This window comes from Pseudomonas syringae pv. tomato str. DC3000, from assembly GCF_000007805.1.
GTDB lineage: Bacteria > Pseudomonadota > Gammaproteobacteria > Pseudomonadales > Pseudomonadaceae > Aquipseudomonas > Aquipseudomonas avellanae.
In genome coordinates this window covers 3875001-3932671 of the sequence record NC_004578.1, presented here as the reverse complement: position 1 = coordinate 3932671, position 57671 = coordinate 3875001, and the positions used below count along the sequence as shown (strand labels likewise).

Below are 57671 nucleotides of genomic sequence, written 5' to 3'. Positions count from 1 at the left end.
GGGTTTAGATTGTCACGCTTAGCCAAGTCGCACGTCTGGCCTTTGGCGGGTACGTAACTCACCGTTGCCACGTAGGCGAAATTTTTCGGTAGATCCGCAGTGAAAGTGAAGGTGTTCGACTTGTCAGACGCGGTGGCCGTGCAGCCAACCAAAAGTATCATGCACCCTGTAAAAGTCAGACCCAGAACTGCACTCTTCATAAGGTTTCTCCTTGACTGACAGATTTCATAACGAGCCCTCGCCTTGCCAGTAAAGCGACTCTTCATGAATGCGCTCAAAGTGTGCCTTTGGCGTTTCGGCGTTATGCGGGAACCATGACTTGGGCAGGTGATACTCCGGGGCCTTCAAACTCTGAGTGATAAAGAAGTGCAGCTGCTCAGGCTCCTTCCAGCCCCAGGTGCGAGCAAGCTCCAGCTGTGTGCACAGCCAAGAATCAAAATTTTCCTGCTCAGCAAGCTTGACTAGAGTCTCGGTGTGCTCAATCATGAGGTAGCGACGGATATTATCAAACTCTACAGCCGCGCTAGCCACTTCGGATTGAGGAATGGTCAGCCACGCAGGACTGGCTGGTAGTGGGTGTTCGCCAGGATTGGAGTTTTCAGTGACAGCCCACTGCGAGCCGTCCCAGTAACACACTCGCGAAATTGGCCCGAGGTATTCAGGATACTGATCGGCATCGAGGTGAGTCAGGGCGCGAGTCAGCACTCTGTTGTCGTGGAATCTGTAGATGGCTTGATTTGGCCGCTCGCCGGCCACAAGACGCTCACGCATGTGAGTCGAGATTACTTCGATATCATGAATCGGAGAGCTGGCAAGCCAACCCCAGTTACGCTCAGGGCTCTTGATCAAATCCTTAATCAAAAGGAGATCGGCTTCTACGAGCTGAAAAATGAAAGGGCCGGAGTCTGCCAGAGAATTGGCTGGTGTACCCAAGAACAAATTCCGGAACCCGTCGTTTGAAATCGAATTGATCAGCGCGTCACGCTCCTCGAGCTGACCATCGGAGTCGAGAACCAGATAAAGGGACAACCCAAGTTTAGTTTGTACGCTCGACCAAAGATGAGGCGTAATCATGCGATCTCTCCAATTTTGCATTGTCCATTCAGGCAGGCCTCACAGAGCGGACAAAAGTCCGCCGCCTGTTGCCTGGCAGCGGCAACGATAGAGCGCGGGCTGGCGATAATGGCTGGGACTTCAGTCGATGGAGCCTGCAGGGCCTGCAGAGGTGAAACACCCGCCATCGGCGATCCGCCCTGTACGATTGGTACGCTACTGAAGATCCCTCCAGAGCTAATCACAATGTGGTTACCGCCGGCCTGAAGCGTGAGACTCATACCTGCATTGATAACAACGTTTACAGCGGTGACGTGAGCCTGAGATCCAACTTGAATAATCAGGTTTCCGCCCGACGTAACGCTAGTGTCTCCACTAACCGAAATCAGCTCATTGCCACCGATGACTGTGTTTCGCACACCATTGGTTGTATGCGTCTCGTCACCCTTGATGAGGCTGGAGCTGTTGCGGTCTACTTGCGTGGACTGATCATTTCCAATATGGCTAACGCTATCGTTGAGGATCAGCTCATCAAAATCTCGCTGTGCGCGGAAGGAGATTTTTTCCTGTCCAGCGCGATCCTCAATAGCTAGTTCGTTGAATCCACCATTGTGCGGAGAGCTGTGCGTACGAAGTACGGTCTTCGTTTTATTCGCCGGCAACGGGTAGGCCGGAGCGTTGACTTTGTTCGTTACGCAACCTGTGATTAGGGGCTTGTCAGGATCCCCTTCCAAATAGGTTACAACAACCTCCATTCCAATACGCGGGATAGTCACCGAACCGAATCCCTCTCCTGCCCAGCTTGAGGCCACTCGCAACCAACAGCTGCTGTTATCGCTATTCAGCTCTGCCCTGTCCCAATGAAATTCGACTTTTACGCGACCATATTCGTCGCAGAATATTTCTTCATTCGCTGGGCCAGTTACGCGAGCCGTCTGACTCACCAAGATAGATCTACGCTCAGGCATCGGCGGGCGGTAAAAGACATCCCACGGAATCGCGCTAAAAGTATTACGGTAGCCCTGAGTGAAGCCATCCGCTGGGCTGGTATTACTTCTAACGGACTCTTCGAGCGCTTGGGGTTGCTTACCTTCGTGCTTAACACCTACCAACAACCATAAGTCGTTGCAACGCTTGCGTGGGTGCTCAACCAGATTGAAGAAATGGCCGCTACGCAGCGCAGGCTGGTCGCTACTCCCTTCAGCCAGTTGGTAGTCAACGCGATGTCGCTCAAGCCCCTGGCGGGCAAGCTGCTTACCAAGCTTTTCATTCTCGATTAGCTCGGGATAGCGATAATCCTCCAGCTTTGGAGTGAATTCGGCAGTGAAAGCGCTCTCAAGAAGCATGCTGGGACGCTTGAGATCGTAGCCACGACGCGTTGTGGTACTGGTGCGAGTATTGAAACGCATCGAGAACTGGTAGACCACTGGCTTGTCTGCAGCGAGCCCAGAGCCTTGCTTGTAAGGCGTATCGCCAAGCGTGGGAAAGAAGGTCTGATCATCCGTAAAAACCAGCTGATGCCCTTCCTGGGTGTGCTGGTGGTGCCAGGCAATGCCGTCCTCGGCACACAGCCGCTGAATGAACTCGTAGTCGCTTTCCCCGTACTGCGTGCAGTACTCGCGCACGGGGCTGATGGAGACTTTAAAATTGAAGGTGTCTGACTGACGCCCGTGGCCATTCAATACCTGTGCGACGATTTCTGGAACGGTCAGGTTCTGGAAAATCCGCTGGTTGTGGCTGAACTGCAGGTAGTGCAACGCTGGAACCAGCGTCAAGTGATAGCGGGTAAGACGCTTACCGGCGTCACCGACGAAAACGTCCTCAATAAGGCCGTGAATGCCTTCTCCGTTTAGCCCGAACTGAAGAAATGCCTGCCGGCTGAGCAGGCTTTCCAGGTCAAAATCAGAGTTCTCGCTGACCAATTCGATTTTTATCGCATAGAGCGTGCTGATGGCTTCAACGCCATCAAAAGCCAGCACTTTAAAATCGTTTCGAACGGAAGGGATCAGTAATACAAAGTGCGCGGAATTTCCAGGCGCAAACATGAGCTTATCCTTAAGCCGAAAAATGAGAATGAAGAGGTGTGATTCACTCTATTCTGAGAACTGGGTATGCAGCAGTCGAGGCGATACTCAAGCAGGCTAAACCACGGCGCAAAACCAGTTGCCAGTTATGCAGGCCGTCGTCATTGCCCAGATAACGCATGCTTTCAACCAGCCTGTGGCGCTGCGCGGGAGAACCGTCATCGCAGAGAATGGCCAGGCTAACGGGCTGGCCGATGAGTTTTTCGAGATCGTATTCGGTGTCTTGCACCACCACGCCGAGGGTATAGGGGCACGCGACCGATGACGCTCGACCCAGTGCATGCGCGGGGCGTGAAGCTGATGCTCGCCCGGCGGTGTGGTGAGTTGCAGAAGGCGTCCGCTCTGGCTGAGAGGGGGGCCGAATGTCAGGTCCATCGTGTAACTCCTTTACTTACGCAAACCGTACGTCCTGTTTTTCAACTTGCCACTTCGTGCGACGAATTGAAGAAGCACAACGTTCAGCGTCGATCCTGTTTGCCGCCGACGCGCCAGCGCCCGGCTGTTAGTCACCGATCCTGGGAATCAGTTCCCGCCGGGCAAGAACTTCATGATCTTAAGTATCTTTGGCGCGATGGGCTCTGCGTTTGGTGATGACGCTTCATTTCAATACATTTGGCAACTGGTTCGTAGTCTGGAAGCCGCGCTCGCTATTACCGCCGCTTTGGCCTGCAACCGGTAGCCGAGCCGTTCGCCTGACGATGTGCTTACTTTCTGAAACACTTGTGGGAATTGAGCTACAGACGAAGTCGAACGGGGCTGATTCCACCCGATAAGTCCGTCTGTCTGTGAATCAGGCTGATTTCTCTATCAACCCTCGAGCTGAAGGCAGGTTCACGGTTAAGCACAAGACAGTGAATTCGAGATGTTAAGACCAACAGCGCATGGCATAAGGCCGTTATCTGGCGTTTAATGAACGCAATAACGATAAATACTGACGGGGTGACGCAGCATGGCCGAGAACCTATCCATGGCAGCCGGGCTGCCGCTGGCCGATGCTTCGGGCGCTGCGTCGAAGTGGTGGGTGCCGGCGGTGCAGAGTGTTGCGTTGTGCCTGCTGCTGGCGGCCATGAGCGTTGCCGGGCTGTCTCTCTATGTGGTCACACCGCTGGCGTTGCTGGTGGTCTGGCTGCCACGTCTGGCGCGCAAAAGTGGCCTGGTTTCGCGCGTCGATTCCGGTGACAGCGACATTGCTTTGCTGACCCGCGATCTGTCGCGCACCACCAGTCATAACGCGCTTTCCGCCGCTCAGGTGGCGTTTTCCGTGGGGCAGCTCGCGGGCAGGGTGCAGTCGCAACTGGGGGCCGCCGAACAGGTGGTCAGCAGCGCCGAGCAGATGATTGCCACAGAGCAGCAGACCGCGCAGTTGAGCCAGCAGGCGCTGATTGCGGCCAGTGAGGCGCGTCAGCGCAGTGAGTCCGGAAGCAGCGCGCTGAATGAGTCCATCGAACGCATGCATCGCTTGAGCCAGCGCGCGGTCGGCAGTCGTGAGCTGATCGAAGCGCTGAGCCAGCGCAGCGAGGAGATCCAGCGAGTGACGATGGTGATCCAGTCGATTGCCAGCCAGACCAACCTGCTGGCGCTCAATGCTGCCATTGAAGCTGCCCGTGCGGGCGAACATGGACGCGGCTTTGCCGTGGTTGCCGATGAGGTGCGCGGGCTCGCCGGTCGAACCGCCAGCGCTACCGGTGAGGTCGGCCAGATGGTCGCCGACATTCAGCAACGCACCGCACAGGTTGTCGAGCAGATCCGCGAGTTGTCGTCCGATCTGGACACCGGCGTCGAACAGGTCGAGCTGACCGGTCAGCATCTGGGCAATATTGCCCGGCTGGCCGTCGAGGTCGAAAGCCAGGTCAGCGAAATCGCTCAGGGGGCACGAAGTAATCAGGATCAGTTGGCGAGCCTGTTCGAGGCCGTCGAGCACATGCGCAGTGATCTGGCGGTCAGCGATGAGCAGACCCGCCAACTGGCCAGGGCTGCCGTGCAGATGGAGGGGCAGGCTGAGACCATCAGCCAGCGCCTGGCTCAGGTGGGGCTGGATGATTATCACCAGCGTATCTACGATCTGGCCCGTGAAGGTGCGCAACGGATTGCAGAAAAGTTCGAGGCTGATATCGAGCAGGGGCGGGTCAGCCTGGACGACTTGTTTGATCGTAGCTATAAACCTGTCCCCAATACTTCGCCCACCCGGTTCACGACGCGTTTTGACCGTTACACCGACCAAACGCTGCCAGGGCTGCAAGAGCCCTTGCTTTCCCGGCACGAAGGTCTGGTGTTTGCCATTGCCTGCACGCAACAGGGTTACGTACCCACGCACAACAATGCGTTCAACCAGCCTTTGACGGGTGATGCTGCGGTGGACAATGCGCGTAATCGAAGCAAGCGCAAGTTCGATGACCGGACCGGTATTCGCTGCGGCAGCCATCAGTTGCCGGTTTTGCTGCAAACCTACACCCGCGACACGGGCGAGCTGATGCATGACCTGTCCGTGCCGATCATGCTGAAAGGGCTACACTGGGGTGGTTTGCGCCTGGGCTACAAGCCGCAAGGCTGACCACCTCTCTATAACTATGCAATTCAGGTCAAGGCTATAACTGTGCAGCCTTGACTGAATGCGGTGAGTTCAAAGTGATGAATTTATTGTAATTAGAGCGGATTGCAGGTCAGTACGTAGGCCGTTATTGATGGGATGTTTATTTATAATCTACACAAGTTGTAGGACTTGTCTGAAACGACTCTGCATGGGTTGACTGTCCGGTATCTTTGAGCAAGCTGTTTAAATCAACTTATTACAATGTTGGTTTAAGTGCAGTCTGTTCAAGGACTGCCTCTAAGGACGGAAAAGTCATGAATGGCAAATGGAATGTTTACCCCTCAGCAGCACTGTCAGGCGCGGTAACACGACGGGTTACCGCGCGCGTCGGTATTTTCTTCGATGGCACAGGAAACAACCGCGTCAACAGTCAGATTGGTGCCGATTGTCAGGCATTGATTGATATCAATGCAGGTCAGCATATCAAGGAGTGCGGCGGGCGCCATACCCAGCTCGGCAGCAGTTACAATAACGATCTCAGTAATATTGCCCGACTGGTCAGCCTATACCGTCGACAACCTGTCGCCGAAAATGAAGGAGAAGGGCTGAAAGTTTATTATCCGCTGTACGTGAGTGGTGTCGGTACTATCTCCGGTGGGCGAGATTCGGTGTGGCCTGGGCAGAGTTTCGGCCGGGGGGCCACGGGCGTGGTTTCCAAGGTGGAAAATGCGTTCAGAAAACTCGAGTCGGTGTTGAAGGGTTTCCCGCAGGACAACCCCGATTGTGTACTGGAGGCACTTGAGCTGGATGTATTTGGCTTTAGCCGTGGCGCTGCGTCGGCCAGGCATCTGGTCAACGAAATTCTCAAGCAAAGCGCTGGAATGCTTGAGCCGATACTCGCCAGCCGTAAGGTCAAATTAAGCGAAAATTTCACGTGGCGTAATGGCAGTGTACGGCTCAAGGTTGTCGGCCTGTTCGACACTGTCGCTGCGATAGGCAGCTTGAAGGATCTGGGCAATACCGGCGACGCGAACAACCGGCGAGTCAATCTGTACCTGCCTCCCGGGTGTGCCGAGCAGGTATTGCATCTGGTGGCGCGCGACGAGTCGCGGCGCAATTTTGCGCTCAACAGTGTCAAGCCAGCGTGGCCGATGGAAATTACGCTGCCCGGCGCTCACTCCGATATCGGTGGTGGCTACCCGCCGCAAATGGAGGAAGACGTCCTGCTGACTCGTCCGCGGACAAGTCTGGTCAGCCGAAGCTGCTCACCTGACACGGCGGCCAGCTGGAAGGACTCCCAGGCTGAACTGGATGGCATGAGTCGCGATCAGTGGATTGATCCGCTCGACAGCCGTGCGTCTTTGCAAGTCCATCTATATGAAAGCGGCTATCAAGCATGCCGAAAAACGCTCAATGGCATGAAGCCGGTTATCGCAGCCGTGCGTATGAATCGTCAGGTGTTCGGTCATCTATCGAGGGTCTACCTGAACATCATGCACACGCTGGCATGCGACGAAGGCGTGCCCTTCGGACCTGTACCGCAGAGCCCGGAGTTTCAGCTTCCACCTGAACTGGAGCGCATTGCGCGCAAGTTGACTGCCTATGCGCAAGGCGCCCCTTATTCACTGGAAGATCAAGAAGAGCAACTATTGCGTTGGCGCTACATCCATCAGTCCGCGCACTGGAGCGCCGTATTCGGCAGAGCCGGCACTTTGGGGGATGCGGTATTCGTCCATGCTCCGCAACCGGGTGGCCGCACATTGCATCTTAATATTGGCCAACCCGGTTATCCGCAATGATAATCAGCCGCCTGAGTGATTCACTCAGGCGCGTCATGCAAGAGCACATTCAGGTCGTCGATCACAGGCGCCCATTCGGCATCCTTGTGCAGTTCTTCTTTCAGGAATCTGGCCTGCGATTCTGACCAGAAATCGGCCTCGACCACTTTCACTTCATTGGGCAGTTGGTGGTTGGCGACGAATTCATCGATGCTGTGGTCGTCGGAGTCGAGCCCCAATTGATCGAACAAGTCTTTCAGCGTGTTTGTGGTCAGTTCCATGTCATCTCCTCGACGAGGGGTATCCCCGTTTTCATCAGTCCTTCATGGGAGTGATCGGCACACGCAAGAGTTCGATGCATTTGCCGGTCTGAAAAGATGGCCTTTTGTACTCTGCCTACAAGTGGTATGTTTCCACTGCCGCACACACCTGTAATGTTCAGGGCCGGAACCCGTCCAGCCCATGGGCGATGGTTCGTTTTTCCGGTATTTCCCGGTATCGCCGCTGCTACGACACTGATGTGTACAAAAGGTATATATCCCGTAGATGGCATGAGCCGGTAGAATCCGCCTCCCGCCTGCACCCGATTTGTGGTGGCGCTAACCTGTGCTACTGCCTGCAGCATGCCAAAAGGTCTGGCGTGCTCGATGCGGCCTATGGATGAATCGTTTTCTTGACTGTCCTGACATCAGGCAGCCTCATTTTCATGTTTGAGGGTTTGTACTTTGGCTGTAAGTAACCTGGATACCCATGCTTTGTTCGTGCTCGGCGATCTTCGCGCACAGTTGGTCAAGCAGTTCCAATCCCGTTTTGTCTACATCTCCGAGCAATCTGCCGAAGGCATTTATATTGCTGAAATCGACACTGAAAGCGCTTTGGTCGTCGATGACAAGCCGCGCCTTGAACTCAAGGTAGGCGATCACTTTCGTGCTTCAGTTCTGGCCAGCCGCGAAGGTGGCAAGCTGGAATTGAAGTTCCGTGAAATCAAGATGACCGTGTACGGGTTGGGTGAATATGCCTTCGTCGATATCCCTGAAGGCCACGGCATTGTGTTCAAGGAAGGTCAGACAGTTGTCATGGTGTTTGCCGCCAAAGAGCAATTGCAGATGGGCATGAGCAAGACCCTGAAGGGGGCTGTCGGCAAGGCTGCCAAATGGCGCAAGGGTGAGCTGAGCTTCAAGGCCAGCGAGTAATCCCGGCCCAGGCTCTGCACGTCAGCCTCCGGCGGATTCTTCGTTGCTACGAGCGCCGCTCACTTCTGCAGGCACATCGTCACCGGCCATGCGCTTGCGAAACAGCGCCGTACGCGCCAGCAGCAGGGTGGTCACCGGCACGGTGATCGCCAGCAGTACCGGAATCAGCCAGGCATGGATGACCGGCTCTGATTTAAGCGCAGAAAAGTAAACGATGGACGCCAGTGCCACGCACCAGGCGCCCAGCGTCGAAGCCAGAGCTGGCGGGTGCATGCGCTGGAAAAAGTCCTTGAGGCGCAGCAACCCCAGCGCGCCGGTCAAGGCGAACAGGCTGCTGGCGATCAGCAGGCCGGCCGTCAGTATCTCGGCCCAGAAGGGCACTGTGTTTGGCAGCCCGGTCATTCGATCACCTCTCCGCGCAGCAGGAATTTGGCCAGAGCAAACGAGCCGACAAAGCCGAACAGGGCAATCAGCATCGCGGCTTCGAAATACGTGTCACTGGCGTAGCGGATACCCAGCACCAGCATCATCAGCATGGCGATGATGTACAGATAGTCCAGGGCCAGAACCCGATCCTGAGCCGAGGGGCCCTTGATCAGGCGAATCAGGGTGATGACCATTGCCAGGGCGAAGATCAGCAGGCTGATCAGGATCGCGTTGTCGAGCAGTGCACTCATTGAAAGATCTCCATCAATGGACGCTCATAAGTGGTCTTGAAGTGCTCGATGAACTGCGCCTCGTCTTCCAGATCGAACACGTGCATCAGCAGCACGCTGCGATCCAGTGCCAGCTCGGACCAAACCGTGCCGGGCACTACCGTGGTGACCATCGCCAGCGCGGCAAGGCCGTGGGCATCGTGTAATTCAAGTGGCACCAGCACAAAGGCCGAGCGCGGCGGGCGCTGCTTGAGTCGCCATACGCTCAAACCGACCTGCAGGTTGGACACCACCACATCGACGCCTACTCTGCATAAAAACCTGAGGATCGTACCCGGTTTGCGTATGCGTACCGGCAGCGGCCGCAAGGGGGCCATCAGCACTGGCGCCAGAAAGCCGAGAATGGCACCCAGCAGCAAATGGCCGGGGCTGAGCGACAGGTTCAGTACCAGCCACAGCGCCCACAGCGCCAGCGAGAAGAGCGGGGCGGGAAACAGACGCTTCATGGTCGTCCCTCCGGGTTCACGTCCTGGCTGGTAGGGCCGGGTATCGGGCGTGTGGCGAGCACTGATTGCACATACTGCTTGGGCTCGTGCAGTGCGGCGGCGGTGTCCTGTGTGTAGCGCAACAGCGGTTCGGCCTTGAACGTCAGTGCGATACACAGGCCCAGCAGAATGATGATCGGCAGGCATTCGTTGCGTCGCAACAACGGCGAAGGACGCTCGTGAGGTGTCCAGAAACGCTGAGTGCCGAGCCTGGAAAAGGCAATCAGCGACGCCAGCCCGGAGAAGATCAGCAGACTGATGAGCATCCAGGCCTGGGTAGAAAGCGCTTCATCCTGCGCGACATCCAGCCCCAGCGGGTTCATCAGGGCGCTGAGCAGGGTGAGCTTGCCAATGAACCCCGACAATGGCGGCATGCCGATGATCAGCAGGGCGCAGGCGATAAAACTCAGCCCCAGAAAGGCCACGGTCATGGGGATGACCTGGCCTACCACGACTTTCTGCTCGTCGTCCAGGTTGGTGCCGGGCGGCGGATGCAGTGATTCCATTACGCGCGGCAGTTGATCTACGTCGTCCTCCAACGGGATCTCGTTGGCGGAGCGGGAACGTTCGATCAATTCACCGAGCAGAAACATCGCGCTCAGCGCCAGGGTCGAGCTGACCATATAGAACAGCGCGCCCGATGTCAGGCTCGGCTGGGCGAAACCGATGGCCGACAGCAGAATGCCCGCCGACACCAGGATGCTCAGACTGGCGAGGCGTTCCAGGCGCTGGGCGGCGATGATGGCTATTGCGGCGGTAAAAATCGTCGCCATGCCGCCGTAGATGAGCCAGTCGCCGCCAAAGAATGCCGAGGCTCCAGCCTGACCGGAAAACAGCAGTGTCCACAGGCGCAACAGGGTGTAGACGCCGACTTTGGTCATGATCGCGAACATGGCCGCGACCGGTGCACTGGCTGCCGAGTAGGCCGGAACCAGCCAGAAGTTCAGTGGCCACATGCCGGCCTTGGCCAGAAACGCCGTGGCCAGAATGGCAGCGCCTGCGTGCAGCAGCCCCAGGTCGGACTCTGCCACCTGGGGAATCTTGATCGCCAGATCGGCGAAGTTGAGCGTGCCGGTCACCCCGTAGATCAGCGCAGCACCGATCAGAAACAGCGAGGACGCCAGCAGGTTGATCGAAATATAATGCAGGCCTGTCGACACTCGCGCCCGGCCCGAGCCGTGCAACATCAGGCCGTAGGAGGCGGCCAGCAGGACCTCGAAGAACACGAACAGGTTGAACAGGTCGGCGGTCAGGAACGCGCCGTACAGGCCCATCAGCTGAATCTGGAACAGTGCGTGAAAACTCGCGCCGGCCCTATCCCAGCGAGCCAGCGCGAACAGCAGGGCGCAGACCCCGACAATCCCGGTCAGTACCATCATCAGTGCCGACAGATGATCCACCACCAGCACGATGCCGAACGGCACGCCCCAGTTGCCCGGCAGGTAGACGCCGATCGAGCCGCTGCTGCCGGTCTGCTGCACCCAGACAAGCAGCGCCACGGATATGCCCAGCCCGAGCATGCTGGAGAACAGGTTGATGCGGCCCTTGAGCGGTCGATGCTTTTCGCCCAGCCAGAGCATCAGCCCGGCAGTCAGCAGCGGCAGCAGAATCGGCGCGATGATCAGTTGGTTCATCCAGCTCATGCCTTGGGCTCCCGGCCATCAACATGGTCGGTGCCGGTCAGGCCCCTGGAGGCAAGCAACACCACCAGAAACAATGCTGTCATGGCGAAGCTGATCACGATTGCGGTGAGCACCAGCGCCTGCGGCAGCGGGTCGGTGTAATTGAGCAGGTCCTGCGGAATGCCATCCTTGATGATTGGCTCTCTGCCGATGAACAGGCTGCCCATACTGAAGATGAACAGGTTGACCCCGTAGGACAGCAGGCACAGCCCCATGACCACCTGAAAGGTCCGTGGACGCAGGATCAGCCAGACGCCCGAGGCGGCCAGCACGCCGATGGCCGTTGCGATGACTTCTTCCATCAGAGGATTCCTTGCGGGTTGGCGACAGGCTTGGGCAGCTGTGTCGGACGGTGGCTGCGCACCGACTGGTGAGCCAGCGCAGTGAGGATCAACAGCGTCGACCCGACCACCACCGCATACACGCCGACATCGAAAAACAGGGCGCTGGCGATGTGAATATCGCCGAGTATCGGCAAATCGACATGCGCAGTGTGGGTGGTCATGAACGGGTAGCCCAGCAGCATGGAGCCAGCACCGGTGAGGACTGCGCACAGCAGGCCGGTGCCCATCCAGCGCAGCGGTCGCAGGCTCATTTGCGCCTCGACCCACTGAGTGCCGGCGACCATGTATTGCAGAATGAACGCCACCGACATCACCAGACCGGCGACAAAACCGCCGCCCGGCTGGTTGTGGCCCCGAACGAACAGGTACATCGAAATGATGAAGGCAATCGGCAGGAGCAACCTCACCAGCGCTGCCGGGACCATCATGAAGCCGAGCGCGGTGTCGCTGGCGCTGCGCGGGTTGACCAGGTCGGTCACCACGTCGCGGGCGAGCAGGCGCTGTTGGGTCGGCAGCAGAATGCTTTCTTTCGGTGGGCGGAAGCGCCGCAGCAAGGCAAATACCGTGAGCGCCACGGCGGCCAGCACGGTGATTTCGCCGAACGTGTCGAAGCCACGGAAATCCACCAGCATCACGTTGACCACGTTGGTGCCGCCGCCCTGTGGCAGCGCGCGGCTCAGGTAGAACGACGAGATGGCGTTGGGCGTCTGCCGAGTGAGCATGGCGTAGGACAGTATCGCCATTCCCAGCCCGACCAGCACCGCCAGGCCAAAGTCGCGTATCCGCCGGGTGCGAGCGCGCAGGCGGGCACTGAGCGGTGCGACGTCTTCGTTGCGTCGCGGCAGCCAGCGCAGACCGAGCAGAATCAGCACCGTGGTCACCACTTCCACGACCAGCTGTGTCAGCGCCAGATCAGGTGCCGAGAACCAGACAAAGGTGATGCACGTCATCAGGCCGCACACGCTGACCATGACCAATGCTGCCAGACGGTGATATTTACCCTGCCATGCCGCACCGATGGCGCAGGCAATCGCGATCAGCCAGAGCGTGACAAATACCCCGGAGCCCGGAATTTTTGGCCGGTCGCCCCAAGTCAGGCCGCTGAAATACATTGGAATGAAGCCGCCCAGCACCGCCGCCAGCACCAGCAGAAACAATTGCGGCTGCAAACGACGCGTACTGACCTTGCGCTCGAAACGCCGCGCCCAGTGCATGACGACAACCAGGCTGCGCTCGAAGAAGCGTTTGCCGTTGAGACGTCCCACCAGCGGCGGGGTGGTGATGCGTTCGTGCTTGAGGGGCTTGCGCAGCAATAGGTACAGAATGATGCCGCCCGCCATCGCCACCAGGCTTATGACCATCGGCAGATTCCAGCCATGCCAGATCGCCAGGCTGTACTGGGGCAGTGTTCCGCCCACCACCGGGCGTGCAGCGGCTGCCAGCAGAGGCGCGACGGACTGCGCCGGGAATATGCCGACGACCAGGCACGTCAGCACCAACAGTTCGACCGGCGCACGCATCCAGCGCGGCGGCTCATGGGGCAAGTGCGGCAGGTCTTTGGCTGCCGGTCCGAAAAACACATCGACCGTGAAGCGCAGCGAATAGGCGACACTGAATATACCGGCAATGGTCGCGATGACAGGCAGCGCGATCTCGACCCAGGCCGTGGCGGAAATGAACACCGTCTCGGCAAAGAACATTTCCTTGGACAGGAACCCGTTGAGCAGCGGCACGCCGGCCATCGATGCGCTGGCGACCATTGCCAGCGTCGCGGTATAGGGAAGCAGCTTCACCAGCCCGCTGAGCCGCCGGATATCTCGGGTCCCGCTCTCGTGGTCGATGATCCCGGCCGCCATGAACAGCGAGGCTTTGAAGGTGGCATGGTTGAGAATATGGAACACCGCAGCGACGGCTGCCAGCGGGCTGTTCAGACCCAGCAGCAGTGTGATCAGGCCCAGGTGGCTGATGGTCGAGTACGCCAGCAGTCCTTTGAGGTCATTCTGAAAGATGGCTGCATAGGCGCCCAGAATCAGCGTGCAGGCACCCGCGCCGCTGACGATCCAGAACCATTGCTCGGTGCCGGACAGCGCGGGCCACATCCGCGCCATGAGAAACACCCCGGCCTTGACCATGGTCGCCGAGTGTAGATAAGCCGAAACCGGTGTGGGCGCCGCCATGGCGTGGGGCAGCCAGAAATGGAACGGGAACTGCGCGCTTTTGGTCAATGCGCCGATCAGAATCAGGGTCAGCAATACCGGGTACAAGGCATGGGCGCGAATCGCGTCACCGGAGGCCAGCACACGGTCCAGATCGTAACTGCCTGCCACATGCCCCAGGATCATCATGCCCGCCAGCAGTGCCAGCCCGCCTGCGCCGGTGACCATCAGCGCCATGTACGCGCCACGGCGTGCATCGGCGCGATGATGCCAGTAGCCGATCAGCAGAAACGAAAACAGGCTGGTCAGCTCCCAGAAAAACACGATCTGAATCAGGTTGCCGGACATGACCAGCCCGAGCATGGCACCCATGAACGCCAGGAAAAAAGCGAAGAAGCGCGGCACCGGATCGTCCGGCGACATGTAATAGCGGGCGTAGAGCGACACCAGCGCACCGATGCCCAGCACCAGCATCGAAAACAGCCAGGCGAAGCCGTCGATGCGTAGAACGAAATTCATCCCAAGGCTTGGCAGCCAGAAATATTCCTCGCGAATCACGCCGCCGTCGGCGATCTGCGGGAACCACAACGCCATCTGGATCGCCCCGATCAAGGCGACCAGACCCGCCAGAAACGATTCTGCGTTACGCGCGTTGTGCGGCAAAATGGCCGCCAGACAGCTGCCAATGAAGGGCAGAAGCAGTAGAACTATCAGGGACATAGGCTTCTAATCTGCAGGGGAATGTCAAGCATCATACGTGCCAGACACCCCGATACCAAAGGGACGGTTTCCGAAATTTCCTACAAAAAGTGTCTGCTGTTTTTTATGCAGCAAATTGTTGCTACAGCAAGAATGTTTCACGGCAACGCCACCGGCGCTTTATTCGACGTTTCGCAGGCCTTCTTCATTGAGGCTCGCCTCATCTCCGGTAACAAATTCGCCAGCACCAGAGCGTCGTTTCATTTCGCTGACGATCACTCCGGCGACAATCAATGCCGCGCCGAGCAGCGCAATGCCCGGCAAGCGCTCACCCGCCAGTCTTCCGACAAGCCCGGCCCAGACCGGTTCACCGGCATAGATCACGGTTGCACGCGTGGGCGAAACACTTTTCTGTGCCCAGTTCATGGCGATCTGAATCGCCGCACTCATAAGCCCGAGCCCCACTGCGCTGACCACCAGCAACCAAGAGAAATCCGGCAGGCGCTCCTGGGTCGGCACGATCATCAAAAACGCCAGAATCGAGGCGGTCGCCAGTTGCACGACGGTGACGCGCCGCACATCAACCTTGCCCGCATAAGCGCTGATCATGATGATCTCTGCCGCGATGGCCACTGCACTGATCAGTGTCACGATTTCGCCGGAGCTAAGGTTCAGGGTAGCGCCCTGTGGCCCCGACACCAGCATCAGCCCGGTAAAGGCAAGGATGATCCCCAGTGTCGGCATCAACCCCGGCCGCCGGCCCAGCACCAGCCACTGCAATAAAGGCACACACGGTACGTACAGCGCGGTGATGAATGCGGACTGGCTGCTGGGGATGGTCTGCAGCCCGACCGTCTGCAGTCCATAGCCGAGCATGATCGCGGTGCCGATGAAGACGCCGGCCTTTAGCTCAAGAAAGGTCAGGCCGCGCAGCACCTTCAGCGAAAACAGCGCTACGATAAGCGCCGCGGCGGCAAAGCGCAGGCCGACGAAGAACATCGGACCACTGACGGTCAGCGCATGCTGCACCAGCAGAAATGTGCCTCCCCAGAGCATAGTGATCAGGATCAGCACGGCTTCGGCCTTGCTGATACGGGGTATGCGGCTGATAGACTTCATGTCAGCTCTGGGCTCCTGTGACTGCGCTATGGCAGCAATGCGTATGATGAGAGGCTGAGCACTCTGACAGCACCCTGGGAATGGGCAGTATAATGCGCAACGGTTTGATGTGAGCACCACGATGCACAAAGAAAACTCGCCACGCGCGCCGGTTCTGCAACATGTCAGCCATAACGTGCGGCGTCTGCGCAACGCCGCTGACCTCAGTCAGACCGCGCTGGCGGAAAAATCCGGCGTCAGTCGCCGCATGCTGGTCGCCATCGAGGCCGGCGAGAAAAACGTCAGCCTGGCAACGCTGGATCGGGTGGCCGAGGCGCTTGAGGTTGCCTTCAGCGACCTGATTCAGGCGCCGGAAAATCGCGATCATAGCCGTATCAACGAACTGGCCTGGGCAGGTACGATCCCTGGCAGCAAAGCCGTGCTGCTGGCCAGAGCGATCGCACGGCGAGAGGTTGAATTGTGGGAGTTCTGCCTGGCTCCCGGCGATGCCTACGTGTCAGAAGCCGACCCGGAGGGTTGGAGTGAGCAGGTCTACGTCGTGGAAGGTCGGCTGACCCTGCGTTTTGCCGAGCCTGCCGCCGCGCAGCAGGTGGGGCCGGGCGAATTCTTCATGTTCCCCAGCAATCAGCCGCACCGCTACTGCAATGAGGCTGACACCACCTTACGCTTCGTGCGCAACGTGGTGCTTTGACTCTATCGTGACCCGACTTTTATCGTAACTCGACCGAGGCGCTGTTCGATGACCCAAGACCCACACCAGACGGCTGACATTCTGATCATCGGCGGCGGTCTGAGCGGCAGCATGCTGGCGGCGCAACTGTTGCGCAGGCCTGGGCAGCGCCGCATCCTGATCATCGAGACTCGCAGCGAGCTTGGCCGGGGCGAGGCCTACAGCGCTACCGAGCCGGGCCATACGCTCAATGGCAACGCTGCGCGCATGAGCGTCGACCCGGACAACGCGCACGACCTTACCGAGTGGCTGACCGGCTATCTGGCCGAAGGCGGCTGGCCTGAAGCGGCCGAGCAGAAAATCCCGGTCGCCGAACTGTTCCCGCCGCGCGGGGTGTTCGGGCTTTATGTGCAGCAGCGTCTGCGCGAGGCGCAGGTGGTGGGCGAGGGCTTTGGCTCGACGGTCGGGCACGTGCGCGCCGAGGCGGTGGACGTGCAGGTCAGTGAGCAGGGCGTGAGCGTCACACTGGCTGATGGTCGTGAACTGCGTGGCAGTCAGGCCGTGCTGGCGACCGGCATGTACGCCGCTTCACGCACCCCGCAGCGCGAGTCGAACGCGCTGAACGCTGCATCGCTGGACCCTTGGGATGTAAGCGTCATGCAACAGCTTGATCCGCAAACCCGTGTGCTGATTATCGGCTCGGGGCTGACCATGGTCGATGCGCTGGTGTCTCTGGAAAAGGCCGGACACCGCGGGCCGATTCAGGTCTTTTCCCGACACGGTCTGTTACCACATGTGCGCCGTCAGCCGCCTGAATGGTCCGATTTTCTGGCGCAGGACCCGAGCATTCGCAGCACCCGTCAACTGGTCCGCAAGGTTCGCGAGCAGTGTGAACTGGCCATTGAAAGCGGCATTGACTGGCAGGCCCCGCTGGACACTGTGCGTGCCAACGTCGGCAGGTTGTGGAACCAGGCGACTGACACACAGCGTCGACAATTCGTACGGCACGTAAGGCCGTGGTGGGAGAGCCATCACCACCGCTCGCCACCACCGAGCGCGGCACTGCTGGCACGGCTGGTCAAGCAGGGGCGGCTGAGCATTGAAGCGGCTTCATTGCAGGGTGTTGCCAGCCTGCCGTCAGGTCAGGTGCAGATCAGTGTCCGTCGGCGTGGCGAGCATGAGCCGACGCACATCCTCGGCGATGCGTTGATCAACTCCACAGGTATCGAGTACGACTGGCGTCGCGTAGACCGTCCTCTGCCTCGCCAGCTACTGGCTCGAGGCCTGATCCAGCCCGGCCCGCTGGCACTGGGCATTGCAGCGGCCCACGATGGCGCGGTGCTTGATGCGCAAGGCCAGCGCTCAGCCCACCTGTTCGCCATGGGCCCGCCGTTGCGCGGCATGTGGTGGGAAAGCACCGCAGTCACTGACGTAGCGATTCAGGCCAAGGCCCTGGCAATGCGTCTGGCCTGAGCCCACAAGGCCATGACGCTCCGCGATAATGCTCTGGCTTCAGATGTGCTTTGCGAGCGCAATATCACTGACGGAGCCGGGATTTTGCATGCCTTGATCCTTCAAAGTATGTCGCCGAGGGGCGAAAAGGTGCCTTGAGCCTGGAGCATATCCGACTGACATCGCAAAACCGCTTTGCGACGCGCAGCGCCACAAACACAAAAAGGACGCAGAGCGTCCAGAACTGCATGCCGACGCGGAGCGGCGGCACGATAGTCAGTTATGTGTACAACTTCCTGGTGGCAGTCCACTCGGCGCCATTGCCTGCTACACCGACAAGTGCAACATCCTGTCGCCCTGCACATTCTCACCCGGTCTGCGTTTGTTGACCGCCAGCTCGCCAATCTTGATCAGGCGGGTGCGGGTCACGTTGCGGGTCAGGCCTAGCAGGCTGGCGGTGTGTACCTGATTATGGTGGCAGAAGCGATAAGCCGTTCTGAGCAGCGTGTCTTCAACCTTCTCGTGCAACGCACCAGCCTGTTCTTCAAACAGCTTCTGAAACGCGCGGTTGAGCAACTGTTCGGCCGACTCGTCAGCCTGGTTTTGCTCGTCCTGACGCTCAATCCTCAAGTTGGACATGCGCAGGTCATCACGCTGAATGATCCCGTCGCGGCAGACCAGCAACGTGTGGTGAATGACGTTTTCCAGCTCGCGAATGTTGCCCGGCCAACTGTAGGTCCTGAGTTTGTGCTCGGCCTCGGCACTGATCCGCACGGGGCCATGGCGCAGGCGCTGGCTGTAGACCTCGATGAAATGCCGGGCCAGTGGCAGGATATCGCCCGGCCGGTCACGCAACGGGCTCAGTTCCAGATTGACCACGTCCAGCCGGTAATACAGGTCCTCGCGGAAATGCCCGGCATTGATGGCTTTTTCCAGCTGCACGTTGGTGGCCGCCAGCACCCGCACATCAATCGGAATGCTCTTGCGCGAGCCGAGGCGAACCACTTCGCGCTCTTGAAGCACGCGCAGCAGTTTGACCTGCAGAGTCATGGGCAGATCGCCGATCTCATCGAGAAACAGCGTGCCGCCGTTGGCCTCTTCAAACCAGCCGGCCTTGGCGCTGATTGCACCGGTAAACGCGCCTTTGTCGTGGCCGAACAGCTCGGCCTCGATCAGGTTTTCGGAGAACGCGCCGCAGTTGACCGCCACAAACGGCTTGTCACGTCGGGCGCTCAACTCGTGAACGTGCCTTGCAACCAGTTCCTTGCCGGTGCCGGTCTCGCCGATGATCAGCACGCTGGCGTCGCTGGGTGCCACTTGGCGCACATGAGCGAGCAGGGCTCTGGACTTGGGGTCCTCGAATACCTGCGCAGTCGCCCTGATCGAGGTCGCCAGCGCAGGCGAGTGCGGTAAGGTCAGCAGTTGCCCGGACATCACTTGGCCTGCGGGGGCAGATCGTTGGCGATCATTTCGCCGAACGGGCCCGTCAGGTTGGTGATACCACGCCCGGCGAGGCTGGCATAAGGCTCGGGCAGCAGCGGGAAGACCAGTTCGGCAAAACGGTAGGCTTCTTCCAGATGCGGGTAGGCCGAGAAAATGAAGCTCTCGATGCCCAGGTCTGCGTATTCCTTGATGCGCTCTGCCACTTCCTGCGGGTTACCGACCAGCGCCGTACCCGCGCCGCCACGCACCAGACCAACGCCAGCCCACAGATTAGGCGCGATCTCCAGATTGTCGCGGCGCCCATCATGCAAGGCAGCCATGCGCCGTTGGCCTTCCGAGTCGAAACGCGAGAAAGACTTCTGCGCGGCAGCTATGGTCTCGTCGCTGATGTGTTCGATCAGGGTGCTCGCGGCTTTCCAGGCTTCTTCACTGGTTTGGCGCACAATCACGTGCAGACGAATACCGAATTTCACGGTACGGCCCTTGCGTGCTGCACGTTCGCGCACGTCAGCCAGTTTTTGCGCGACGGCCGCCGGCGGCTCGCCCCAGGTCAGGTAAACGTCCACCTGATCGGCGGCCAGATCGTGCGCTGCGTCGGAGGATCCCCCGAAATACAACGGCGGATACGGCTTCTGAATCGGCGGATAAAGGGCTTTGGCGTTCTGCACGCGCAGGTGCTTGCCCTCGAAATCGACCGCTTCGCCCTGCAACACACGACGCCAGATGTGCAGAAACTCATCGGTGACTTCATAGCGCTCGCTGTGATCAAGGAAGCTGCCATCGCCACGGTTTTCGTCCGGGTCGCCACCGGTCACCACGTTGATCAGCAGGCGGCCACCGGACAGACGATCCAGGGTCGCAGCCATACGTGCAGAAACGGTAGGGGAAATGATCCCCGGACGAATCGCTACCAGGTATTTCAGACGTTCGGTCAGCGGCACCAGCGCCGAAGCGATAACCCACGAATCCTCGCAGGAGCGGCCAGTCGGGATCAGCACCCCATAGTAGCCAAGGTCATCGGCAGCCTGGGCTACCTGCTTCAGATAGTTGAGCGTGACGGGACGTGCGCCCTTTGTCGTGCCCAGATAATGGCCGTCGCCGTGAGTCGGAAGAAACCAGAAAACGTTCATGACAAATCCTTGGGAATGATCAGCGAGGTGAAAGCTGACGGGACCAACTGTTGGGTTGCAGACAGTTCACCAACAGCGTTCGAGGTGGGCCCAGTTATAGTTCGTCTGATTTATTCCGCAAAATAACGTTAAACCATATTTTTAGATCGTAAAAGAATATGTCAGGCTGGAAATCTTGAGTGCGCTCTGCTGAAACCCCTCTACAACAGGGCTTTGGCGGGCGTTGCGCCGTTAAACGCGGCACTTGGCAGTGGGCAAAATACCGAGCCAAAGCGTTGACAGTTTGTGCAGTCGGTTTGAAAAAACTGAAGTTTGCGCGGGTTTTCCGGCGCTCGTCAGCCTGTCGAAACTTTTACTCTGCCGCTCCTGTCACTTTTTCACGACCCACAGGAGTAAGACCATGGCAAGGGCAATCTGGAAAGGTGCAATCAGCTTCGGACTGGTGCACATCCCCGTCGCACTGGTTTCTGCGACCACGTCAAACAGTGTCGATTTTGACTGGCTCGACAAGCGCAGCATGGACCCGGTCGGCTACAAGCGAATCAACAAGGTCACCGGCAAGGAAGTTACCAAGGAAAATATCGTCAAGGGCGTGCTGCACGAGAAGGACCGTTACGTGGTGCTCAGTGAAGAGGAGATTCGCTCTGCGCACCCTAAATCGACTCAGACCATCGACATCTTTGCCTTCGTCGACAGCCAGCAGATTCCGTTGCAGAACATCGATACGCCTTATTTTCTGACCCCTGACAAGCGTGGCGAAAAAGTCTATGCGCTGTTGCGCGAAACGCTGGTCGACACCCAAAAAGTCGCGCTGGCCAACGTCGTGTTGCATACCCGCGAGCACCTGGCTGCGGTCATGCCGCTGGAGTCGGCACTGGTGATGGTGATCCTGCGCTGGCCCGCCGATGTGCGTGAGCTCGACGCACTGGAGCTGACCGAGGCCGTAACCGATGCCAGGTTGACCAAGAGCGAACGTGACATGGCCAGGCGTCTGGTCAAGGACATGAGCGCAGACTGGCAACCCGACCAGTACCACGACACGTTTCAGGAAAAGATCATGCAACTGGTCCAAACCAAAGCCGGTGAAGGCAAGATCGAGGATGTCGAAACTGATCCGGGCGAGGAAGAGCGCAAGAGCGCCGATGTCATTGACCTCACCGATCTGCTGCGCCGCAGCCTGGCAGGCAAGAGCAGCGCCAGTAAAACACGCAAGCCTGCTGCGAAGGACAAGGTCGCAGACAAGCAAAGCCCTAAGCCGAAACGACCTGCCGTGCGCAAGAAAACCGGCAAAGCTTCTTGAGCCATAAGCCTTTTGAGGCATACGGAGAAATCGTCCATGGTCAAGCCAGCCAGTGAATACACGCGCAAGCGCAACTTTGACGTCACCTCCGAGCCTTTGGAGAGCAAACGTAAAGGCAAGGCGCGGTCCGGTGCACTGAGTTTTGTGATTCAGAAGCACGATGCGCGCAACCTGCATTACGACTTTCGGCTGGAACTGGACGGTACGCTGAAGAGCTGGGCGGTGCCCAAAGGGCCCAGCCTGGACCCGAAACAGAAGCGTCTGGCCGTGCATGTCGAAGATCATCCGCTGGACTACGCCGCTTTTGAAGGCAGCATTCCGAAGGGCCAGTACGGCGGAGGCGATGTAATCGTCTGGGACAGGGGCATCTGGCAACCCCATGGTGATCCACGCAAGACCTATGAGGACGGCAAACTCAAGTTCACCCTGATCGGCGAAAAACTCAGTGGCGAGTGGGCGCTGGTGCGCACTCGGCTCAAGGGCAGTGGCAGCAAGGAGCAGTGGCTGCTGATCAAGGAAAAGGACGACATCGCGCGACCTGCCGCCGAATACGACATCACCGAGGCGCAACCGCAAAGCGTGATCAGCGGTGCGCACGTCGGGGCAGGGCGTTCAGCGCCAGCAAAGCCCAAAGCCAAGGCTGTTGAAGCGAAGCCTGCGCGCAAGCCCGCACCCAAAAAGGCGAAAGCCGTTTTCCCGGACACGTTTGCGCCGCAACTGGCGACACTGGTCGATGCGCCGCCTGCGGGCGACTGGCTGTACGAGATCAAGTTTGACGGCTATCGCATGCTGACGCGTATCCAGAATGACGAGGTGCGTCTGTTCACCCGTAACGGCAACGACTGGACTGACCAGTTGCCCGAGCTGACCAAGGCGCTCAAGGGCCTGAAGTTGCAAGACAGTTGGTTCGACGGCGAAGTGGTGGTGCTCGACGAGCAAGGGCTGCCGGATTTTCAGGGGTTGCAGAATGCCTTTGATGAGGGGCACAGCAAAAATATTTTCTATTACCTGTTCGACATGCCGTTTCTGAGCGGCGAAGACCTGCGCGAAGTGCCTCTTGAGCAGCGTCGCGACGCTTTGAAACAAGTGCTCGGCAGCCAGCGCAGCCGCTTGCTGCGCTATTCGGATGCGTTTCAGGCCGGGCATCAGGACATCGTGGCCAGTGCTGCGGCGATGGGCCTGGAGGGCGTAATCGGCAAGCGCGCTGGCAGCGCGTACGTTGGCAAGCGCAATGCCGACTGGATCAAGCTCAAATGCCGGTTGCGCCAGGAATTCGTGATCGTCGGTTATACCGCGCCACAAGGCAGCCGCTCGGCCTTCGGCGCGCTGTTGTTGGCGGTCAATGACGATGCTCAGGGGCTGGTGTATGCCGGACGGGTCGGCACCGGGTTTACCGAGGCGACGCTCAAACACGTGCACAAGCAACTGAAACCGCTGCACCGCGAGGAATCGCCCTTGGCGAAAAAACTGACCTCGGCGCAGGCGCGCGGCGTGCAGTGGGTCGAGCCGACGCTGGTCTGCGAAGCTGAGTTTGCGCAGTGGACTCGCGAGGGCATCGTGCGTCAGGCAGCGTTTTTCGGCCTGCGCGGTGACAAGCCAGCTGGCGATGTGGTGCGTGAAGACGCTCAGCCAGCCGAGGCTGCGTCAGTCACTCCTGAGCCCTCCAGGCAGCCCGGCAAGAAAACTGCCCGAGGCAAGGTTGATGTGGCGGGCACTGGCATCAGTCATCCGCAGCGGGTGATCGACAGCACTACAGGCACGAAGAAAATCGAGCTTGCGCAGTTTTACGAGTCTATCGCCGACTGGATTCTGCCGTACCTGAACAAGCGGCCAGTGGCATTGCTGCGCTGCCCGGAAGGCATCGACGGCGAGCAGTTTTTTCAGAAACACGCCGAGCACCTTGCCATACCGCATATCAGGCAGCTGGATCGGGCGCTGGACCCCGGCCACGCCGCGCTGATGGAGATCGACTCTGTGCAGGCGCTGGTGGGCGCGGCGCAGATGGGCGCCATCGAGTTGCACACCTGGGGCGCGACCCGCGACAGGATCGAAACACCGGATCATTTTGTGCTGGACCTTGACCCAGACCCGGCGCTGCCCTGGCGCAGCATGATCGAGGCCACGCAAATGGTTCTCGCCGTACTGGAGGAGCTGGGGCTTGAGGCTTTTCTCAAGACCAGTGGCGGCAAAGGCATGCACATTATTGTGCCGCTGGCGCGACAGGCCGAGTGGGACACCGTGAAAGCCTTCGCCAAGGCCATCGCCGAGTTCATCAGCCGTCAGTTGCCGGAACGCTTCACAGCCACAATGGGGCCGAAAAACCGGGTCGGCAAGATTTTCATCGATTACCTGCGCAACAGTCGTGGCGGCAGCACAGTGACCGCCTATTCGGTACGCGCCCGGCCGGGTTTGCCGGTCTCGGTGCCGATTGCGCTGCATGAGCTGACCGGTCTGACGTCGTCGGCGCAATGGGACATCACCAACCTTGAGCAACGCTTGAGCCAGCTCAAGAGTGACCCGTGGGCCGGTTACAGCAACCGGCGCAAAATCACGCAAAAGATGTGGAAACAGCTGGGGGCTAAACAGCCTTGAAATCAGGCGGGTCTTCTATTTCACCGCCAACCGGCCAGGCAGGAAGCTGACGGGTTGGCGGTGAACGCACAGATCAGAGAATGCGGTAGAGCAAACGCTCGACCCTGACCCGGCTGACCCGCTTGAGGAACTTGCGCACTCCTTCAGGATAATTGGCCAGCGTGTCGAGCTCGTCGTACTGGTTGACGCGTTGTGTGTTGCGCATCAATTGGGCGATTTCCGCTTCACGCGGGTCGGTCCACTGGCCTTGCGGATCATCGATCAGCAAGCCGTTTTCCAGGTCGAGGTTGAACGCCCGAGGGTTCAGGTTGTTGCCGGTCAGCAAGGTATAACGCTGATCGACCCAGATCCCCTTGAGGTGGAAGGTGTTGTCGCCGTGCTTCCACAAGTGCACGTTCAGACGCTGCTGGGCGATGGCCTTCTGGTGCTTGTGGGCAAAGCGTCGCAGGCTGATTTCGTACAGATAGGGCAGGGCCGAAATCACTTTGAACGGCTCGTCCGGGTCAATGAAGAAATCGTTGGCGGTCTTGTCGCCAATGATGATATCGACCTTTACGCCGCGCTTGAGCGCCCGATTGACCTCGCGGGTAACCGCTACGGGCAGGTTGAAATACGGTGTGCAGATGGTCAGCTGGATCTTGCTGGAGGCGATCAGGTCGCAGATCGCGCGGTTGAGGCTGTTGCGCGGCCCCACACCCAGCAGCGGAATCACCCGCAACTGGCCGTTTTCCTTGTCGCCTGCCGACGTGTCGTACGTGGCGCGCTTCAAATCACTGCGAAAGGCGCGGATTTCGCTGCGCAGGCTGCGAGAGCTCGGTGGCGATTGCAGGTCCAGGCGGTGCACGGCCGCTGATGGCAGTATTTCCCGCTGCACCAGGTGCTCGAAAGAGTCGGCCAGCGGCGCGCTTTCGATCAGGTGATAACGGTCCAGCCGGTATTTGTCGAGCTTGTGCAGGTAGACGTTGTTGATGCTCGCGCCGCTGTAGATCACGCAGTCATCGATCACGCTGCCCTTGAGGTGCAGCACGCCGAACAGCTCGCGGGTCTGCACCGGCACGCCGTAGATCGGCACTTCTTCGTCGTATTCAAGGTTCTGTGCCTGATACCAGGTCGAGTTGCCCGGTTGCCGACCGGCACCGATCAGGCCGCGCTGGGCGCGAAACCAGTCGACCAGCACCACCACGTCCAGCTCGGGCCGTGCAGCCTTGGCGGCGTACAGCGCGTCGAGGATTTCCTGGCCGGCTTCATCCTGTTGCAGGTACAACGCGATGATATAGATGCGCCGCGTGGCCGAAGCGATCTTCTCCAGCAGGCAGCGCCGGTAGTCGGCGGCAGAAGGAACAATGGAGATTGCATCACTCGGCAAGGCAAAACCGCGAAGCGCTGCCAGGGTCGAGCGTCGGAAAGTGGACTGCATAGGCCTCTCGATGGGAAAACCAACAGCGTACGAGCTTACACGAGAGTCGCGCTCAGGTGGCTGTCCACGACCTGTTTCAAAGCATTGCTGTGTGACGCGAAGCGCACGCTGTGTAACTTTTTGCATGCAAATAAATGATAAGCATTCCCAGTAACATATGGTAGCATTTCGCATCCACTGAGTCGGTCATCTCCAGGAAGGTTTCTTCCGATCTCGCTCATTCCGTCAGCAGGACCTCTTCATGCACACCTCATCGATCCCGATGCGCCTTACGTTGCTCGCTTTTTGCTGTTCCATGGGTTCTCCGGCCTGGGCCGCTACGGCGGCTGCCAGTCAGCAGGACGGGCCGATGGTCTTGGGCGAGACTGACATCAGCGCCGACAAGGCCGACCCGCATGCGCTGTCGCCCGTGTACGCAGGCGGGCAGGTGGCTCGCGGCGGGCAGCTTGGCGTGCTGGGCAATGCCGACATCATGGATGTGCCGTTCACCATGACCAGCTACACCGAACAATTGATCGAGGACCAACAGGCCGAAGACGTCGGCGATGTACTGCTCAATGATGCGTCGGTGCGCCAGTCAAGCGGCTATGCCAACGCCTCGAAGATCTTCGTCATTCGTGGCCTCAAGCTGACCACCGACGATATTTCCTATAACGGCCTCTACGGTGTGCTGCCGCGCCAGATCATCTCGACCGATGCGCTGGAGCGGGTTGAAGTGTTCAAAGGCCCCAATGCCTTCATCAACGGCGTCACCCCGACCGGCTCCGGGATTGGCGGCGGCGTCAACCTGCAGCCCAAGCGTGCACAGGACACACCGACGCGGCGTTTTACCACCGACATCAGCAGCGATGGCCGGATCGGCGAGCATCTGGACCTCGGCCAGCGCTTTGGCGAGGGCAATCGTTTCGGTGCGCGCCTGAATCTGTCTCAGCGCGAAGGCGAAACCGGCGTTGAGGACGAAGAGCATCGCAGCAAGCTGTTTGCCCTGGGGCTTGATTATCGGGGTGACAACTTCCGACTTTCCGGCGATTTTGCTTACCAGAAGCAGCGCATCAACCAGAGCCGCAACACGGTATTCGTCGGCAGCGGCCTGACCCGCGTGCCGCATGCGCCGGATGCCGACACCAATTACGCGCCGAACTGGACCTGGACTGAAACCGAAGACACCTTCGGCATGAGCCGCGCCGAGTACGACCTCAATGACGACTGGACGCTGTACGCCGCAGCCGGTGCCAAGCACACCCGTGAAAACGGAATCTACGGCTCGCCGACCATCAACGACGCCGCAGGCAACATCACCGCGTCACCGTCTTCGATCCCGCACGACGAAGACAACAAGACGGCCATGGCCGGCATCAACGGCAAGCTGCAGACCGGCGCGGTCAGTCATAAGGTCAACGTCGGCCTGTCCGGCATCTGGACCGAGCAGCGCAGTGCCTTTCTGTTTGGCGGCCCTGCGAGCAGCAACCTATACGACCCCGTTGAAACAACGCGTCCTGCGCTGGACAGCTTCTCGGGCGGTGACCTCAGTGATCCGGGCATTATCGGCAAGAGCCGCATGCGCAGCGTAGCGTTCTCCGATACCTTGGGTTTTTTCGATGACCGCCTGTTGTTGACGGCAGGCCTGCGTCGCCAGCAACTGCGTGTCGAGGGTTATGACTACGGCAGTGGCCCGCGCAACGCGCTGTATGACGAGGCGATTACCACGCCGGTCTATGGGTTGGTGTTCAAGCCCTGGCGCTATGTGTCGTTCTATGCAAACCGCATTGAAGGTCTGGCGCAGGGGCCGACGGCGCCGAGCACAGTGACGATCAACCCCGGCGAGGTGTTCGCACCGGCGCGCTCCAAACAGGTAGAAGCCGGCGTGAAGCTGGACATGGGAACGTTCGGCGCAAGCCTGGGTGCGTACCGCATCGAACAGCCGACTGACGGCTATCAGATTCAGGATGGAAGCGGAACGCGCTACGTCCGCGAGGGCGAACAGCGCAACCGTGGCGTGGAAATGAACGTGTTCGGCGAGCCTGTCAGCGGCCTGCGTCTGCTGGCCGGTCTGACCCTGATGGACACCGAGGTGAGCGGTACGTCCGGTGGCAGCAACGATGGCAACAGGGCCATTGGTGTGCCGACCTTCCAGTTCAATGCCGGTGCCGACTGGGATGTGCCAGGCATCGCAGGCGCTGCCATCAATGCGCGCATGCTGCGTACCGGTGGACAGTATATCGATGCCGCAAACACCCTGAGCATTCCCACCTGGAACCGTTTCGATCTGGGCGCACGCTACACCTTCAACGTGGCGCAAAAGGACGTCACACTGCGTGCCAATGTCGAAAACCTGATGAACAAGGATTATTGGGAATCGGCCTACGGAGGCTATCTGACTCAGGGCGAGCCACGCACCTTGAAGCTGTCCGGTACCCTCGATTTCTGATGAATCGGCGCTGGCTGCATCGCAGGATGCAGCCAGCCGCTCGATCAGTAGCCGTTACGCTTGAGAATGGCATCGATGCTTTCTTTCGCGGGCCGATCATAGAACTTCAACAGTTCAGCGGTGCGGTTAGTGAAGAAGCCATCGACACCGTCATTGCGGATGCGCTTGAAGTCCGCCGCGTCGTCCACGGTATACGGGTGGATGACCATGCCTTTTTCATGCGTCAGGTTGTTCATCCAGGGTTTGACCAGGTCCATGTAGCTCTGGTCGCCGCCCTGGGCCAATTGCGACGAAGGGCCGGTGCCGATCGCGCCATGGGCTTTGGCCCAGTCAATCCACTTCTGGAATTCCTCCGGCGACTTGACCTCCTGCGCTGCATAATAGCTGGCCTTGTCCTTGGCCCCCGAGTCCTTGAACGCGACGCTGGATTTAGGCTCTATCGACCCTTCGCCAATCCACAGCAACAGCACCTTGGGCACCTGCGGCATTTCTTTTTGCAGCAGTTCCAGGCTCTGTTTCTCGAAGGTCTGCAACACGACGCGCCCCGGCATGTGCGCGACGTTGACATGCCCGGCAGCAGCAGCGGGCCGCTGAGTAAGCCAACCGCGCTTGGCCAGCACTTTTTTCAGGTCGGCTTCAACGCCGGGAAACTTGTTCGGCACCTTGGTTTCGATGTACAGACCCGGCTTGTTGGCGCCGCCCTCGGCGATGTCGATGACTTCGTCCAGGGTCAGAATCTGCAAGCCGTTGTAGCTGTCGCGCGCGCGGTCCGGATAGGCCTTGTTGAACCACGAGCCTGCGTCCAGCTGTTTGAGTTCTGCCAGCGTGAAGGTGCTGACCGGATCCTTGACCCGCGTGGGGAACACTTGGGCGATGTTGGTGGTGCGTTCCAGCACGTCGTCGTGCAGCGCAATCAGCACGCCATCCTTGGTGCGCTGGATGTCCATCTCCAGATAATCCGCGCCCAGATCCCGCGCCAGGGTATAGGCCGGGATGGTTTCTTCCGGTGCGTCAAACGAGGCACCGCGATGGGCGATCGCGGCGGGCCAGGGCAGGCCGTATTTCTCGCTCAACACCTTGCCCGGCGCATCCGCCGCCGCTGCCATACCGGATGACAGCATCAGGCCCGACATGACCGCCGCGGCCAGGAGGGTCTTTTTCAACAGGGTTGTGGTCAACAGCGTGGTGGAAAATCCGTGCATGGGCGGTGGGTTCCTTGTGGGGGAAAGGCGTTCGACTGCGCCAGCCACTACCGTCGCTGGTCGTCGTGCTGCACGCAACGATAGCGCACTATCGGGTTGCCGAGGTGGGTTGTGCCTCAGTCTGTCCGGCAAATGCGTCCGCTTTATGACGGTGTGGCGCTGCACAAATGCACCGAGTCGCGTTACTGTCAGCGTTTTGATGACCGAACAGGAGCGCACATGACAACGGTATTGGTGCTGGTCGAAAATCTGGACACGTATTTGCCGATTCTGGAAAGCAGCGGCTTCCAGTTGATTCGCGCCCCGACGGCCGAAAAACGCGCCGAAGCGATTGCCACTCACGGGCAGAACATCAGCGCTGTTGTCACGCGTGGGCCACTGGGGTTTTTCGCCGGGGAAATGGACGCGTTGCCGCACCTGCGCATCATTTGTGTGAGCGGTGCCGGCTACGAGAAGGTCGATTTGCCCGCTGCACAGGCACGCGGTATTACCGTCACCAATGGCGCCGGGGTCAACGCGCCTACCGTGGCCGATCATGCACTGGCATTGTTACTTTCGCTGGTGCGCGACATTCCACAGGCAGACGCCTCGGTACGCCGCAGTGAGTGGCGCAAGGCTGTGCGTCCCTCACTGGCAGGCAAGCGCCTGGGGATCATCGGCCTGGGGGCGGTAGGTTTGGCGATCGCCAAGCGTGCGGCTGCATTCGACATCGTCATCGGCTATCACAACCGCAAGCCGCGTCACGACTGCAGCTACACCTGGCATGAAACGGCGCAGGCGCTGGCGGCCGAGTCGGACTTTTTGATGATTGCCACGCCCGGTGGCAACAGCACGCAACATCTGGTCGATGCGCAGGTGCTGGCAGCGCTGGGGCCTGACGGTTTTCTGGTCAATATTGCCCGCGCCAGCGTTGTGGACACCGGCGCGCTGGTCAGTGCGCTTGAGAATGAGCAGATTGCCGGGGCTGCGCTGGACGTTTTCGATGACGAGCCGAAGGTGCCGGACGTGTTCAAGACCCTGAACAACGTGGTGCTCACGCCGCATGTGGCAGGCTTGTCGCCCGAAGCGTCGAGGGACAGCGTGCAGAGGGTCAACGATAACCTGCTGGCGTTCTTTTCCGGCCAGCCGGTGCTCACGCCCATCACCGAGTGAGGACCGTGCAGCGCTGCATGCAGCGTCTTGCCGGACCGCCCATTCTGATTGCGCTTTTGCCTGTCTATAGTCCGTTCCGATTGCACAAAACCGGATGGGGAGCAGGGTATGGGCGTAGCAGACAAAGCGGTCAGAACATTGCAGATCGGGCTGGTGGGGGATTTCATCGCCCAAGTGCCTGCGCATCAGGCGATCCCGTTGGCGTTGCAGATGGCCGCCGACGCACTACAGGCTCAGGTCGCCATCACATGGTTGCCGACGCCGCAGATCGGTGACGGCGTGCGTCTCGGCCAGTTTGACGGGGTGTGGTGCGTACCCGCCAGCCCGTACCGCGACATGCAGGGCGCGCTGACGGCGATCCGTTTTGCCCGCGAGCGGCTGGTGCCGTTTCTGGGGACGTGCGGCGGTTTTCAGCATGCGTTGGTTGAGTACGCAAGAAACTGCCTGGGCTGGGCGGACGCCGAGCATGGTGAAACGGCGCCGGAGGCGGCAAACGTGATCATTGCGCCGCTCAGTTGCTCGTTGGTCGATGCCCTGGCACCGATTCATCTGCAACCCGACACACTGATCGCTCAGGCCTACGGCACGCTGGATATCGAAGAGCGCTACCACTGCCGCTATGGCCTGCGCAGCGAGCTGGAATCAGCGCTGTTCGGCACGGCGTTGAAGGTCAGCGGACGAGGCCCGGAACGTGATGTACGCTGCATGGAGTTGCAGGGGCATCCGTTCTTCGTCGCCACCCTGTTCCAGCCGGAACGTGCTGCGCTGCTGGGCAGAATTCCACCGGTGGTCGATGCTTTTCTGCGCGCCTGCATCGCCTCTGCAGCGGGTGACGAATCGTGATTGCGGCACTTTTCCCCACGCCTTACTTCGCGGTGGTGTTCACCTCGTTGCGTATGCCTGACGAGGGGCAGGCGTACGCAACGGCCGCACAGCGGATGGTCGAACTGGCCCGCCAGCAACCGGGCTTCCTGGGTGTGGAGTCGGCGCGGGGCGACGATGGACTGGGTGTGACCGTTTCCTACTGGACCGACGAGGCAGCGATCCTGGCCTGGAAGCAGCAGGCCGAGCACGCCGAGGTCCGCGAGCAGGGCCGCGCGCGCTGGTATCAGGCCTTTGTCACGCGGGTCTGCAAGGTGGAGCGCGATTATTCGTTCAACGCTCTTTAACGTCAGGGCATGATCGGCGGCGTATACGTCAGGGTGGTGCCCAGCGCCCAAAGCAGAAACAGCACCAGCGGCGCATGGACAAGCAACTGCACGAACGAAAAGCCGATCAGGTCCCGCGCCTTCAGGCCCAGCACGCCCAGTAGCGGCAGCATGTAGAACGGGTTGATCAGGTTGGGCAAGGCTTCGGCTGCGTTGTAGATCTGCACTGCCCAGCCGAGGTGATACTGCAGATCATTGGCCACCTGCATCACGTAAGGGGCTTCGATGATCCACTTGCCGCCACCCGAGGGAATGAAGAACCCCAGAATCGCCGAATAGACGCCCATCAGAATCGCGTAGGTGTCGTGGGAAGCAATGCTGGTGAAGAACGTCGAAATGTAATGCGCCAGGGTCTGGGCATCAGCGCCCTTGACCGTTGTCAGCAAGGCGGCGATCGAGCCGTACAGCGGAAACTGAATCAGCACGCCGGTGGTGGTCGGCACGGCCCGCGCCACGGCATCGAGAAAACTGCGCGGCCGCCAGTGCAATAGCGCACCGAGCATGATGAACAGAAAGTTGTAGGTATTGAGCCCCGATATCGCAGTGATTGCAGGCTTGTTGGAAAACTCGTTGAACAGCCAGCCAACCCCCAGCACAACCATCAGGATAATCAGCAGCGGGCTGTATTCCAGCCATTCGCCTGGCCGGGTTCTGGCGGGCAGCGGCGGCAGATTGAACGCCGGGTCGATGCCGCAGGCCTTGGCGTCGCGGGCGCTGTTGGGGCCGGGCGCCGTGGCATAGGCGACGATCAGCGAGATGACGAGCAGCGCTGCGAGCATGACTCCGGACTGCCAGAGAAAGATGGTTTCAGTGAACGGAATTACACCGGTGATCGCCAGAATCGATGGCGGCAGGCTGGCCGGGTTGGCCTGCAACTGTGCAGCGGACGATGACAGCCCCAGCGCCCATACCGCGCCAAGCCCCAGATAGGCGGCGGCACCGGCTGCGCGGTAGTCCATACGCAGGTCGGTGCGGCGGGCGAGCGCACGCACCAGCAAACCGCCGAACACCAGTGACAGCCCCCAGTTGAGCAGCGAGGCCAGCATGGAAATCAGCGCCACCCAGGCCACCGCCGAGCGGCCGTTGCGCGGCACCCGTGCCAGACGGTCGATCAGGCGTACTGCGGGCGGTGAGCTGGCGACCACGTAACCACCGATGACCACGAAGGCCATCTGCATGGTGAACGGAATCAGGCTCCAGAAACCGTCTCCGAAGGCCTTGGCGGCGTCGGTCGGACGCGCACCGATGGCGAGCGTCGCCAGCGTGACGATGACCACCGCTAGTGCGGCGAATACCCACGAATCCGGAAACCAGCGCTCAGCCCAGGCGGCACACCGCAAGGCAAATCGGGCGGAGCGGCTTTCTTCGATGTTGGCGGCCATCAGAGGCACCTCTTTTTGTCGTTATTATTGGGGTTTACCGGCGCGTAGGCACACTAGGTATAGCGATCCCTGTGGGAGCGACCGGGGCGGCGATGCGCATTGCTCATGAAGACGTTGGTGCAGACTTCAGGTGCTGCACCGACTCTTTCGTGGACAAGTCCACTCCCACGGCCTCCGGCCAGAATCAAAAGCGAAATTGTGAGTGGTGTTGAGCGTTATACATAAATCCGTTCTTGATTCTGGCCGAAGGGCGTGGGAGCGAACTTGTTCGCGAAGACTGTGGTCCAGACAATGAAATTTGGAGAATGTACCGGCCCTTTCGCGAACAAGCGAAGCGTCGCCCGGTCCGCTCCCACGCCCTTCGGGCAGAAGCCCGTGTTTTGGACTCATCCAGATTGGTGTGTAACGCTGAGCGCTGGAGCTGTGAGCGACAGGTGTATGGATCAGAAAATCATCTCGATCACGTCATCCGGCACGATCAGTTTGCCGGCGGTTTTGGCCACGATTTCTTCCACGCTGACTCCCGGTGCGCGTTCGCGGAGGATGAAGGCACCGTTTTCGATTTGCAGATACGCAAGATCAGTCAACACCTTGCGGATGCAGCCCGCGCCAGTCAGTGGCAGGCTGCAGCGGGGCAGCAGTTTGGATTCGCCGTCCTTGGACGCATGGGTCATGGTCACGATGATATTGTCGGCACCGGCCACCAGGTCCATTGCGCCGCCCATGCCCTTGATCAACTTGCCGGGGATCATCCAGGAGGCAATATTGCCCTCGACGTCCACCTCGAAAGCACCCAGCACCGTCAGGTCCACATGGCCACCGCGGATCATGGCAAACGACTCGGCAGACGAGAAAATCGACGCACCGAGGCGCGCAGTCACCGTCTGCTTGCCCGCGTTGATCATGTCCGCATCAATGGTTTGTTCGGTGGGAAACGCGCCCATGCCCAAGAGGCCGTTTTCCGATTGCAGCATGACGTCGATGTCGTCCGGCACATAGTTGGCCACCAGCGTCGGGATGCCGATGCCGAGGTTCACGTAATAACCGTCCTTGAGTTCACGGGCGACGCGTTGAGCCATTTGTTCGCGGGAAAGTGCCATGGTCTGAAACCTCTTTGTTGTTATAGGCCTGAACAGGCTCGGTCATCAGGATTTTCTGACGGTGCGCTGTTCGATGCGCTTCTCGAAGGTGCCCTGAATCACGCGGTCGACGTAAATGCCTGGCGTGTGGATCTCGGTAGGCAGCAATACGCCCGGCTCAACGATTTCTTCGACCTCGACCACGGTTATCCGTCCAGCGGTGGCTACTACCGGATTGAAGTTCTGTGCGGTATGACGATAGATCACGTTGCCGAAATGGTCGGCTTTCCAGCCCTTGATGAGCGCAAAGTCGCCAGTGATGGCCTCTTCCAGAATGACGTTGCGGCCATTGAACTGGCGAGTTTCCTTGCCCTCGGCCACCGGTGTTCCGTAGCCGGTAGCGGTATAGAACGCAGGAATGCCCGCACCACCTGCGCGCAGTTTTTCAGCCAGTGTGCCTTGCGGAGTGAGCTCGACTTGCAGCTCGCCGCTGAGCAACTGTTTTTCGAACAAGGCGTTTTCACCGACATAGGATGAAATCATTTTGCGGATCTGTCGGTCCTCCAGCAGGATGCCCAGCCCGAAACCGTCGACACCACAATTGTTGGAAACGACGGTCAGGCCCTTGATGCCCATGCGCTTGATCTGCGCTATCAGGTTTTCAGGAATGCCGCACAGGCCAAAGCCGCCGCAGAGCACCGTCATGTTGTCGGTGAGCCCGGCGAGGGCTTCTTCGTAGGTCGCTACTCGTTTGTCGAGTCCAGCCATGATGGTCCGCCTTTTATAGTTGTTGACCGGCAGTCGCGCCGCCGGAGGATGGCTTGATGTGCATCTTCTCCTGATGAGACTGATTTGTTAATTTTGTTTTTCTGATTGATTGATAAGAAAAGCAAATATATGAACATCAAACAACTTCGCGCCTTTCTGGCTGTGGCGCAGCATTTGAGCTTTGCCCAGGCCGGGGAGCGGCTGAACCTGTCGCAGCCTGCGCTGAGCCTGACCATCAAGGGCCTGGAGGAGGATCTCGGCGGGCAACTGTTGACGCGCACCACGCGCAACGTCGGCCTGACGCCAGAAGGCGAAACCCTGCTGCCGTTGGCGCGCCAGCTATTGGCCGACTGGGACAACACCGAAGAGCTGCTGCGCCAGCGCTTCACCCTGCAAATGGGCCGGGTTTCGATCGCCGCCATGCCATCGTTCGCCGGCAACCTGCTGCCTGCCGCACTGAAGGTTTTTCGCGGGCGTTACCCGAGGGTCAATGTCGCGGTGCATGACGTGATCAACGAGCAAGTACTGGAGATGGTGCGTCACCGTCGCGTTGAGCTGGGGATCGGTTTCGAGCCGGAGTCCAGCAGCGCCTTGCTGTTTACACCGTTCTATACGGACCGCTTCGTGGCGGTGGTCGCCAGAGATTCGCCACTGGCCGAACTTGGCGAGGTGTCCTGGGCGGCGCTGTTGCGCGAGGACTTTATTGCGTTACAACGGCCGTCAGCCGTGCGCTTGCTGCTGGAGCAGGCCGTCGAGCCCCTGCATGGCAAGCTGGCGGTGGCGTTTGAAAGCCATCAGTTGTCGACCATCGGGCGCATGGTCGCTAATGGCCTGGGCGTCAGCGCGGTGCCGTCGCTGTGCATCGGGCAGATGCAGGAACTCGGGGCCTGTTGCATCGCACTGGTAGAACCGCACATCGAGCGTCGTATCGGGCTGATGATGCTCGCCGATCACACATTGTCCGCCGCTGCGCAGACTTTGCGCGACGTATTGATCGAAAACGCTCGGGAAAGTCGATAGGCACTATCACGGCGGATGATTTTTGCTGCGCCAGGGGCGGGCGTAACCTTGCTCCATTCCTGCAATGAAGCCCGCCCGGAGGCCCCAGATGAACCGTATGCTTGCGCTTGTCCTGATATTTACTGTTGCGCTGGTCTCCGGTTGCTCCACGCATCACGCTGTCGAACAACGTGCATTCAGCGCTGAGGAAAGCCATCAACTGGCGCTTGAAGACCTGAATCGTCGCGGCCTGTCGTTTGAAGAGTATCAGGCACGCAAGGCGCAATTGCTGGCAGACCCGCAGATCCAGCAAGTGCGTGAGTTCGATGACAACGGCGAAACTAGCGTCGATGTGAGCGTTATGGAGCCGTCTCCACGGGGTTAACAGTCTGCTTGAAACTTCTGTTTCCTAAAACTGTATGGCAAGAATTATCAGACAACTGTCCGTGTGTTTCTTGTAACGCCTCCGCTAGGGTGAGCATCTGACTCACTGCTGCGGACAGGCTTTATGGTGCTCTCTTTCGATTTGCTTCTCGCTTTTGCGTTGTTTGCCTTCGTCACATCGGTGACGCCCGGGCCGAACAATATGATGCTGCTGGCTTCCGGCGTCAATTTCGGTTTCAGCCGAACCCTCCCGCACATGCTTGGCATCAGCATCGGTTTTTTCATATTGGTACTGGCTGTCGGTTTTGGTCTGGGTAGCGTGTTCAAGGCGTGGCCGATTCTCTATACGGTTTTGCGCTATGTGGGCGCGGCCTATCTGCTGTACCTGGCCTGGAAAATCGCCACGTCAGGCCCTGCTGCCGAGAACACTGACAGCCAGGGCAAGCCGTTCAGTTTCATGAGCGCGGCGCTTTTTCAGTGGGTCAACCCCAAGGCCTGGATCATGGCGATCGGTGCAATCAGCACGTACACCCCGATGCAGGGTTACTTCTACAACGTGGTGGTGATCTCGGCGGTGTTCGCGTTGATCAACCTGCCCAGCGTAGGTATCTGGGCCGGTTTTGGCAGTTTGTTGCGCAACGTTCTGCGCGATCCGCTGGGCCTGCGTATTTTCAACGGCGTGATGGCTGCGCTGCTGGTCGCATCGCTCTATCCGTTGTTTGTCGAGCATTAAGCCCAAGGCGCTACAGCGCCAGTTGCAGATGCCCGCCTGCCTGCTTGTGACGCGCCTGCAATCGACGTTGCAGGCCGTGGTAGAAATGTTCCAGCCCTTCATGCAGCCGCTCGGTGAGAATCTCGTCCAGCGTGCCGCCTTGTTCGTTATCGCTATAGCTGATCTGCGTATCGATGGCGAAGATGCCGTGCAGCACTTCCTGGCACTTGAGCGCCGAAAGCACCGGCTTGAGCGCGTAGTCCACAGCCAGCATGTGCGCGATACTGCCACCGGTGGCCAATGGCAAGACCACTTTGCCGTGCAGGGCGCGCTCCGGTAGCAGGTCGAGCAGGGTTTTCAATGCCCCGGAAAATGACGCTTTGTAGACCGGCGTGCCGATCAACACACCATCGGCCTGCCTGACGGCTTCGACAAACTCCAGCACCTGCGGGCTGTCGAAGCGGGCGAAGAGCAGGTCTTCGGCATTGAAGTCGCGGATGCGCAATGTGGTGACTTCAACCCCGTGCTCCTGCAACCAGCGGCCAGCATGAGCCAGCACCACACCTGAACGTGATTTGGGGGACGGACTGCCTGAAAGTGAAACAACGAGCATGCGGGAATTCCTTGCGATAAGCGTCCCTCTGCAAAGCAGCTTGTGTGCCAGCCCGATGCAAACGTCCCGATAACCCCAAGGCGCGGGGGCTTGGGGTTGTCAGCGCAATGACTGCGGGCTGCGCGCACTGACGCATTGGCCTGATAACTGTTGATTGGCTGTTGCTCCAGCAACAGTCTGGCGGTGTGCGCAGGCAAAAAAATCCCCGCAACCGGGGTCGCAGGGAGGGTGTGCAACTGCAATCTGATCAGTTGCGGAACGCCGCGCCGGTCTGCACCACGCTGGCCGAGCCGAGTAGCTGGCTGATGAATCGGCTCCAGCGGGTGATATCGGCCGGGCCGACGAACACGACGTCCTGTGCCTTGAGCTCAAACTGCCCCGCCAACAGGTAGGCCGTGGGTTTTTTGGCATTGAGGTGGTAAACGGTCGATGTGGATGTCGCAGCGGCGAAGTTTTCCGCGCCGCGTATCACGTACACCGCATTGCCGTCTGCGCTGTCGGGGCTGAGCCCGCCAGAGTTTCCGAGGGCTTCGAGCAGCGTCAGGCGGGTGGTGCCGAAAGAAATGACCTGCGGATTGCGCACTTCGCCCAGCACGTAGATCTTGTTTCTGGAGTTGCTGTTGAGGTGCAGGTAATCGCCATCCTTGAGGAAAATCCTGCTCAGTTTCGAGTCCTTGCGGTTCAGCGCGTCGATGTCGATCAGGTAATCCCGGCCGTCGCGGCGCAGGGTCAGCCCTGCCAGGTTTGCATCGGTCAGGTCAACGCCTGCGACGCTCACCGCCTGCACCAGGCTCAGCGGAATATTGGTGACCGGTTGCGGGCCGGGCACCTTGAACGAGCCGGACAGCAGTATCCGCTGGCTGTTGTAGCGCAATACTTTGACGTCGACTTTGACCTCGGTGTATTGCGGTGACAGGCCCATGCGCAATTGCTCTCGAACCTCGCCGACTGTCCTGCCACCGGCGCGAATTCGGCCGACATACGGAAAATACAGCGTGCCGTCGTTCAACACTTCCCGGGTATTGGCATCCAGTTGGTCCTGAGAGCCCGGCGCGGTCAGTTCCGGGTGCTCGAAGACGGTGACCAGCAAGGTGTCGCCTGCGCCGATCACGTATTCCGGGGTTTTGTAGTCGAGCAATTCCTGTGGCAGTGCCCTGGCTTCTGCGGTAGCGCGTTGCTGCTGTTGCTGGAGGCTTTTGGGGGTCACCTCGACCAATTGCGCTTTGGGTTCATCGGAGTCGCTGCTGGTAACGTCGTCCGGTGTCATGTGCTGGCCCGGTGCAAACGCACAGCCTTGCAGGGTCAGAGCGGTGAGCAACAAGGCCGCTAACGTCAGCTTCATAGGGTGTTTCCTTTCATGGCATTGCTCCTGTCTTTCTTTGGGGGGCTGTGTAGGCAGTGCTGGGTACGGAGGGGCTCGGCGCGTTCTGCTCAGCCAGCGAATGCGTCAGAAAGCGTTTTTGTTGACGAAACCCTTGAGCAGCGTCAGCAGAATGATTTTCAGGTCCAGCCAGATCGACCAGTGCTCGATGTATTCCAGATCGAATTCGACGCGCATGCGCATCTTGTCCAGCGTGTCGGTTTCGCCACGCCAGCCATTGATTTGTGCCCAGCCGGTGATGCCGGGTTTGACCTTGTGGCGCAACATGTAGCCGCTCACCTGCTTGCGGTACTGTTCGTTGTGCGCAACGGCGTGCGGGCGCGGGCCGACGATGGACATCTCGCCATGCAGCACGTTGAAGAACTGCGGCAGTTCATCCAGCGAGGTGCGCCGCAAGAAAGCCCCCAGCGGCGTCACGCGAATGTCGTTGCGCGTTGCCTGGCGCACGCCTTCGGCCGTGTCCTGCACGATCATGCTGCGAAACTTCCAGACCATGATCGAGCGGCCGTCCAGTCCGTAACGACGCTGACGAAACAGCACCGGGCCCGGCGACGTCAGTTTGATGGCGGTGGCGATCAGCAGCAGTGGCACGGCGATGAGCAGCAGGATCAGACTGGACAGCAGAATGTCTTCGGCGCGTTTGGCCAGGCTCCATGCGCCGTCCATGGGCGAGTCGAAGATGCTGATGCTGGCCAGGCCATTGATGCTCTCGCTGCGGGCATGTAGCAGGTCGAACATGAACACGTCCGGGATCAGGTAAACCGATGCGGTGGTGTCGCTCAGGCCGGTAATCAGCTCGCTCAATTGCGCATCGGCGCTGAAGGCGAGGGTGATGTACACCTTGTCGATCCGGCCTTCCCGGGCGTCCTCGATCAGTTGGTCCAGATCACCCAGCACCGGCAGGCGACGTTTCTCGCCCTGCAGGTTCATCTGTTGTGGATGCGAATCGTAAAAACCCAGCAGGTTCAGCCCCATCCACGGCGCCAGGGAAATGGACCGGGCCAGACGCTCACCCACCTGGCCGGTGCCGACAATCGCGACCCGCCGGGTATTGAAGCCGTGCCGACGCAGTTTATGCAGCGTCAGACGGATCAGCAGCCGATAGCCGCACAGCACCGCAAGAACCAGCACGAACCAGCGCAACTGTCCGTTATCGGGCAGTTGCATCCGGTTGATCAGCAGGTAGTTCAGCGATTGCAGCGTGACGAAGGTCATGGCCCAGTAACTGAAGACTTTGGTCAGCTCGCGCAAAATGCGCTCGCCACGCCATGAGCCATACAACTGGTGATACTCGCTGACCCAGTGAAACACCAGCACCGCAAGGATGATGTGAAACCAGGCTTCGGTGCTGTCGATGGCCGTCAGCCCGGACTGCCAATGTCCGATCAGAACAATGACGGTCAAGTCCAGCAGGCGATGGGCGAGCGACAGCGCTGACTGATGGGCATGCAGGATGCCGCGGACGGAGGTGCGCATTGTGTTGTTCGCTCAGACGGTTTTTATGGGGACAACACGGCCAGGCAGTTCGCTGCTGGCAACCAGCGCCTGTTGAGCGCTCCAGTGCTGTTGAGGCAGGCGCGCGAGATAAACCAACTGCGCAGTGCTCAGGCGGTTTTCGACGAACGCCTTTATCTCCTGCTCGAAGCGCGCGACCGAGAAGCGCTCGGCATTGGATCGACAGGCCTGTGGTGTGATGCGTGATTGCGCGGCTTCGAATTCACCGATGGCGGCGGTCAGCGACTCTACGTTCTGCTGTCGGTAGAGCACGCCGGTCGGGTGCATGTGATCCAGGCCGAGCACCGTCTCCAGCACGCCGCCCTTGCCAAACGCGATCACCGGCGTACCGCAGGCCTGCGCTTCAACCGGGCTGATGCCGAAGTCTTCCTCAGCAGCAAAGACAAAGGCTTTGGCGCTGCGCATGTGTTCCAGCAGGACAGCGGCTGGCTGGAAACCCAGCAGCGTGACATTGGGTGCCAGACGCGCAATGGCCTGCGCCTTGGCGAGGTCCGGCCCGTCACCGATCATGATCAGACGTTTGTCGGGCATGGCAGCGAAGGCTTCGACGATCATCGGCATGCGTTTGTAAGGCACCATGCGCGAGGCGCTGAGATAGAAGTCCTGCCGGGCACCCAGCGGGGTGAAGGCCAGTGTGTCCACGGGCGGGTAGATGACCGTCGAATCCCGGCGATACGCCTTGTTGATGCGCGCACCGATGAACGCCGAATTGGCGATGAATGCATCTACCCCCGCCGCAGTGCGCTGATCCCAGAGGCGCATGTAGTGCAGGACCAGGCGCGCCAGGCTGCTCTTGATTCCCTTGTCCAGCCCGGACTCGCGCAGGTACTGGTGCTGCAAGTCCCAGGCATAGCGGATGGGCGAATTCACATAGCTGATATGCAGTTGGTCCGGGCCGCTGAGCACGCCTTTGGCCACGGCATGGCTGCTGCTGATGATCAGGTCATAGCCGGACAGGTCCAGTTGTTCGATGGCCAGCGGCATCAGCGGCAGGTAGCGAGAATAGTGTTTGCGGGCACCGGGCAGTTTCTGGATGAACGTTGTTCGGGCTACCTTGCCGCGCAGGTGGGCGCGGTCCTGATCGCTGAGAAAGTCGATGACTGAAAACAGATCAGCCTGTGGCCAGACGTTGATCAGCGAAGCAAGCACGCGCTCGGCGCCAGCGTAGCTCACCAGCCAGTCGTGGACGATAGCAATTCTCATGGAAGTTCCTTGCGGTAATGGCCCGCTCTACTGCAGACGCGGCAGTGCGCGTCCTGGCGTTGCTGTTGTTTCAGGGTTTGCCTGGGGACGATTCGGGGGCGACATGGTGTTTGCCTTGCACGGCAGGCTCCAGCAGCGCATCGATACGCTGGGAAAGACGCTGTGCGGAAATCTCCCAGGAAAAGCGCTGCACGTTCTTCAGGCCTTGCCGACGCAATGCCTGACGCAACGGTGCGTCGCTGAGTACGCGATGCATCGCGGCGGCCATATGGCTGACGTCCAGCGGGTCGAAATACAGCGCGCTGGCTTGCAGGACCTCTGGGATCGAGGCAGCATTGGCCGCCAGCACCGGGCAGCCGCACGCCTGGGCTTCCAGCGGCGGAATGCCGAAGCCTTCGTACAGCGAAGGGAAGACAAATGCGCTGGCGCCCTGATACTGCTCGATCAGTTCGGCATCACTGAGCCGACCGAGAAAGCGGATTCGTGGATCGCGACAGGCCAGGCGTTGCAGGTTCGGGTCGGCAAACAGGCTGCTCGCTGCGCCGACGATGTGCAGTTGCAGATCAGCGTGGCCGCGCAGGCTCAGAAAAGCCTGAATCATCCGGTTAAAATTCTTGTGCGCAGCGGGCGAGGACACCGCCAGCAGGTAGTCCGGCTGGTCGCGATGCACCGCACGCGGCGTGAAGTCGTCACTGACCGCAGCCGGCAGGACCAACACCTTGTCTTCGGCGTAGCCGTAGAACGACGCGATTTCTCCGCGAGAGAAACTGCTGCCGGTAATCAGCGTTCTGGCCCGCGACAGCAGAATCGGGGTGATGGTCCGATAAGCCAGCCGGAACAGCCGGGTGTAGCTTTGCGGGTAGCGCACATAGTTGATGTCGTGATGAGTCGCGATCTGATTGGCGTAGAACATCGGCCCGGTATTGCTGATGGACACCAGCAGCGGGTTGCCCTTGCGCTTTAGGTGCAGCGGCAGATCGACCTGTTCCCACAGGTGGCCGGTGGCATGCCCGATGTGTTGCACGTCCAGCGCTTTGGCACAGTCGTGCAACCTGATGTTGCGCGGGGCGACGAAGATCAGGTCGTTGCGTAATCGTTGCAGCGCTCTGCACATCTGTTCTGCATAGCGCTGAACACCGCTGACATCCTGGGTGAGAAACCGCGAATTGATAAAAATCATCTCAAGCATCCTGCTCGTGAGGGTGATTTGGCTGGAATGGGGCTGTCTTGTCAGGCGTTTATGACCGTGAACGCATCAACCGGGGTCCAACTGCACGCGTTCGCCATGCCAGGTGCTGCGGTCCTGCAGCGTCTGGGCAAAAATACTTTCGTACTGGTCCAGCATCAGGTCCAGGTTCAACAGCGAAGCCACGCTGTTGCGTGCCTGGCTGCCCAGGCGTGCCAGCAGTTCGGGTTGCTGGTGCAGCTTGAGCATCGCCAGCCCTAGTGAGTCGGGGTCATCGGGGCTGCACAACAGGCCGTTGAGCTGGTCCTGAATGATTTCCGGCAGCCCGCCCATGCGGCTGGCGATGACCGGGCGGGAATGCGCGCAGGCCTCGACGGCCACCAGGCCGAACGGTTCGTTCCACATCGACGGGACGATGGCCACGTCTATGTGTTGGTAGAAGTCTTCGGGCTTCTGGAAGCCGACGAAACTGATGTCGGGTGAGGTCGCCATGGCCCTGAACCTTTTCTCGTCATTCGATTGGCCGCGACCGGCAATCTGCAAGGTGGCCTTGAATGGCAGGTGCTGGAACTGATTGATCAGCCAGCCGACGCCCTTGTTTTCCGACAGCGTGCCCAAGTAACCGAAGCGCAGCGGTGCCGTATCGTCGGCTGCTTTGGTCTGCCCGGCGTGCGGTGGGGTGAACGGGCTGGCGTTGTGCACCACATAACCGCGCGCGCCCTTGAAATAGCCCTGTGCCTGCAAGGTGTCGAGCATGAATCGGCTGACGCCCACCACGGTACTGACCTGCTCTGACTGTTGCGCATGGTGCTTGCGAAACTGCGTGCACAGCGAGCATTGACGCTGGCAACTTTGACCCTTCTTGAACATGGTACTGCTCGGACATAGCAGGTAAAGGTCGTGCAGGACCTGAACGACAGGGCGGTTGGCGCGGGTGATCTCGTCCCATGCCGACACCGACCAGCCCGTCAGGTTGTGGCACACCACCAGCTCTGGCTGTTCCAGTTCAATCACCTGGCGTACGTAATCGCGCATGCCGCCGTTGTAGCGATCGCGCCAGTGCCAGGCAAACCGTGCCAGACGTTCCGGACGCTGGGGCATGAAGTGCCAGTATTGGTTGAGCAGACCGGCCCGATAGACCTTGACCCGATTGACCTCTGCCAACTGCAGGCCTGGCCGATCGGTCGTCGCCAGCACCGCGATGCTGTAGCCACGTTGCTGCAAGCCTTCAACGGTGCGCTGCAGAATGATCTCTGCACCGCCGCCGATGTCGGGTGCGTAAAGGCTGCTGATGAACAGGATTTTCATAGCGGGTAAGCCTTGTGCAGGCCCAGCACGCGGGCTTCGCCCTCACGAATGGCGTTGTTGAGCAATCGCAGTCGCGGTCCGGCGTCGCAGCGCCATGCATACAGCCGCAACAGGCAGAAAAAAACCAGGCGATTGAACCGGTAGCTCAGCGTCGAACGTGCCCAGACGTGTTTGTCGAACCAGGCCTGATTGCGCGCCGCGTAAAAGGCGCGCAGGTCCGAGCCGCCCAACAGATAACTTTCATAGACATTGCGGCTGCGCGCCTTGATGTTCCATGAGTCTTCCAGATCGTCCAGTGGCGCTCCGGTCACCAGAAATATCTTTGCGCCACCGTCGGTGATGCGCCAGGTGTATTCGGTGTCATCGGCGTACAGCTTGAGGGCATACAGCGGCAGGCCGATTTTTCGGTACAGGCTGCAATGGGCCAGCAACCCGCCATAGGTTGCGAAAGGCAGCTGGACCATTTCCGGCATGGGCGGGTTGGCCTGGGGTTGTCCCCAGGGCAGGCGTCGCCAGATTTTGTAAGGCAACTGGGCGATGTGAAAGCCGAAAAAGCTCGATCGACGCTGAATCGCGTAACGCAGCGGGACACCCGCAGCGATGTCGGCTTGATGACTGGGGCGAAAACCGAGCACCGCAGTGCTGCCTTCACCGTCAATCTGCTCCCGTTTGTGCAAGGCTTGATGCAGCACCTCGATGGCATTGTGGGCCGGTGCGTTGTCATCGTCCATCAGCCAGATGTACTCGGCGCCAGCTTGCAGCGCAGCGTCTATGCCTGTCGCGTAGCCATTGGCCGAGCCGGTGTTGTCGGGCAGCCAGATTACTTGAACCTGCCCGGGCCACTCGTCGCACAGCGCCTGTAACGGCGCGACAGAAGCGTTGCTGACAATGATGACGCGGCTGATCAGCGGACTGTCGAGCGAGCGGCTGATCAATGTGTGCAGATAGTCGAAACGGTCACCATAGGTGAGCGTCACCAGGGTGGTCTGGCGGGGCATTGTGCGCTTCCGATGCGAGTGAAACGGGCCGCCGGTGCAGGATGTCGGTCATGCGTCGGCGGGCAGGTTGCTGCTGATGCTGCAAGCCTTACGCAGTGGCCTCGATGCGCGACAGGCTGCTGATGGGCAGCACCACTTTCTGCTGGCGTTGCAACATGTTGAGCAGAATCACGGCGCGCTCGGTGCCGTCGGTGGTCAGGAAAATGGCCTCCACGTCACACCAACTGCCGGTGGTAATCATGACCTGATCTCCCTGAGTGAAACGCAGGGCGGGCGCGGGCGTGCAGAGGCGTTGGCGAATCTGCTCGATCAGGTGGTCGCGAACCGGCACCGGATGACCGCCAAAGGTCACGATGCGTGAAACGCCACGGGTGGAGCGGATCGGATACCAGTTGTCGTGCACCTGATCCATGTGAATGAACAGATAGCCGGGGAACAGCGCCTCTTCGACCTGGGCCTTGGCAGCGATTTTTTTTGCCGCGGCCCGCAGGGGGCGGAAACATTCGAAGTCCTGGCGTCGCAAATGCTCTTCGGCACGGGCTTCCTGGCGCGGTTTGGTCTGGATCAGATACCAGCGAGCATCCTGGTCGGAGAGGTACATGGTTAATTCCTTTTAAATGAAACAGCTCAAGGGGTAGCGGGTGCTGGCGTACTACCGGGGCGCAGGGTGGTAGTTGTAGCCGTAGGCGGCGCAGTCGTAGTCGGACGTCGTGGCCTTGCGTACCACCGCGTTGAAAATGGCGCCCTTGATCAGAATGCCGTTCTGGCCCAGGCGGCGCTTGCAGGCTTCGATTTCCTTGACGGTGGTCATGCCGAAACGCGCGACCAGCAGGCAAGTGCCTGCCTGACGTCCCACCAGCGTGGCGTCGGTCACGGCAAGGATGGGTGGCGTGTCGACCAGAATCAGGTCATAGAGCGGCGACAGTTCGGCCAGCATCTTGTGGAAGTTGTCATGCATCAGCAGCTCCGAGGGGTTGGGTGCCGCGAAACCGCAGGAGATGAAGTCCAGGTGGCGAATCCGTGTCGGATTGATGACCTCGGTACAGCGCAAGCGCGCGGCCAGCGTGTCGGACAGACCGTGCTTGGGTTGCAGGCCGAAAAGGCGATGCAGGTAGCCCTTGCGCATGTCAGCATCGATGAGCAACACACGCTTGCCGGTCTGCGCAATGATCGCGGCCAGATTGCTCGACACGAACGATTTGCCGGCGCCTGGCGTGGGGCTCGAGATCATCAGCACATTGTTACGCGCCTCAAGCATGGCGAAATGCAGGCTGGTGCGCAGGCTGCGCAACGATTCGATAGCCAGCTCGCTGGGGGCGGCAATGCTCAGCAGTCTCGACACTTGCACGCTCTGGCTGTCTTTGCCATGGCGCTCCTCGCCGGGCATGTTCTTGCCCTGCGTGTTTTTGCCGCGCTTCTCCAGACGTTCCTGCTGACGCGAGTAGGGCAGCGATGCGTAAACCGGCATGCCGAGATTTTCGATGACCTCGGCGCTTTCAACCCCGCGATAGAACGCCTGGCGCACGAAAATGATGACCGTCGCGGCCAGTGCACCCAGCAACGTGGCAATCAGCACAATCAGGGTCTTCATCGGTTTGACGGGCTTTTCGATGTTGCTGTCGGCGTTGTCGATGACCCGCACGTTACCGATGTTGCCCGCCCGCAGAATGTCCTGCTCCTGGCTCTTGTTGAGCATCAGCGTGTAAGTCTGGCTGGTGACCTGCATGTCGCGGGTCAGGCGCAGCAGTTCCTGCTGGGTCATGGGCAGTGTTTCGATCTTTTTCAGCAGGCCCTGTTTCTGTTGTTCCAGCTGGTTTATCTGGCTCATCAGGCTGCGATAGGTCGGGTGCTCGCGGGTATACAACCGCTCAAGCTCGACGCGCTTGAGTTTCAGCTCGGACAGCATCGAGTCCAGATGCACCACCTGGTCCAGCAAACCTTTGGTTTCGATGCTCAGGTCCACCGATCGGGCGCTGGTCTGGAAGGCGTTCAGCGCCGCTTCCGATTCTTCCAGCTGCTTGCGCACCGCCGGTAACTGCGAGCGCAGAAATTGCAAGCGCTGGGCGGCTTCCGCAGAGCTGCGCTCGACGTTCTGACGTACGTACAAACGGCTGATCTGATCCAGAATCCGGTTGGCCCGTTGCGCATCCTGGTCTTCGATGGACAGGTAGATGATGCCGGAGTCTCTGCCTGCCTCAGCAATCTTCAAGCGATTCTGATAAACCAGCGCGGTGCCGAGCGTGCGTTGTCTGGACACCGTGAAATCCGTGCCGGGGCGTGCCAGCAGTGCAGCTATCTGAATCTTTACCCCGTTGCCCTCGATAACGCGATTGACGGCGCCGCCCAGCAATCGATTGTGGTCGCTGTCGTAAAGCGCGAACTGGCCTGGCTTGCCGGCGGTCAGGGTGAGCTTTTCACCCAGCAGGTGTTCCGGCACTTCCAGTTGAAAGACCTCGATCTTTTCGCCGCCCCACGCGTAGTGCGACAGGCCCCACAACGGCTCGGCCAGTGCACCGTCCTGCGGCGGTGCAAACGTGCGATACAGATAAGGGCCGATCACCGGGAACAGATCGGGCTTTTGCAGCACATTGAGCTGCAGGTCGTCGACCACTTTGCCCAGCAGCGCGCGTGACTTGATCAGCTCGATTTCGGTGGTTGCCTGGGACACTGACAACGGTTTGCCGCTGACCTCCGGGGTGCCTTCGATGCCGATTTTTCTCGGCTCTATCTGGATCATGGCGTTGGCCTGATACACCGGCGTACTGAGAACGGCGTAGGCCAGGCCAATCAGAAAAAACAGGCCGACGGTCCACAGGATCAAGGCTTTTTGATCGAACAGGATCCGCAGTACAGTGGCCAGGTCGATTCGTGCGTCCTGGTAGTAATCCAGGGTAGGACGGCTCATGACGGTCATTTATCGTGTTGCTCCTGCCTGGAAATGAGGAAGCCAGTCGTCGATACAGCGCGAAAGCTGCGCGTAGGTCTGTTCAAAGGCTGATGTGGGTAGCCGATAGGGGTCGGCTATGTCGAGCCGGTGTTGCCATTTACCCATCAGGAAGGTCCTGCCGCGTACTTCCGGCGCACGTTTGAGAACGTCATGAACATGCGCCTGCTCCATCAGCAGGATCAGGTCTGCCTGATGCAGCAGTTCGCGGGTCATCTGCTGCGCTGTATGGTCTTGCGGGTGTACCTGATGGGATTGCAGAACGGCCTGTGCTGTGGGGTCGCTGGGCGAGCCCGACAACGCTGCAATACCCGCCGACTGAATATGCATCTGTGTTGCCCCAAGGTTTGTCGCCGCCAGGCGCTGACAGATCATCGCGACGGCCATCGGGCTGCGGCAGATGTTGCCGACGCAGAGCACCAACACATTACTGAACATGAGCTTTGCCGGTTGTCGGCAACAAACGCCTGCCGAGGTTGACAACCACGTTGCTCGCCACTTGCCACAGCGTCTGCAGTTTGTGCGACGGGGTGAGCGCCGCCAGCGAAAGGCACACGGTCTGCATCAGGAAATACTCGTACAGCGCCTGATTGCCTTGCAGGTTGTAGTAGTTGGCCAGGCTTGAGCAGGTTTGCAGGTTCATGTGCAACTTGCGCTTGTCGCTGCGCATGGAGAACACCCCGCCCGCATGCAGCCGATAGGCGGCCGGCTTGATGTCGGCCATGAACTTGCCCTTGCCGTGCGCGCCCAGCAACGACCACCAGCACATGTCGTTCAACGGCGCGACGCGGATGTTCAGCTCCGGCGGCATCGTGCTGAACACATTGCGAAAGCAGGTTGTCAGGGTCGACAGGCGACGTGCCTGCTGCAACTCCAGCGCCGTGGCGTCGGCGCGCAGGTGGCCTTGCAACTGCACGCCATACTCACCGTTTTCGTCGAAGGCGACGGCGTCGTGGTAGGTAATGACGTAATCGGGATGGCTCTCGAGAAAGTCCACTTGCAGCTGCAGCTTGCGCGGGTCGGTCCAGTAATCGTCGGCTTCGCAGTAGGCGATGTAACGACCGCGCGCTTCGGCAAACAGGTCGGGAACGCAGGGCAAGCCCTGGCTGTACTGATTGACCTGTTGGTAGAAGGCCCGAATGATGGTCGGATGCCGCTCGGCGTACTGCGCGATGATGCGCGCGGTGCCGTCTGTGGAGGCGTCGTCGTTGATCAGGATTTCGTAGTTGAAGCGGGTTTGCTGTGACAGAAAGCCGTCCAGCGCCTGGGCAACGAAAGCTTCCTGGTTATAGGCCGGGCAGATGATGCTCAGCAACGGCGGCGTCTGACAGGTCGTGTCGGTGTTTTTTGTGATGATGGGCATGGCTCAGGTACTCGTTCTGCTGAACAAAACATAGATTTTCGATGCCAGCGGTTTGTGGCTTGCCGCTACCAGCGTCAGGGTGATCAGCCCGCTGGCGGCCAGCGCCATAAACAGGCTGCTGCGGCTCTGACCGGCAATCAGGTCAAAGACCGGTGTGCTGATCGCCAGCCCCAGTGCGGTCATTGCGCTGATGCGCAGCATGTCGCTCAGCCATGCCCGATGGATGCCGGGTACCAGGCGCTGATGCACGATGGCCGGCCAGATGGCGAACGATGTTGCACGCAGGAAAAACCACGCCAGCGCCGCGCCGTGCACGCCCTGCCAATGAATCGCCAGGCACATCACGGGCACGCTGATCAGCGTCGAGATCACGCTGTACCAGAGGTGCAGGTGCATGCGGCCGTAGGTGTATTGCAGGTAGAACTGAAAGGCGCTGGCCGCCATGATCGCGCTGCCCAGTGCATACCAGCCCAGCACCGGGCCGCTCCAGCTCGCGGCGGCCTGGTCCCCTGTCCAAGCGAAGATCAGCGGTTCGGCTTGCAGGGCAATGAGCGCCGCCAAAGGAAACAGGCAGGTACAAACAAGCCGGTTGGCCGCCAAAAACAACGCGTGCATCTCGTCGCGATGCCCCTCGGCCATCAGCACCGTCAGGCGTGGCAGCAGCGTCTGAACCAGCGGGTTGGTCAGCATCATGATGCCGGCGGCAATCAACGCCACCAGGGAAAAATAGCCGTACTGGTCCAGCGGCAAGAGACGGGACAGCAGCACTTTGTCCAGTTGGGTCAGCACGATCCACAGCACTGCGCTCAGCGACAGGCTGGCGGCAAAGGGCAGGATCGGTTTGAGCAAGGGCCAGTCCAGCCCGCTCATCCAGTGCGGGGCGGGCATCTGCCGGTGGGCTTTGCCGGCGAACAGCAGGGTTTCGATCAGCCCGACCGCCACCTGAAATTCAAAGAAGTCCCGCGGGTCCCGGGAAAACTGACTGACCAGCACTAAACCGCCGAAATAGCGCAACGTGGCGATCGATACATTGGCAGCATTGAGCCAGGCATGCTGTTCAAGGCCTTGAATGCCACTTTTGTACAGCGTCGAATACAGACGCAGGGCAATGATGACGCCCATCAGCGCGATGCAATGGGTCAGTGTTTCAGGTTGCAGGGTATTGGCATTGAGCCAGTGGGTCGCAATCCAGGCGCTGGCAGCGACAATGAGCACGCCACTGAGCACTGCCAACGGCAGAAATATCAGCTCGAACGAGCGCAACAGCCGCCCCAGGCTCTGTTCACCTGCCGGCAGGCTCTGTTGCTGGGCCACTGCGCGAACCAGGCTGGGAGACAGCCCTGCATCCAGCAGTTGCAGCCAGGCTTGCAGCAGGGTGAAGAAGCCGATCAGCCCGTAGGCCTCGGCACCCAGATGGCCCAGATAAAACGGCATGATCAGAATCCCGATCAGCAGCACGTAGGCCTGCCCGCTGTAGTTCAGAACGGTATTGCGAATCACCGAGTGTCTGTTTTGCATGACCATCAGCCGACCCATGCAATGGCATCGGCCTGCTGGCTTGCGTCGCTCAGGCTGCAGGTTTCGATCAGCGTACGGATGACCAGGGCCTGGTCGGCTTTCTGCAGGCCGGGGTAGATCGGCAGGCACAGCACTCGCTCGCTCAGCGCGCGTGACACCGGTTGGACGGGCTGCGGTTGCAGATACTCCAGCGTGTCCAGCGACGGGTAAAAGTACCGACGCGGGTTGATATTGCGCAGATTCAGTGCCGTGCGCACCTGCAGCAATTGCTGCTCATCGCGCAGCGCCACCGGGTAATAGCTGTTATTGAGCTGGCTGTCGGTCTCGGGTTGTTGCAGGTCCAGGTAGTCTTTGAGCGACGACGTGTAACGGTGCGCAATCTCTGCGCGCTCTTCAAGAATGTTGCTGATGTTGTCCAGAATGCACAGCCCCATGGCTGCGGAGAATTCGTTGAGCTTGGCGTTGATGCCGATACCGTCGATGCGGTCGACCCCGGAAATACCGAAGTTGCACAGCAGATGAGCGCGCCTGGCCAGTTCGTCATCGTGGGTGATGATCGCACCGCCTTCAATGGTGTGAAACAGCTTGGTCGCGTGAAAGCTCAGGGTGCTGATATCGCCATGATTGAGCACAGACTGGCCCGCGTGGCGCACGCCGAATGCGTGTGCGCCGTCATAGACGACCTTGAGTGTGTGTTCACGGGCGATCTGTTCGATGGCTTCCACGGCGCAAGGGTTGCCAAACACATGGGTCGCCACGATTGCACTCGTGTCCTCGGCGATGCTGTTTTTGATGTGCTGCGGCGAGATGTTCCAGGTGGCCGGGTCTATGTCGGCAAAGATCGGCCGAATACCTTCCCATTTCAGCGAGCTGCTGGTCGCGACAAAGCTGAACGGTGTTGTCACGGCGCTGCCACTCAGGCCCAGTGCGCGGTAGGCCACTTGCAGGGCCAGCGTGCCGTTGTTGGTCAGAATGATATGCCTGACCCCCAGGTAGTCCTTGAGCCGCTCCGTCAGTTCCTTGGCCAGCGGGCCGTGATTGGTCAGCCAGCCGCGCGCATAAATGCCTTCGACATAGCGCTTGAACTGCTCGATATCACCCAGATAAGTCTTGGTCACGTTAATCATCGAAGCCTCCCTGTTTCTCTGAGTCTGTTTCTCTGAGCCAAGCCGTGGCTGACGGCCGGGCACGCTACCGCCACACCGAATGCATTCAGTACTTTCAAGGGTTTTAAGGAGTCAACAGACATCCGCCAGCACTCGATGAGCACCGTGGAAATAACTGATATTGCGGGACAGAACTGCAGCCAACTTCGACTTGATTACCCGACGCCTTGCTCTGTGGCATTGACGTGAAACCGGGATGCGTCTGGCAGTCCTATATATCGTTGGCGGCAGTGAATCTGTCAAATTATTTCGTCAGCTTTCTGTTAATTTTTTGATAACCGGTATTCGTGGTGAGTTAACTGATTGATTCACAAGAGTGTCAAAAAAATATCACCCACGGGCTGTATTTAAATGGCGCTTCGCCAGCGGGCAGGCAGAACGCTGGACGTCAACGCATCGACCGGGTCAGATGGGTAGGAGGCAACAACGTACGTGGCCCTGCATATGCCTTTAAGATATATATAAATTCTAATTGATAATTTTTAGTTCTATAAGATTTAGTGCATGATCGCGCTCATGGTCTGCAAGCGGAGGAACGCGCATGAATGAGCCAGTGCTGTATTTTGATTACGCGGCTACCACGCCCGTGGACGAGCGAGTCATCAAGGTGATGGTCGAGTGCCTGGGTGCATCGGGTAATTTCGGCAACCCGGCATCCAGCTCCCATTCATTTGGGCAAAACGCTCGCCGCGCGGTCGAGCATGCTCGTGAGCAGGTTGCAGGTCTGGTAGGCGCTCAGGCTTCGCAGATCATCTGGACGTCCGGCGCGACCGAATCCAGCAACCTGGCGCTCAAGGGCGTGGCTCAGGAACGCGCAAAAAGACTCGCAAGCCTGCCCGGTCATATCATTACCAGTCAGATCGAACACAAGGCTACCCTCGATACTGCCCGGCAGCTCGAGGAGCAAGGCGTCGAGGTCACCTGGCTGGCGCCGGACAGCGATGGCCTGATCACTGCCGATGCGGTCAGCGCCGCGTTGCGCGATGACACGTTTCTGGTCTCGCTGATGCTGGTCAACAACGAGTTGGGCACGGTCAACAATATTGCTGAAATCGGCAGGCGCGTGCGCGGTCATGGCGCGCTGTTGCACGTTGATGCGGCGCAGGGTGCTGGCAAGTTGCCGATTGATCTGAGTCGGCTGGCGGTAGACCTGATGTCGTTCTCGGCACACAAGATCTACGGCCCCAAGGGCATTGGTGCTTTGTACGTTGGCCCGCGTGCACAACAGCGGGTTCTGGCCCAGATTCACGGGGGCGGCCACGAATGCGGCTTGCGTTCAGGCACGTTGGCGACGCATCAGATCGCTGGAATGGGCGCGGCCTTCGCCCTTGCGGCCGACGTGCTCGACGCTGAAGTTCTTGAAACAGAACGGCTGAATCGTCTTCTGCGCGAACGGTTGGCAGGGATTGCGGGGTTGTGTATCAACGGCAGTCCGACGCAGCGGATTGCCCACACGCTCAGCTTTACGTTCGGCAACAATGATCTGGACCTCCCCGCGCTAGGCAAAACACTCGCATTTTCTTCCACTTCCGCCTGCAACTCGGCGAAGAATGTGCCTTCACATGTCCTGCTGGCGTTGGGCCTGAGCCCGCAGGCTGCCAGCCAGACCATCCGCTTGAGCCTGGGGCGCTTCACTCGCGAACAGGATATCGAGCGTGCCGCCGAGTCTATCCGCGCCTGCCTGATTCAGCCGGCATTCTGGGCGGTTGCTCAGTCTCGATGAGTGCTCCATTATCTGAACCGGTAAAAGCAGTCAATTCCCGGGTCAGCAGGAGAGTCAATGAGCACGCAATCCAACGCCAGTTCAGAAGTGGCCGTACGCTTGGCGCGCACACGCGCCTTGATGAGCAGGGAGCGCATCGATGCCTATCTGGTGCCGTCGGCGGATCCGCATCTCTCCGAGTATCTGCCTGGCTATTGGCAGGGTCGTCAATGGCTGTCAGGTTTTCACGGGTCGGTCGGTACACTGATCATCACCCAGAAGTTTGCAGGCGTATGGGCGGACAGCCGCTATTGGGAGCAGGCAACCAAGGAGCTTGCCGGCAGCGGTATCGAACTGGTCAAGCTGATGCCTGGCCAGCAAGGCCCGCTGGAGTGGCTGGCTGATCAGGCCACCGCTGAAACGGTGGTGGCGGTCGATGGCGCGGTTCTGGCGGTTGCTTCTTCACGCACGCTGGCCAGCAAGCTCTATGAGCGGGGCGCGCGTTTGCGCACTGACATCGACCTGCTTATCGAACTGTGGCCGGACCGTCCTGCCTTGCCGACTCAACCGATCTACGAACATCTGCCTCCGCAGGCTTCGCTTGATCGTGGCGAAAAACTCACTCGCGTTCGTCACTCCATGGGCGAGCGCAACGCGGACTGGCATTTTATCGCGACGCTGGATGATATTGCCTGGCTGTTCAATCTGCGCGGCGCGGACGTTTCCTACAATCCGGTGTTCATATCGTTTGCCCTGATCGGCCCGCACAGCGTCACGTTGTTTGTGGACGCGAAGAAAGTCCCGGGTGATGTAAGGGCCAGCCTTGAGCGCGACGGTATCAATCTCATGGAGTACACCCAGATCGGCGCGGCGCTGCGTGAGTTGCCGAAAGACGCGCGGCTGCTGGTCGATCCGGCTCGTGTGACCTGTGGGCTGCTCGATTATCTGGACAGTGAAGTCACCCTGGTCGAGGGATTGAACCCGAGCACATTGCTGAAATCGCAAAAGACCGAGATTGATGCCGGTCATATCCGTCAGGCTATGGAGCAGGATGGCGCAGCGTTGTGCGAATTCTTTGCCTGGCTGGACAGCGCGCTGGGGCAAGAGCCTGTCAGCGAAGTAACGGTTGACGAAAAACTCACCCAGGCACGGGAACGTCGCCCCGGCTACATGTCGCCCAGCTTCGCCACTATCGCCGGCTTCAATGCCAACGGGGCCATGCCGCACTACCGCGCGACCGAAGCAGAACATGCGCAGATCGAGGGTGACGGGTTATTGCTGATCGACTCGGGTGGGCAGTACCTGGGCGGCACCACCGATATCACCCGCATGGTGGCGATAGGCACGCCAAGCACCGAGCAGAAGCAGGACTGCGCCAGGGTTCTCAAGGGTGTGATCGCGCTGTCGCGTACTCATTTTCCAAAGGGGATCTTGTCGCCGCTGCTGGATGCCATTGCCCGCGCGCCGATCTGGAGCGACGGCGTCAACTATGGACATGGCACCGGGCACGGTGTGGGGTATTTCCTGAATGTGCATGAAGGGCCGCAGGTCATCGCCTATCAGGCACCGGCGACGCCACAGACGGCGATGCTGCCTGGCATGATCACGTCCATAGAACCAGGTACCTACCGGCCCGGGCGCTGGGGCGTGCGTATCGAAAACCTGGTGATCAACCAGCCAGCCGGTGCAACCGAGTTCGGCGAGTTTCTGCGCTTTGAAACCCTGACCCTGTGCCCGATCGATACCCGCTGCATTGAGGTCTCGATGCTCAACGAAGAAGAGCGCAACTGGCTGAATGACTACCACGCAAATGTGCTGGCACGGCTGAGCCCGCTGTTGCAGGGGGCTGCACTGCAATGGTTGCAGGCCCGGACAACGGCCATCTGATAAAGACCCTTCGGTTGCTGCGGGATCAGTCCTGCGGCAATGGATCGGCCAGCGGTGTGCCTTTCTTGCAGACAATGATCATGCTGCGGCTGGTGTAGCCGGCAGGGTTAAGGCCGAACGGATAGTCTTCCGGCTCTTCGGTGGCATCACTGGACTTGGCAATGATCTTGAAGGTCTTTGAAGTACAGGCATTGGTCGCCAGCTCATAACATTTGGCCCAGGAGGATGAGAGCCCCGAGCAATTGATGTGAATGCCGCGCTTGCCTTGCTTGACCGGTTTGGAGGTGGCTGCACAACCTGCCACAGCGAAAATGGCCAATGCGATAAAAATGTATTTCATTCCTTTCCTTAGCGGGCCATTACTGATCGCGGTCCATCTGACTGGCTGGAGTATCGATCGGTAAAGCGGTAACGCAAAATCTCTAAAATGGATCAGTCAGGTGTAAACATGGCGCATGCGTGAGACAAATACTAGTGCCATATCGTTTCCTGACATCCGCTGCATTCAGTCTGCGGGCACCAATTGTGGTTTGGCGTTGGCAGAGCTGAGGGTTGCGCCAATCGAGGCGAAGATGATTGCGCCGATGGCCAGCCACTGGGTCAGTGATAGGTTTTCGTGAAGAAACACCAGTCCTGAGAGTGCGGCGAAGACCGGTTCCAGGCTTGCCAGTGTGCCGAACGTGCGCGCTGACATGCGGGTCAGGGCGACCATTTCCAGGCTGTAGGGCAGGGCGGTAGACAGGATGGCCACGCCGATTGCTGCCGGTATCAATGAAATGTCCAGCAGCGCAGCGCCGGCGTGCACGACCCCGATGGGGGCGATGAAGATTGCGGCAATCATCACGCCCAGTGCGGCGGTCTGCACGCCGTTGTCGGCACCTGCCTTTTGCCCGAACACTATGTAAGCAGCCCAGCACACACCTGCGCCCAGGGCTTAGCCCGCACCGGCCAGGTCAATGGCGGCGTCCGAGTGCCTCAGGGGTATCAACAGCAACAGGCCGATGACAGCCATCGTGACCCAGAGAAAATCGATCGGCTTGCGTGAAGAGAGCAGCGCGACAGCCAATGGGCCGGTGAACTCCAGTGCCACGGCAATTCCCAGCGGTACAGTCTGCAGGGACATATAAAAGAGGAAGTTCATACTGCCCAGCGCAATGCCGTAGATCACCACCGTGCGCAGCGACCTGGCAGTCAGCCTCGCGCGCCACGGGCGGAGTATGACCAGCAGAATGAGACTTGCGAACACCAGCCTTAGAGTGGTGGTGCCTTGCGCGCCTACGACAGGGAACAGGCTCTTCGCCAATGATGCACCGCTCTGGATGCTGATCATGGCGATGATCAGCAGGCCCAGCGGGAACAGGGCAGACGCAAGCGTGTGGGGTTTATCAGACATTTCGGTGGTGCGTCCTGACGTAAGCGGGGATATGGGTATCCAGTACATGATGGAGAATAATCGAGTTATGGGCAATATATTGCGCAATCCAGGAGTGTTCTTCTATATAGGTAATCGCGAAACGTGGAATAACAGGGTTTTGGAAAATAACGGTTGACGCGCTCTGTGATGTGTCTATAATTCGCCCCACTTCCGGCGCAGACGGAAACGAAAAAGCCTTGTAGATCAATAGTTTACAAGGGTTTAACGAAGAGGGTCAGCGAGGAAGGAGGTCGGGTCTGGATTGATCGACAGCGGTGAGAAAAAAGAGTTTGACACGCGGTTGTAACGCTGTAGA

Annotated in this window: 48 protein-coding genes and 2 pseudogenes (1 of these 50 only partly in view); 16 read left to right on the top strand and 34 right to left on the bottom strand. The window is 59.5% G+C overall.

Annotated features, from left to right (window positions below; translation table 11 throughout):
- The 4 genes and pseudogenes from PSPTO_RS18030 to PSPTO_RS30685 all read right to left on the bottom strand — a co-directional run.
- Window positions 1–200, bottom strand: the 5' end (the start) of a protein-coding gene (locus PSPTO_RS18030) for a lipoprotein (RefSeq protein ID WP_011104582.1). Its footprint begins 601 nt before the window's first position; the window shows 200 of its 801 coding nt (coding positions 1–200); the start codon lies at window positions 198–200; its stop codon lies beyond the left edge, outside the window.
- A gap of 25 nt (window positions 201–225) precedes the next feature.
- Window positions 226–1074 (bottom strand): DUF4123 domain-containing protein, encoded by an 849-nt coding sequence (locus PSPTO_RS18025; RefSeq protein ID WP_011104581.1) that lies wholly within the window; start codon window positions 1072–1074, stop codon window positions 226–228.
- The gene (tssI, locus tag PSPTO_RS18020) at window positions 1071–3098 is read right to left on the bottom strand and encodes a type VI secretion system tip protein VgrG (protein WP_011104580.1); all 2028 of its coding nucleotides are present in this window, start codon (window positions 3096–3098) and stop codon (window positions 1071–1073) included. Before tssI ends, PSPTO_RS18025 begins: the two co-directional genes overlap by 4 nt.
- A 71-nt stretch (window positions 3099–3169) precedes the next feature.
- Window positions 3170–3512, bottom strand: a pseudogene (locus PSPTO_RS30685) (contractile injection system protein, VgrG/Pvc8 family); the annotation flags it as partial.
- A gap of 574 nt (window positions 3513–4086) precedes the next feature.
- Here PSPTO_RS30685 and PSPTO_RS18010 point away from each other — a divergent pair.
- Together PSPTO_RS18010 and PSPTO_RS18005 are read left to right on the top strand one after the other, a co-directional pair.
- Window positions 4087–5688 (top strand): methyl-accepting chemotaxis protein, encoded by a 1602-nt coding sequence (locus PSPTO_RS18010; protein WP_007246966.1) that lies wholly within the window; start codon window positions 4087–4089, stop codon window positions 5686–5688.
- A gap of 293 nt (window positions 5689–5981) precedes the next feature.
- On the top strand, window positions 5982–7466 hold the full coding sequence (locus tag PSPTO_RS18005) for a T6SS phospholipase effector Tle1-like catalytic domain-containing protein (protein WP_046463563.1): 1485 nt from the start codon (window positions 5982–5984) through the stop codon (window positions 7464–7466).
- A gap of 20 nt (window positions 7467–7486) precedes the next feature.
- On the opposite strand, the gene PSPTO_RS18000 is transcribed toward PSPTO_RS18005, so the two are convergent.
- Window positions 7487–7726 (bottom strand): DUF2789 domain-containing protein, encoded by a 240-nt coding sequence (locus PSPTO_RS18000; RefSeq protein ID WP_005771165.1) that lies wholly within the window; start codon window positions 7724–7726, stop codon window positions 7487–7489.
- A 444-nt stretch (window positions 7727–8170) separates the two neighbouring features.
- On the opposite strand from PSPTO_RS18000, the gene PSPTO_RS17995 reads away from it, so the two are divergent.
- Window positions 8171–8638: a hypothetical protein gene (locus PSPTO_RS17995; RefSeq protein ID WP_005771167.1), complete on the top strand. Its 468-nt coding sequence runs from the start codon at window positions 8171–8173 to the stop codon at window positions 8636–8638.
- Window positions 8639–8659: 21 nt separating this feature from the next.
- Here the strand turns inward: PSPTO_RS17995 and PSPTO_RS17990 are convergent, their stop codons facing one another.
- The 7 genes from PSPTO_RS17990 to PSPTO_RS17960 form a co-directional block, all read right to left on the bottom strand.
- Window positions 8660–9040 carry a Na+/H+ antiporter subunit G gene (locus PSPTO_RS17990; RefSeq protein WP_005771168.1) on the bottom strand — a complete coding sequence of 127 codons (381 nt, stop codon included), beginning with the start codon at window positions 9038–9040 and terminating at the stop codon, window positions 8660–8662.
- A complete protein-coding gene (locus PSPTO_RS17985) occupies window positions 9037–9315 on the bottom strand; it encodes a K+/H+ antiporter subunit F (protein ID WP_005771169.1) in 279 nt (92 codons plus the stop codon). Before PSPTO_RS17985 ends, PSPTO_RS17990 begins: the two co-directional genes overlap by 4 nt.
- A complete protein-coding gene (locus tag PSPTO_RS17980) occupies window positions 9312–9800 on the bottom strand; it encodes a Na+/H+ antiporter subunit E (RefSeq protein WP_005771170.1) in 489 nt (162 codons plus the stop codon). The genes PSPTO_RS17985 and PSPTO_RS17980 overlap by 4 nt, the downstream gene beginning before the upstream one ends.
- Window positions 9797–11482, bottom strand: coding sequence for a monovalent cation/H+ antiporter subunit D (locus PSPTO_RS17975; RefSeq protein WP_005771172.1), 1686 nt, complete (start codon window positions 11480–11482; stop codon window positions 9797–9799). The genes PSPTO_RS17980 and PSPTO_RS17975 overlap by 4 nt, the downstream gene beginning before the upstream one ends.
- Window positions 11479–11823 carry a Na+/H+ antiporter subunit C gene (locus tag PSPTO_RS17970; protein ID WP_003380836.1) on the bottom strand — a complete coding sequence of 115 codons (345 nt, stop codon included), beginning with the start codon at window positions 11821–11823 and terminating at the stop codon, window positions 11479–11481. Before PSPTO_RS17970 ends, PSPTO_RS17975 begins: the two co-directional genes overlap by 4 nt.
- On the bottom strand, window positions 11823–14741 hold the full coding sequence (locus PSPTO_RS17965; protein WP_011104576.1) for a monovalent cation/H+ antiporter subunit A: 2919 nt from the start codon (window positions 14739–14741) through the stop codon (window positions 11823–11825). Before PSPTO_RS17965 ends, PSPTO_RS17970 begins: the two co-directional genes overlap by 1 nt.
- 159 nt (window positions 14742–14900) lie before the next feature.
- Entirely contained in the window at window positions 14901–15839 is a 939-nt protein-coding gene (locus PSPTO_RS17960) for a DMT family transporter (RefSeq protein ID WP_011104575.1), read from the bottom strand.
- A 121-nt stretch (window positions 15840–15960) separates the two neighbouring features.
- On the opposite strand from PSPTO_RS17960, the gene PSPTO_RS17955 reads away from it, so the two are divergent.
- Both PSPTO_RS17955 and PSPTO_RS17950 read left to right on the top strand, forming a co-directional pair.
- Complete coding sequence (locus PSPTO_RS17955; RefSeq protein WP_005771176.1) at window positions 15961–16530, top strand: helix-turn-helix domain-containing protein; 570 nt, start codon at window positions 15961–15963, stop codon at window positions 16528–16530.
- Between the two features lie 48 nt (window positions 16531–16578).
- Entirely contained in the window at window positions 16579–17982 is a 1404-nt protein-coding gene (locus PSPTO_RS17950) for an FAD/NAD(P)-binding protein (RefSeq protein WP_005771178.1), read from the top strand.
- Window positions 17983–18288: 306 nt separating this feature from the next.
- Here PSPTO_RS17950 and PSPTO_RS17945 read toward each other — a convergent pair whose 3' ends face one another.
- Complete coding sequence (locus tag PSPTO_RS17945) at window positions 18289–19395, bottom strand: sigma-54 interaction domain-containing protein (protein WP_007246973.1); 1107 nt, start codon at window positions 19393–19395, stop codon at window positions 18289–18291.
- Window positions 19395–20534 carry an FMNH2-dependent alkanesulfonate monooxygenase gene (gene ssuD, locus PSPTO_RS17940; RefSeq protein ID WP_011104574.1) on the bottom strand — a complete coding sequence of 380 codons (1140 nt, stop codon included), beginning with the start codon at window positions 20532–20534 and terminating at the stop codon, window positions 19395–19397. The genes PSPTO_RS17945 and ssuD overlap by 1 nt, the downstream gene beginning before the upstream one ends.
- Before the next feature lie 400 nt (window positions 20535–20934).
- Here ssuD and PSPTO_RS17935 point away from each other — a divergent pair, with 400 nt between their 5' ends.
- Complete coding sequence (locus PSPTO_RS17935) at window positions 20935–21834, top strand: Ku protein (RefSeq protein WP_011104573.1); 900 nt, start codon at window positions 20935–20937, stop codon at window positions 21832–21834.
- Between the two features lie 36 nt (window positions 21835–21870).
- On the top strand, window positions 21871–24426 hold the full coding sequence (gene ligD / locus PSPTO_RS17930; protein WP_011104572.1) for a DNA ligase D: 2556 nt from the start codon (window positions 21871–21873) through the stop codon (window positions 24424–24426).
- Window positions 24427–24499: 73 nt separating this feature from the next.
- Here ligD and pssA read toward each other — a convergent pair whose 3' ends face one another.
- Complete coding sequence (gene pssA, locus PSPTO_RS17925; protein ID WP_011104571.1) at window positions 24500–25843, bottom strand: CDP-diacylglycerol--serine O-phosphatidyltransferase; 1344 nt, start codon at window positions 25841–25843, stop codon at window positions 24500–24502.
- A 241-nt stretch (window positions 25844–26084) separates the two neighbouring features.
- Between pssA and PSPTO_RS17920 the strand changes: the two genes are divergently transcribed.
- The gene (locus PSPTO_RS17920) at window positions 26085–28271 is read left to right on the top strand and encodes a TonB-dependent receptor (RefSeq protein WP_011104570.1); all 2187 of its coding nucleotides are present in this window, start codon (window positions 26085–26087) and stop codon (window positions 28269–28271) included.
- A gap of 44 nt (window positions 28272–28315) precedes the next feature.
- Here PSPTO_RS17920 and PSPTO_RS17915 read toward each other — a convergent pair whose 3' ends face one another.
- A complete protein-coding gene (locus tag PSPTO_RS17915; protein ID WP_044390357.1) occupies window positions 28316–29473 on the bottom strand; it encodes a glycerophosphodiester phosphodiesterase in 1158 nt (385 codons plus the stop codon).
- 219 nt (window positions 29474–29692) lie between these two features.
- Between PSPTO_RS17915 and PSPTO_RS17910 the strand changes: the two genes are divergently transcribed.
- The 3 genes from PSPTO_RS17910 (at window position 29693) to PSPTO_RS17900 (ending at window position 31794) form a co-directional block, all read left to right on the top strand.
- Window positions 29693–30625 (top strand): 2-hydroxyacid dehydrogenase, encoded by a 933-nt coding sequence (locus PSPTO_RS17910; RefSeq protein WP_011104568.1) that lies wholly within the window; start codon window positions 29693–29695, stop codon window positions 30623–30625.
- Window positions 30626–30733: 108 nt separating this feature from the next.
- The gene (locus PSPTO_RS17905; RefSeq protein WP_011104567.1) at window positions 30734–31468 is read left to right on the top strand and encodes a CTP synthase C-terminal region-related (seleno)protein; all 735 of its coding nucleotides are present in this window, start codon (window positions 30734–30736) and stop codon (window positions 31466–31468) included.
- Window positions 31465–31794, top strand: coding sequence for an antibiotic biosynthesis monooxygenase family protein (locus PSPTO_RS17900; protein ID WP_011104566.1), 330 nt, complete (start codon window positions 31465–31467; stop codon window positions 31792–31794). The genes PSPTO_RS17905 and PSPTO_RS17900 overlap by 4 nt, the downstream gene beginning before the upstream one ends.
- A 2-nt stretch (window positions 31795–31796) precedes the next feature.
- Here PSPTO_RS17900 and PSPTO_RS17895 read toward each other — a convergent pair whose 3' ends face one another.
- The 3 genes from PSPTO_RS17895 to PSPTO_RS17885 all read right to left on the bottom strand — a co-directional run bounded on the left by PSPTO_RS17895 (window position 31797) and on the right by PSPTO_RS17885 (window position 35062).
- Window positions 31797–33215, bottom strand: coding sequence for a short-chain fatty acid transporter (locus PSPTO_RS17895; RefSeq protein WP_007246984.1), 1419 nt, complete (start codon window positions 33213–33215; stop codon window positions 31797–31799).
- Between the two features lie 443 nt (window positions 33216–33658).
- A complete protein-coding gene (locus PSPTO_RS17890) occupies window positions 33659–34315 on the bottom strand; it encodes a CoA transferase subunit B (RefSeq protein ID WP_011104565.1) in 657 nt (218 codons plus the stop codon).
- Window positions 34316–34360: 45 nt separating this feature from the next.
- Window positions 34361–35062, bottom strand: a complete 702-nt coding sequence (locus PSPTO_RS17885; protein ID WP_003373184.1) for a CoA transferase subunit A — start codon at window positions 35060–35062, stop codon at window positions 34361–34363.
- Window positions 35063–35191: 129 nt separating this feature from the next.
- On the opposite strand from PSPTO_RS17885, the gene PSPTO_RS17880 reads away from it, so the two are divergent.
- The 3 genes from PSPTO_RS17880 (at window position 35192) to PSPTO_RS17870 (ending at window position 37178) form a co-directional block, all read left to right on the top strand.
- On the top strand, window positions 35192–36082 hold the full coding sequence (locus PSPTO_RS17880) for a LysR family transcriptional regulator (protein ID WP_007246985.1): 891 nt from the start codon (window positions 35192–35194) through the stop codon (window positions 36080–36082).
- Window positions 36083–36170: 88 nt separating this feature from the next.
- A complete protein-coding gene (locus PSPTO_RS17875) occupies window positions 36171–36446 on the top strand; it encodes a lipoprotein (protein WP_005771197.1) in 276 nt (91 codons plus the stop codon).
- A 123-nt stretch (window positions 36447–36569) separates the two neighbouring features.
- On the top strand, window positions 36570–37178 hold the full coding sequence (locus PSPTO_RS17870; RefSeq protein WP_007246986.1) for a LysE family translocator: 609 nt from the start codon (window positions 36570–36572) through the stop codon (window positions 37176–37178).
- 10 nt (window positions 37179–37188) lie between these two features.
- On the opposite strand, the gene ssuE is transcribed toward PSPTO_RS17870, so the two are convergent.
- The 13 genes from ssuE to PSPTO_RS17805 form a co-directional block, all read right to left on the bottom strand.
- On the bottom strand, window positions 37189–37770 hold the full coding sequence (ssuE, locus tag PSPTO_RS17865) for an NADPH-dependent FMN reductase (protein WP_005771200.1): 582 nt from the start codon (window positions 37768–37770) through the stop codon (window positions 37189–37191).
- A 247-nt stretch (window positions 37771–38017) separates the two neighbouring features.
- Window positions 38018–39112: a polysaccharide biosynthesis/export family protein gene (locus PSPTO_RS17860; RefSeq protein ID WP_005771202.1), complete on the bottom strand. Its 1095-nt coding sequence runs from the start codon at window positions 39110–39112 to the stop codon at window positions 38018–38020.
- A gap of 105 nt (window positions 39113–39217) precedes the next feature.
- Complete coding sequence (locus tag PSPTO_RS17855) at window positions 39218–40627, bottom strand: undecaprenyl-phosphate glucose phosphotransferase (RefSeq protein ID WP_005771203.1); 1410 nt, start codon at window positions 40625–40627, stop codon at window positions 39218–39220.
- A gap of 12 nt (window positions 40628–40639) precedes the next feature.
- Window positions 40640–41869, bottom strand: a complete 1230-nt coding sequence (locus tag PSPTO_RS17850) for a glycosyltransferase family 4 protein (RefSeq protein ID WP_011104564.1) — start codon at window positions 41867–41869, stop codon at window positions 40640–40642.
- A gap of 70 nt (window positions 41870–41939) precedes the next feature.
- Window positions 41940–43049: a glycosyltransferase family 4 protein gene (locus PSPTO_RS17845; protein WP_011104563.1), complete on the bottom strand. Its 1110-nt coding sequence runs from the start codon at window positions 43047–43049 to the stop codon at window positions 41940–41942.
- 75 nt (window positions 43050–43124) lie between these two features.
- On the bottom strand, window positions 43125–44363 hold the full coding sequence (locus tag PSPTO_RS17840) for a glycosyltransferase family 4 protein (RefSeq protein WP_011104562.1): 1239 nt from the start codon (window positions 44361–44363) through the stop codon (window positions 43125–43127).
- Complete coding sequence (locus tag PSPTO_RS17835; RefSeq protein WP_011104561.1) at window positions 44360–45361, bottom strand: glycosyltransferase; 1002 nt, start codon at window positions 45359–45361, stop codon at window positions 44360–44362. Before PSPTO_RS17835 ends, PSPTO_RS17840 begins: the two co-directional genes overlap by 4 nt.
- 88 nt (window positions 45362–45449) lie before the next feature.
- Window positions 45450–45962, bottom strand: a complete 513-nt coding sequence (gene rfaH / locus PSPTO_RS17830; RefSeq protein ID WP_005760598.1) for a transcription/translation regulatory transformer protein RfaH — start codon at window positions 45960–45962, stop codon at window positions 45450–45452.
- Window positions 45963–46013: 51 nt separating this feature from the next.
- Complete coding sequence (locus PSPTO_RS17825; protein ID WP_011104560.1) at window positions 46014–48275, bottom strand: polysaccharide biosynthesis tyrosine autokinase; 2262 nt, start codon at window positions 48273–48275, stop codon at window positions 46014–46016.
- Window positions 48276–48743, bottom strand: a complete 468-nt coding sequence (locus PSPTO_RS17820) for a low molecular weight protein-tyrosine-phosphatase (protein ID WP_011104559.1) — start codon at window positions 48741–48743, stop codon at window positions 48276–48278.
- Window positions 48733–49668: a glycosyltransferase family 2 protein gene (locus tag PSPTO_RS17815; RefSeq protein WP_010216700.1), complete on the bottom strand. Its 936-nt coding sequence runs from the start codon at window positions 49666–49668 to the stop codon at window positions 48733–48735. The genes PSPTO_RS17820 and PSPTO_RS17815 overlap by 11 nt, the downstream gene beginning before the upstream one ends.
- A 3-nt stretch (window positions 49669–49671) precedes the next feature.
- A complete protein-coding gene (locus PSPTO_RS17810; protein ID WP_046463565.1) occupies window positions 49672–51204 on the bottom strand; it encodes a lipopolysaccharide biosynthesis protein in 1533 nt (510 codons plus the stop codon).
- Window positions 51192–52313: a DegT/DnrJ/EryC1/StrS family aminotransferase gene (locus tag PSPTO_RS17805; RefSeq protein ID WP_011104557.1), complete on the bottom strand. Its 1122-nt coding sequence runs from the start codon at window positions 52311–52313 to the stop codon at window positions 51192–51194. The genes PSPTO_RS17810 and PSPTO_RS17805 overlap by 13 nt, the downstream gene beginning before the upstream one ends.
- Window positions 52314–52893: 580 nt before the next feature.
- Here PSPTO_RS17805 and PSPTO_RS17800 point away from each other — a divergent pair.
- Together PSPTO_RS17800 and PSPTO_RS17795 are read left to right on the top strand one after the other, a co-directional pair.
- Window positions 52894–54075 carry a cysteine desulfurase family protein gene (locus PSPTO_RS17800; protein WP_011104556.1) on the top strand — a complete coding sequence of 394 codons (1182 nt, stop codon included), beginning with the start codon at window positions 52894–52896 and terminating at the stop codon, window positions 54073–54075.
- A 57-nt stretch (window positions 54076–54132) separates the two neighbouring features.
- Window positions 54133–55941, top strand: a complete 1809-nt coding sequence (locus PSPTO_RS17795) for an aminopeptidase P family protein (RefSeq protein WP_011104555.1) — start codon at window positions 54133–54135, stop codon at window positions 55939–55941.
- Window positions 55942–55966: 25 nt separating this feature from the next.
- Here PSPTO_RS17795 and PSPTO_RS17790 read toward each other — a convergent pair whose 3' ends face one another.
- Together PSPTO_RS17790 and rhtA are read right to left on the bottom strand one after the other, a co-directional pair.
- Window positions 55967–56281, bottom strand: coding sequence for a lipoprotein (locus PSPTO_RS17790; RefSeq protein WP_011104554.1), 315 nt, complete (start codon window positions 56279–56281; stop codon window positions 55967–55969).
- 165 nt (window positions 56282–56446) lie between these two features.
- Window positions 56447–57334, bottom strand: a pseudogene (gene rhtA / locus PSPTO_RS17785) (threonine/homoserine exporter RhtA).
- Between the last annotated feature and the right edge of the window lie 337 nt (window positions 57335–57671).

Bases quoted from the DNA above. Each gene is read 5' to 3' on its own strand.
- PSPTO_RS18025 (WP_011104581.1), bottom strand. From the start codon at position 1,074: ATGATTACGCCTCATCTTTGGTCGAGCGTACAAACTAAACTTGGGTTG.
- tssI (WP_011104580.1), bottom strand. From the start codon at position 3,098: ATGTTTGCGCCTGGAAATTCCGCGCACTTTGTATTACTGATCCCTTCC.
- PSPTO_RS18010 (WP_007246966.1), top strand. From the start codon at position 4,087: ATGGCCGAGAACCTATCCATGGCAGCCGGGCTGCCGCTGGCCGATGCT.
- PSPTO_RS18005 (WP_046463563.1), top strand. From the start codon at position 5,982: ATGAATGGCAAATGGAATGTTTACCCCTCAGCAGCACTGTCAGGCGCG.
- PSPTO_RS18000 (WP_005771165.1), bottom strand. From the start codon at position 7,726: ATGGAACTGACCACAAACACGCTGAAAGACTTGTTCGATCAATTGGGG.
- PSPTO_RS17990 (WP_005771168.1), bottom strand. From the start codon at position 9,040: ATGACCGGGCTGCCAAACACAGTGCCCTTCTGGGCCGAGATACTGACG.
- PSPTO_RS17985 (WP_005771169.1), bottom strand. From the start codon at position 9,315: ATGAGTGCACTGCTCGACAACGCGATCCTGATCAGCCTGCTGATCTTC.
- PSPTO_RS17980 (WP_005771170.1), bottom strand. From the start codon at position 9,800: ATGAAGCGTCTGTTTCCCGCCCCGCTCTTCTCGCTGGCGCTGTGGGCG.
- PSPTO_RS17975 (WP_005771172.1), bottom strand. From the start codon at position 11,482: ATGAGCTGGATGAACCAACTGATCATCGCGCCGATTCTGCTGCCGCTG.
- PSPTO_RS17970 (WP_003380836.1), bottom strand. From the start codon at position 11,823: ATGGAAGAAGTCATCGCAACGGCCATCGGCGTGCTGGCCGCCTCGGGC.
- PSPTO_RS17965 (WP_011104576.1), bottom strand. From the start codon at position 14,741: ATGTCCCTGATAGTTCTACTGCTTCTGCCCTTCATTGGCAGCTGTCTG.
- PSPTO_RS17960 (WP_011104575.1), bottom strand. From the start codon at position 15,839: ATGAAGTCTATCAGCCGCATACCCCGTATCAGCAAGGCCGAAGCCGTG.
- PSPTO_RS17955 (WP_005771176.1), top strand. From the start codon at position 15,961: ATGCACAAAGAAAACTCGCCACGCGCGCCGGTTCTGCAACATGTCAGC.
- PSPTO_RS17950 (WP_005771178.1), top strand. From the start codon at position 16,579: ATGACCCAAGACCCACACCAGACGGCTGACATTCTGATCATCGGCGGC.
- PSPTO_RS17945 (WP_007246973.1), bottom strand. From the start codon at position 19,395: ATGTCCGGGCAACTGCTGACCTTACCGCACTCGCCTGCGCTGGCGACC.
- ssuD (WP_011104574.1), bottom strand. From the start codon at position 20,534: ATGAACGTTTTCTGGTTTCTTCCGACTCACGGCGACGGCCATTATCTG.
- PSPTO_RS17935 (WP_011104573.1), top strand. From the start codon at position 20,935: ATGGCAAGGGCAATCTGGAAAGGTGCAATCAGCTTCGGACTGGTGCAC.
- ligD (WP_011104572.1), top strand. From the start codon at position 21,871: ATGGTCAAGCCAGCCAGTGAATACACGCGCAAGCGCAACTTTGACGTC.
- pssA (WP_011104571.1), bottom strand. From the start codon at position 25,843: ATGCAGTCCACTTTCCGACGCTCGACCCTGGCAGCGCTTCGCGGTTTT.
- PSPTO_RS17920 (WP_011104570.1), top strand. From the start codon at position 26,085: ATGCACACCTCATCGATCCCGATGCGCCTTACGTTGCTCGCTTTTTGC.
- PSPTO_RS17915 (WP_044390357.1), bottom strand. From the start codon at position 29,473: ATGCACGGATTTTCCACCACGCTGTTGACCACAACCCTGTTGAAAAAG.
- PSPTO_RS17910 (WP_011104568.1), top strand. From the start codon at position 29,693: ATGACAACGGTATTGGTGCTGGTCGAAAATCTGGACACGTATTTGCCG.
- PSPTO_RS17905 (WP_011104567.1), top strand. From the start codon at position 30,734: ATGGGCGTAGCAGACAAAGCGGTCAGAACATTGCAGATCGGGCTGGTG.
- PSPTO_RS17895 (WP_007246984.1), bottom strand. From the start codon at position 33,215: ATGGCCGCCAACATCGAAGAAAGCCGCTCCGCCCGATTTGCCTTGCGG.
- PSPTO_RS17890 (WP_011104565.1), bottom strand. From the start codon at position 34,315: ATGGCACTTTCCCGCGAACAAATGGCTCAACGCGTCGCCCGTGAACTC.
- PSPTO_RS17885 (WP_003373184.1), bottom strand. From the start codon at position 35,062: ATGGCTGGACTCGACAAACGAGTAGCGACCTACGAAGAAGCCCTCGCC.
- PSPTO_RS17880 (WP_007246985.1), top strand. From the start codon at position 35,192: ATGAACATCAAACAACTTCGCGCCTTTCTGGCTGTGGCGCAGCATTTG.
- PSPTO_RS17875 (WP_005771197.1), top strand. From the start codon at position 36,171: ATGAACCGTATGCTTGCGCTTGTCCTGATATTTACTGTTGCGCTGGTC.
- PSPTO_RS17870 (WP_007246986.1), top strand. From the start codon at position 36,570: ATGGTGCTCTCTTTCGATTTGCTTCTCGCTTTTGCGTTGTTTGCCTTC.
- ssuE (WP_005771200.1), bottom strand. From the start codon at position 37,770: ATGCTCGTTGTTTCACTTTCAGGCAGTCCGTCCCCCAAATCACGTTCA.
- PSPTO_RS17860 (WP_005771202.1), bottom strand. From the start codon at position 39,112: ATGAAGCTGACGTTAGCGGCCTTGTTGCTCACCGCTCTGACCCTGCAA.
- PSPTO_RS17855 (WP_005771203.1), bottom strand. From the start codon at position 40,627: ATGCGCACCTCCGTCCGCGGCATCCTGCATGCCCATCAGTCAGCGCTG.
- PSPTO_RS17850 (WP_011104564.1), bottom strand. From the start codon at position 41,869: ATGAGAATTGCTATCGTCCACGACTGGCTGGTGAGCTACGCTGGCGCC.
- PSPTO_RS17845 (WP_011104563.1), bottom strand. From the start codon at position 43,049: ATGATTTTTATCAATTCGCGGTTTCTCACCCAGGATGTCAGCGGTGTT.
- PSPTO_RS17840 (WP_011104562.1), bottom strand. From the start codon at position 44,363: ATGAAAATCCTGTTCATCAGCAGCCTTTACGCACCCGACATCGGCGGC.
- PSPTO_RS17835 (WP_011104561.1), bottom strand. From the start codon at position 45,361: ATGCCCCGCCAGACCACCCTGGTGACGCTCACCTATGGTGACCGTTTC.
- rfaH (WP_005760598.1), bottom strand. From the start codon at position 45,962: ATGTACCTCTCCGACCAGGATGCTCGCTGGTATCTGATCCAGACCAAA.
- PSPTO_RS17825 (WP_011104560.1), bottom strand. From the start codon at position 48,275: ATGACCGTCATGAGCCGTCCTACCCTGGATTACTACCAGGACGCACGA.
- PSPTO_RS17820 (WP_011104559.1), bottom strand. From the start codon at position 48,743: ATGTTCAGTAATGTGTTGGTGCTCTGCGTCGGCAACATCTGCCGCAGC.
- PSPTO_RS17815 (WP_010216700.1), bottom strand. From the start codon at position 49,668: ATGCCCATCATCACAAAAAACACCGACACGACCTGTCAGACGCCGCCG.
- PSPTO_RS17810 (WP_046463565.1), bottom strand. From the start codon at position 51,204: ATGGGTCGGCTGATGGTCATGCAAAACAGACACTCGGTGATTCGCAAT.
- PSPTO_RS17805 (WP_011104557.1), bottom strand. From the start codon at position 52,313: ATGATTAACGTGACCAAGACTTATCTGGGTGATATCGAGCAGTTCAAG.
- PSPTO_RS17800 (WP_011104556.1), top strand. From the start codon at position 52,894: ATGAATGAGCCAGTGCTGTATTTTGATTACGCGGCTACCACGCCCGTG.
- PSPTO_RS17795 (WP_011104555.1), top strand. From the start codon at position 54,133: ATGAGCACGCAATCCAACGCCAGTTCAGAAGTGGCCGTACGCTTGGCG.
- PSPTO_RS17790 (WP_011104554.1), bottom strand. From the start codon at position 56,281: ATGAAATACATTTTTATCGCATTGGCCATTTTCGCTGTGGCAGGTTGT.